This is a genomic window from Caballeronia sordidicola, assembly GCF_000729995.1.
Lineage (GTDB): Bacteria > Pseudomonadota > Gammaproteobacteria > Burkholderiales > Burkholderiaceae > Caballeronia > Caballeronia sordidicola_A.
This window is the reverse complement of sequence record NZ_JNFG01000012.1, coordinates 1-55,512: the sequence shown is the minus strand read 5'-3', so window position 1 is coordinate 55,512 and position 55,512 is coordinate 1. Positions and strand designations below refer to the sequence as shown.

General features: G+C 59.7%; 58 protein-coding genes and 1 pseudogene (1 of these 59 only partly in view). 34 read left to right on the top strand and 25 right to left on the bottom strand.

Going from position 1 to position 55,512, the window contains the following annotated elements:
* The 11 genes from FH08_RS0113470 to FH08_RS49475 all read left to right on the top strand — a co-directional run.
* Nucleotides 1-519: the 3' portion of an ABC transporter permease gene (locus FH08_RS0113470; RefSeq protein ID WP_031358822.1), read on the top strand. It extends 411 nt beyond the left edge of the window; only the last 519 of its 930 coding nucleotides appear in the window; its start codon lies beyond the left edge, outside the window; the stop codon is at nt 517-519.
* Nucleotides 516-1,373 (top strand): ABC transporter permease, encoded by an 858-nt coding sequence (locus tag FH08_RS0113465; RefSeq protein ID WP_031358821.1) that lies wholly within the window; start codon nt 516-518, stop codon nt 1,371-1,373. The genes FH08_RS0113470 and FH08_RS0113465 overlap by 4 nt, the downstream gene beginning before the upstream one ends.
* Nucleotides 1,374-1,398: 25 nt before the next feature.
* Entirely contained in the window at nt 1,399-2,472 is a 1,074-nt protein-coding gene (locus tag FH08_RS0113460; protein ID WP_031358820.1) for an ABC transporter ATP-binding protein, read from the top strand.
* A gap of 49 nt (nt 2,473-2,521) precedes the next feature.
* Nucleotides 2,522-3,289, top strand: a complete 768-nt coding sequence (locus FH08_RS0113455; RefSeq protein WP_031358819.1) for an amino acid ABC transporter permease — start codon at nt 2,522-2,524, stop codon at nt 3,287-3,289.
* Nucleotides 3,286-3,942, top strand: a complete 657-nt coding sequence (locus FH08_RS0113450) for an amino acid ABC transporter permease (protein WP_031358818.1) — start codon at nt 3,286-3,288, stop codon at nt 3,940-3,942. Before FH08_RS0113455 ends, FH08_RS0113450 begins: the two co-directional genes overlap by 4 nt.
* 67 nt (nt 3,943-4,009) lie before the next feature.
* Entirely contained in the window at nt 4,010-4,735 is a 726-nt protein-coding gene (locus FH08_RS0113445; protein WP_031358817.1) for an amino acid ABC transporter ATP-binding protein, read from the top strand.
* A 467-nt stretch (nt 4,736-5,202) separates the two neighbouring features.
* A complete protein-coding gene (locus FH08_RS0113440; RefSeq protein WP_031358816.1) occupies nt 5,203-6,282 on the top strand; it encodes a sugar ABC transporter substrate-binding protein in 1,080 nt (359 codons plus the stop codon).
* The gene (locus tag FH08_RS0113435) at nt 6,279-7,280 is read left to right on the top strand and encodes an ABC transporter permease (protein ID WP_031358815.1); all 1,002 of its coding nucleotides are present in this window, start codon (nt 6,279-6,281) and stop codon (nt 7,278-7,280) included. Before FH08_RS0113440 ends, FH08_RS0113435 begins: the two co-directional genes overlap by 4 nt.
* Nucleotides 7,280-8,080 carry an ATP-binding cassette domain-containing protein gene (locus tag FH08_RS0113430; protein ID WP_031358814.1) on the top strand — a complete coding sequence of 267 codons (801 nt, stop codon included), beginning with the start codon at nt 7,280-7,282 and terminating at the stop codon, nt 8,078-8,080. Before FH08_RS0113435 ends, FH08_RS0113430 begins: the two co-directional genes overlap by 1 nt.
* Before the next feature lie 582 nt (nt 8,081-8,662).
* Nucleotides 8,663-9,295: a hypothetical protein gene (locus FH08_RS49480; RefSeq protein WP_152602824.1), complete on the top strand. Its 633-nt coding sequence runs from the start codon at nt 8,663-8,665 to the stop codon at nt 9,293-9,295.
* Nucleotides 9,296-9,958, top strand: a complete 663-nt coding sequence (locus FH08_RS49475) for a hypothetical protein (RefSeq protein WP_051888256.1) — start codon at nt 9,296-9,298, stop codon at nt 9,956-9,958.
* 273 nt (nt 9,959-10,231) lie between these two features.
* On the opposite strand, the gene FH08_RS0113405 is transcribed toward FH08_RS49475, so the two are convergent.
* Nucleotides 10,232-11,308, bottom strand: a complete 1,077-nt coding sequence (locus FH08_RS0113405; protein ID WP_051888254.1) for a LacI family DNA-binding transcriptional regulator — start codon at nt 11,306-11,308, stop codon at nt 10,232-10,234.
* Between the two features lie 424 nt (nt 11,309-11,732).
* On the opposite strand from FH08_RS0113405, the gene FH08_RS0113400 reads away from it, so the two are divergent.
* The 5 genes from FH08_RS0113400 (at nt 11,733) to FH08_RS0113380 (ending at nt 17,208) form a co-directional block, all read left to right on the top strand.
* A complete protein-coding gene (locus FH08_RS0113400; protein ID WP_152602823.1) occupies nt 11,733-12,554 on the top strand; it encodes a shikimate dehydrogenase family protein in 822 nt (273 codons plus the stop codon).
* A gap of 71 nt (nt 12,555-12,625) precedes the next feature.
* On the top strand, nt 12,626-13,483 hold the full coding sequence (locus FH08_RS0113395; protein ID WP_031358810.1) for a fumarylacetoacetate hydrolase family protein: 858 nt from the start codon (nt 12,626-12,628) through the stop codon (nt 13,481-13,483).
* Nucleotides 13,484-13,558: 75 nt separating this feature from the next.
* Complete coding sequence (locus tag FH08_RS0113390; protein WP_031358809.1) at nt 13,559-14,887, top strand: MFS transporter; 1,329 nt, start codon at nt 13,559-13,561, stop codon at nt 14,885-14,887.
* Between the two features lie 71 nt (nt 14,888-14,958).
* Nucleotides 14,959-15,906: a dihydrodipicolinate synthase family protein gene (locus FH08_RS0113385; protein ID WP_031358808.1), complete on the top strand. Its 948-nt coding sequence runs from the start codon at nt 14,959-14,961 to the stop codon at nt 15,904-15,906.
* A gap of 84 nt (nt 15,907-15,990) precedes the next feature.
* On the top strand, nt 15,991-17,208 hold the full coding sequence (locus tag FH08_RS0113380) for a porin (RefSeq protein WP_031358807.1): 1,218 nt from the start codon (nt 15,991-15,993) through the stop codon (nt 17,206-17,208).
* Between the two features lie 66 nt (nt 17,209-17,274).
* On the opposite strand, the gene FH08_RS0113375 is transcribed toward FH08_RS0113380, so the two are convergent.
* From FH08_RS0113375 to FH08_RS0113335, 9 genes are all read right to left on the bottom strand, one after another.
* Nucleotides 17,275-17,901: a DAK2 domain-containing protein gene (locus tag FH08_RS0113375; RefSeq protein ID WP_031358806.1), complete on the bottom strand. Its 627-nt coding sequence runs from the start codon at nt 17,899-17,901 to the stop codon at nt 17,275-17,277.
* A gap of 31 nt (nt 17,902-17,932) precedes the next feature.
* Nucleotides 17,933-18,931, bottom strand: coding sequence for a dihydroxyacetone kinase subunit DhaK (locus FH08_RS0113370; protein ID WP_031358805.1), 999 nt, complete (start codon nt 18,929-18,931; stop codon nt 17,933-17,935).
* Between the two features lie 98 nt (nt 18,932-19,029).
* On the bottom strand, nt 19,030-20,031 hold the full coding sequence (locus FH08_RS0113365; RefSeq protein ID WP_031358804.1) for an ABC transporter permease: 1,002 nt from the start codon (nt 20,029-20,031) through the stop codon (nt 19,030-19,032).
* Nucleotides 20,028-21,581: a sugar ABC transporter ATP-binding protein gene (locus tag FH08_RS0113360; protein ID WP_081889463.1), complete on the bottom strand. Its 1,554-nt coding sequence runs from the start codon at nt 21,579-21,581 to the stop codon at nt 20,028-20,030. Before FH08_RS0113360 ends, FH08_RS0113365 begins: the two co-directional genes overlap by 4 nt.
* 94 nt (nt 21,582-21,675) lie before the next feature.
* Nucleotides 21,676-22,785: a sugar ABC transporter substrate-binding protein gene (locus tag FH08_RS0113355; RefSeq protein WP_031358802.1), complete on the bottom strand. Its 1,110-nt coding sequence runs from the start codon at nt 22,783-22,785 to the stop codon at nt 21,676-21,678.
* A gap of 221 nt (nt 22,786-23,006) precedes the next feature.
* Nucleotides 23,007-23,678 carry an L-fuculose-phosphate aldolase gene (locus FH08_RS0113350; RefSeq protein ID WP_031358801.1) on the bottom strand — a complete coding sequence of 224 codons (672 nt, stop codon included), beginning with the start codon at nt 23,676-23,678 and terminating at the stop codon, nt 23,007-23,009.
* The gene (mtnA, locus tag FH08_RS0113345; protein ID WP_031358800.1) at nt 23,675-24,754 is read right to left on the bottom strand and encodes an S-methyl-5-thioribose-1-phosphate isomerase; all 1,080 of its coding nucleotides are present in this window, start codon (nt 24,752-24,754) and stop codon (nt 23,675-23,677) included. The genes FH08_RS0113350 and mtnA overlap by 4 nt, the downstream gene beginning before the upstream one ends.
* Nucleotides 24,755-24,849: 95 nt before the next feature.
* The gene (mtnK, locus tag FH08_RS0113340) at nt 24,850-26,112 is read right to left on the bottom strand and encodes an S-methyl-5-thioribose kinase (RefSeq protein ID WP_031358799.1); all 1,263 of its coding nucleotides are present in this window, start codon (nt 26,110-26,112) and stop codon (nt 24,850-24,852) included.
* Nucleotides 26,113-26,193: 81 nt separating this feature from the next.
* On the bottom strand, nt 26,194-26,889 hold the full coding sequence (locus FH08_RS0113335) for a GntR family transcriptional regulator (protein ID WP_235210354.1): 696 nt from the start codon (nt 26,887-26,889) through the stop codon (nt 26,194-26,196).
* A 240-nt stretch (nt 26,890-27,129) separates the two neighbouring features.
* On the opposite strand from FH08_RS0113335, the gene FH08_RS0113330 reads away from it, so the two are divergent.
* Together FH08_RS0113330 and FH08_RS0113325 are read left to right on the top strand one after the other, a co-directional pair.
* Nucleotides 27,130-27,378 (top strand): hypothetical protein, encoded by a 249-nt coding sequence (locus FH08_RS0113330; RefSeq protein WP_035566157.1) that lies wholly within the window; start codon nt 27,130-27,132, stop codon nt 27,376-27,378.
* A gap of 35 nt (nt 27,379-27,413) precedes the next feature.
* Nucleotides 27,414-27,797 (top strand): hypothetical protein, encoded by a 384-nt coding sequence (locus FH08_RS0113325; protein WP_031358796.1) that lies wholly within the window; start codon nt 27,414-27,416, stop codon nt 27,795-27,797.
* A gap of 64 nt (nt 27,798-27,861) precedes the next feature.
* Here FH08_RS0113325 and FH08_RS0113320 read toward each other — a convergent pair whose 3' ends face one another.
* From FH08_RS0113320 to FH08_RS0113310, 3 genes are all read right to left on the bottom strand, one after another.
* Entirely contained in the window at nt 27,862-28,632 is a 771-nt protein-coding gene (locus FH08_RS0113320; RefSeq protein WP_031358795.1) for an SDR family oxidoreductase, read from the bottom strand.
* Nucleotides 28,633-28,720: 88 nt separating this feature from the next.
* On the bottom strand, nt 28,721-29,575 hold the full coding sequence (locus tag FH08_RS0113315) for an alpha/beta fold hydrolase (RefSeq protein ID WP_031358794.1): 855 nt from the start codon (nt 29,573-29,575) through the stop codon (nt 28,721-28,723).
* A gap of 87 nt (nt 29,576-29,662) precedes the next feature.
* Entirely contained in the window at nt 29,663-30,373 is a 711-nt protein-coding gene (locus FH08_RS0113310; protein ID WP_031358793.1) for an alpha/beta fold hydrolase, read from the bottom strand.
* A gap of 168 nt (nt 30,374-30,541) precedes the next feature.
* On the opposite strand from FH08_RS0113310, the gene FH08_RS0113305 reads away from it, so the two are divergent.
* Complete coding sequence (locus tag FH08_RS0113305; RefSeq protein ID WP_031358792.1) at nt 30,542-31,165, top strand: CGNR zinc finger domain-containing protein; 624 nt, start codon at nt 30,542-30,544, stop codon at nt 31,163-31,165.
* A gap of 71 nt (nt 31,166-31,236) precedes the next feature.
* Here FH08_RS0113305 and FH08_RS0113300 read toward each other — a convergent pair whose 3' ends face one another.
* Nucleotides 31,237-32,127: a LysR substrate-binding domain-containing protein gene (locus FH08_RS0113300; RefSeq protein ID WP_031358791.1), complete on the bottom strand. Its 891-nt coding sequence runs from the start codon at nt 32,125-32,127 to the stop codon at nt 31,237-31,239.
* A 96-nt stretch (nt 32,128-32,223) separates the two neighbouring features.
* Here FH08_RS0113300 and phnA point away from each other — a divergent pair, with 96 nt between their 5' ends.
* Both phnA and FH08_RS0113290 read left to right on the top strand, forming a co-directional pair.
* Nucleotides 32,224-33,450, top strand: a complete 1,227-nt coding sequence (gene phnA / locus FH08_RS0113295) for a phosphonoacetate hydrolase (protein ID WP_031358790.1) — start codon at nt 32,224-32,226, stop codon at nt 33,448-33,450.
* A gap of 47 nt (nt 33,451-33,497) precedes the next feature.
* The gene (locus FH08_RS0113290) at nt 33,498-34,784 is read left to right on the top strand and encodes an MFS transporter (RefSeq protein ID WP_051888253.1); all 1,287 of its coding nucleotides are present in this window, start codon (nt 33,498-33,500) and stop codon (nt 34,782-34,784) included.
* A 116-nt stretch (nt 34,785-34,900) separates the two neighbouring features.
* On the opposite strand, the gene FH08_RS0113285 is transcribed toward FH08_RS0113290, so the two are convergent.
* The 5 genes from FH08_RS0113285 to FH08_RS0113265 form a co-directional block, all read right to left on the bottom strand.
* Nucleotides 34,901-35,386: a hypothetical protein gene (locus tag FH08_RS0113285; protein ID WP_051888251.1), complete on the bottom strand. Its 486-nt coding sequence runs from the start codon at nt 35,384-35,386 to the stop codon at nt 34,901-34,903.
* 157 nt (nt 35,387-35,543) lie between these two features.
* Nucleotides 35,544-36,332: a c-type cytochrome gene (locus tag FH08_RS0113280; protein WP_235210353.1), complete on the bottom strand. Its 789-nt coding sequence runs from the start codon at nt 36,330-36,332 to the stop codon at nt 35,544-35,546.
* Between the two features lie 19 nt (nt 36,333-36,351).
* Entirely contained in the window at nt 36,352-36,852 is a 501-nt protein-coding gene (locus FH08_RS0113275; protein ID WP_031358786.1) for a DUF2165 family protein, read from the bottom strand.
* A gap of 9 nt (nt 36,853-36,861) precedes the next feature.
* Nucleotides 36,862-37,551 carry a response regulator transcription factor gene (locus FH08_RS0113270; RefSeq protein ID WP_031358785.1) on the bottom strand — a complete coding sequence of 230 codons (690 nt, stop codon included), beginning with the start codon at nt 37,549-37,551 and terminating at the stop codon, nt 36,862-36,864.
* 54 nt (nt 37,552-37,605) lie between these two features.
* Complete coding sequence (locus tag FH08_RS0113265) at nt 37,606-38,970, bottom strand: ATP-binding protein (RefSeq protein WP_235210352.1); 1,365 nt, start codon at nt 38,968-38,970, stop codon at nt 37,606-37,608.
* Nucleotides 38,971-39,106: 136 nt separating this feature from the next.
* Between FH08_RS0113265 and FH08_RS52545 the strand changes: the two genes are divergently transcribed.
* Together FH08_RS52545 and FH08_RS52540 are read left to right on the top strand one after the other, a co-directional pair.
* The gene (locus tag FH08_RS52545) at nt 39,107-39,280 is read left to right on the top strand and encodes a hypothetical protein (RefSeq protein ID WP_160172468.1); all 174 of its coding nucleotides are present in this window, start codon (nt 39,107-39,109) and stop codon (nt 39,278-39,280) included.
* Nucleotides 39,281-39,397: 117 nt separating this feature from the next.
* Nucleotides 39,398-39,559, top strand: a complete 162-nt coding sequence (locus FH08_RS52540) for a hypothetical protein (RefSeq protein WP_160172467.1) — start codon at nt 39,398-39,400, stop codon at nt 39,557-39,559.
* Here the strand turns inward: FH08_RS52540 and FH08_RS0113245 are convergent.
* Complete coding sequence (locus FH08_RS0113245; protein WP_031358783.1) at nt 39,542-40,228, bottom strand: MarC family protein; 687 nt, start codon at nt 40,226-40,228, stop codon at nt 39,542-39,544. The genes FH08_RS52540 and FH08_RS0113245 overlap by 18 nt on opposite strands.
* A gap of 191 nt (nt 40,229-40,419) precedes the next feature.
* Between FH08_RS0113245 and FH08_RS0113240 the strand changes: the two genes are divergently transcribed.
* Nucleotides 40,420-41,439, top strand: a complete 1,020-nt coding sequence (locus FH08_RS0113240; RefSeq protein WP_051888250.1) for an alpha/beta fold hydrolase — start codon at nt 40,420-40,422, stop codon at nt 41,437-41,439.
* Nucleotides 41,440-41,459: 20 nt separating this feature from the next.
* Here FH08_RS0113240 and FH08_RS0113235 read toward each other — a convergent pair whose 3' ends face one another.
* A complete protein-coding gene (locus FH08_RS0113235) occupies nt 41,460-41,747 on the bottom strand; it encodes a hypothetical protein (RefSeq protein ID WP_031358781.1) in 288 nt (95 codons plus the stop codon).
* A gap of 361 nt (nt 41,748-42,108) precedes the next feature.
* On the opposite strand from FH08_RS0113235, the gene FH08_RS0113225 reads away from it, so the two are divergent.
* From FH08_RS0113225 to FH08_RS0113210, 4 genes are all read left to right on the top strand, one after another.
* Nucleotides 42,109-43,734 carry an MFS transporter gene (locus FH08_RS0113225; protein ID WP_031358780.1) on the top strand — a complete coding sequence of 542 codons (1,626 nt, stop codon included), beginning with the start codon at nt 42,109-42,111 and terminating at the stop codon, nt 43,732-43,734.
* A 12-nt stretch (nt 43,735-43,746) separates the two neighbouring features.
* Nucleotides 43,747-44,823 (top strand): HlyD family secretion protein, encoded by a 1,077-nt coding sequence (locus FH08_RS0113220; RefSeq protein ID WP_031358779.1) that lies wholly within the window; start codon nt 43,747-43,749, stop codon nt 44,821-44,823.
* Nucleotides 44,820-46,355, top strand: a complete 1,536-nt coding sequence (locus tag FH08_RS0113215) for an efflux transporter outer membrane subunit (RefSeq protein WP_031358778.1) — start codon at nt 44,820-44,822, stop codon at nt 46,353-46,355. Before FH08_RS0113220 ends, FH08_RS0113215 begins: the two co-directional genes overlap by 4 nt.
* A 395-nt stretch (nt 46,356-46,750) precedes the next feature.
* Nucleotides 46,751-47,428 (top strand): type 1 glutamine amidotransferase domain-containing protein, encoded by a 678-nt coding sequence (locus FH08_RS0113210; protein ID WP_031358777.1) that lies wholly within the window; start codon nt 46,751-46,753, stop codon nt 47,426-47,428.
* 82 nt (nt 47,429-47,510) lie between these two features.
* Here the strand turns inward: FH08_RS0113210 and FH08_RS0113205 are convergent, their stop codons facing one another.
* The 3 genes from FH08_RS0113205 to FH08_RS0113200 form a co-directional block, all read right to left on the bottom strand.
* The gene (locus FH08_RS0113205; RefSeq protein ID WP_031358776.1) at nt 47,511-48,098 is read right to left on the bottom strand and encodes a YSC84-related protein; all 588 of its coding nucleotides are present in this window, start codon (nt 48,096-48,098) and stop codon (nt 47,511-47,513) included.
* A gap of 10 nt (nt 48,099-48,108) precedes the next feature.
* Entirely contained in the window at nt 48,109-48,240 is a 132-nt protein-coding gene (locus FH08_RS54005; protein ID WP_268810828.1) for a hypothetical protein, read from the bottom strand.
* Between the two features lie 250 nt (nt 48,241-48,490).
* Entirely contained in the window at nt 48,491-49,816 is a 1,326-nt protein-coding gene (locus FH08_RS0113200) for an epoxide hydrolase family protein (RefSeq protein ID WP_031358775.1), read from the bottom strand.
* Between the two features lie 624 nt (nt 49,817-50,440).
* On the opposite strand from FH08_RS0113200, the pseudogene FH08_RS48395 reads away from it, so the two are divergent.
* The 6 genes and pseudogenes from FH08_RS48395 to FH08_RS0113170 all read left to right on the top strand — a co-directional run bounded on the left by FH08_RS48395 (nt 50,441) and on the right by FH08_RS0113170 (nt 55,062).
* Nucleotides 50,441-50,847, top strand: a pseudogene (locus tag FH08_RS48395) (SDR family NAD(P)-dependent oxidoreductase).
* 228 nt (nt 50,848-51,075) lie between these two features.
* Nucleotides 51,076-51,489 (top strand): VOC family protein, encoded by a 414-nt coding sequence (locus FH08_RS0113190; RefSeq protein ID WP_031358774.1) that lies wholly within the window; start codon nt 51,076-51,078, stop codon nt 51,487-51,489.
* Between the two features lie 464 nt (nt 51,490-51,953).
* On the top strand, nt 51,954-52,361 hold the full coding sequence (locus FH08_RS50055; protein WP_031358773.1) for a DUF3331 domain-containing protein: 408 nt from the start codon (nt 51,954-51,956) through the stop codon (nt 52,359-52,361).
* Between the two features lie 182 nt (nt 52,362-52,543).
* The gene (locus FH08_RS0113180; protein ID WP_031358772.1) at nt 52,544-53,203 is read left to right on the top strand and encodes a response regulator transcription factor; all 660 of its coding nucleotides are present in this window, start codon (nt 52,544-52,546) and stop codon (nt 53,201-53,203) included.
* A gap of 186 nt (nt 53,204-53,389) precedes the next feature.
* A complete protein-coding gene (locus tag FH08_RS0113175) occupies nt 53,390-53,767 on the top strand; it encodes a response regulator (RefSeq protein ID WP_031358771.1) in 378 nt (125 codons plus the stop codon).
* A 320-nt stretch (nt 53,768-54,087) separates the two neighbouring features.
* Nucleotides 54,088-55,062 carry a LysR family transcriptional regulator gene (locus FH08_RS0113170; protein WP_031358770.1) on the top strand — a complete coding sequence of 325 codons (975 nt, stop codon included), beginning with the start codon at nt 54,088-54,090 and terminating at the stop codon, nt 55,060-55,062.
* A gap of 262 nt (nt 55,063-55,324) precedes the next feature.
* Here the strand turns inward: FH08_RS0113170 and FH08_RS0113165 are convergent.
* The coding region (locus FH08_RS0113165; protein WP_031358769.1) for a hypothetical protein at nt 55,325-55,512 on the bottom strand (188 nt) is incomplete at its 5' end.

The following is a 55,512-nucleotide window of genomic DNA, read 5'->3' as shown; positions in this document are numbered from 1 at the left end:
CTGCAAGGCTATGGCTGGCTCGTGATCCTCGGCCCGGCAGGCTTGCTCAATCACGCATTGCTCGCGAGCGGCGTGATCCAGCGTCCGATGCAATGGCTTTATCGTGAGCATGGCGTGTTGCTTGGCTTGATCCAGACTGCGTTTCCGCTCGCCGTGCTGCCGTTGTCGAGCGCCATGCGCGCCGTGTCGCTCTCATACGAGGAAGCCGCGGCAACGCTTGGCGCAACGCGCTGGCAGACGTTGCGTCACATCATGTTGCCGCTCGCGATGCCCGGGCTTGTTTCAGGCGCACTGCTCGTGTTCGCTTACAACGCAAGCGCGTTCGCAGTGCCGCTGCTGCTTGGCGGCCGGCGCGTGCCAATGCTCGCCGTGCTGGTGCATGACGAGGTCTCGCCGCTGTTGAACTGGCCGGCGGCCTCCGCCTCCGGTGTGGTGCTGATGGTCGCCACACTCGCCGTCATGGCGATCTCGCAGAGCCTCGTGCGCCGCACCCAACGCCTCAAGGAGCCGTCCGCATGAGCACCCCCTACAATCGTGTGCGTCTTCTGCCCGCGACCATGCCGGGCCGGCTCGGCAGGCCCGCGGCGCTGCTCGCGGCCATCGTCCTGTTCCTTGCCGCCCTGCCGATCCTGACGATGATCCTGATGTCGTTCAGCGCGTCGGACACGCTGGAATTCCCGCCGCCGGGCTACAGCCTGCAGTGGTATCGCGCGGCATGGCGCAGCTTCGTCTCGCCCGATGCAAGCGACTCGCTTTCCATGGGTACCGCGCTGACGACGAGCCTGATCGTCGCCGTATCGACGATGATCATCGCGACGCTGGTCTCGGTGCCCGCTGCGTATGCGTTGAGCCGCTACCGCTTTCGAGGCAAGTCGGCCGTAGAACAGCTTGTTGCGCTGCCGCTCGTCTATCCGCTCGTGATGCTCGGGCTGTCACTGCTGCTCGTCTTCAACGTGCTGCCCGTGGAACTCGGCGTGTTCCGGCTCATCATTGCGCATGTGATTCTGGCGCTGCCGTTCACGGTGAAAAACTGCGCGGCGTCGGCGGCGTCAATTGGCCCGGAGTTCGAGGAAGCTGCTTGCGTGATGGGTGCGAGCCCGCGCCGCGCCATGTTCGATGTGGTGTTGCCGCTGATGCGCCCCGGCATTTTGGCGGGCATGCTGTTCGCGTTCATCATCTCGTTCAACGAGTTCACGGTGACGTTCTTCCTGTACGGCATCAACACGATGACGTTGCCGGTGTGGCTCTACAGCCGCACGGTGTCGTCGCTCGACCCGACCGTGTTTTCGTTCGCGGTCTTTATTGTTGCCATCGACTTTGCGCTGATATGGCTGCTTGAAAAGTTGATTGGCGACGAAGGTGTCGCGCTCTGAGCATTCAAGAACATAAGGAACCCTCATGACTCATCTGACACTCCAGGCCGTGACCAAGCGCTTCAACGCTGCATACGCCGTCGACCACGTCGACCTGAGCGTCCCGGACGGCAAGCTGGTCTGCTTTCTCGGCCCGTCCGGCTGCGGCAAGACGACCTTGCTGCGCATGATCGCGGGGCTCGAGACGCCGAGCTCCGGCAGCGTCACTTTCGCGGGCCGCGACATCACTCACTTGCCGGCGAACCAGCGCGACTTCGGCATGGTGTTCCAGTCGCTGGCGCTGTTTCCGCACATGAGCGTTGCCGAAAATATTGCGTACCCGCTGCGGCTGCGCAAGACGAGCAAGGTCGCACAAGGGCAACGCGTGGCCGAACTGCTCGAACTGATCCAGCTGCCGCACATGGCGAACCGGCCGGTCACGCAACTGTCCGGGGGACAGCGTCAACGCGTGGCTATCGCACGTGCGATCGCGTCGTCGCCGAAACTGTTGCTGCTCGACGAGCCGCTCTCTGCACTCGACGCCAAGCTGCGCGAATCGATGCAGGTCGAAATCCGCCTGCTGCAAAAGCGCCTTGGCATCACGACGATCATGGTCACGCACGACCAGCGCGAAGCAATGACGATGGCCGACGAGATCGTCGTGATGGAAAAAGGCCGCATTGCGCAGGTCGGCAAGCCACTCGACATCTACCGCAACCCGGTCAGCGAGTTTGTCGCCGACTTCATCGGGCTCGGCAACATCCTTCCGGTCACGCATGACGGACGCGGCGGCGTAAAGCTGCCGGGCGGCCAGCAGATCGTCGTGGCTGATGGGGCATGGATGCCGGAATCCACGGCGGACATCCGCCTGCTGATACGTCCCGAAGATGTCTGCGTGAAGCACGTCTCGACCACCAGCGGTCCTAACTATCTCGCCGGTACGGTGACGTTTATCCGCGATGTGGGTGCGACGCTGGAAGCGACGATCGACTGCGCCGGCTTCACGCTGACAGCCGCCACCACGCAGCGCGAAACGCCCGGCCTCGCCCTCGGCATGCCCGTGCTGGCCGAATTGCCTGCGCACGCCTGCAAGCTGATCGCGGCGCGTCCGCTGCATTGAGCCCATTCATTCGATTTCATTGCCCTGACCTCACCATGAGCAACCCGCCATGACCTACGTGTTCGATTTCAGCGGCTTCGGCATCTACGCGGGCATGCTCGCGCGAGGCGTCGCGGTCACTCTCTGGCTTACTGCTATCTCTACAGTACTCGGCGGTTTAGTCGGTATCGCAGGCGCAAGCATCAGCGTCGCCGGCCCTCGTTGGGCCCGGACGATGATCGCAACCTACGTCGAGCTGATACGCAATACGCCGTTCCTCGTGCAGTTGTTCTTTGTGTTCTTCGGGCTGCCGGGTCTCGGCATTCATATCGACGAAATGCAGGCTGCAGTCCTCGCGATGACGGTTAACTTAGGCGCTTATGCGACCGAAATCGTCCGCGCCGGTATCGACTCGATTCCGCGTGGCCAGGTGCAGGCAGCGCAGGCTCTGGGATTGCAGGGACGTCAGGTGTTCCGCCATGTGGTGCTGCCGCAGGCGCTGGCCAATGTGTTTCCGGCGCTCCTGAGCCAGGTGCTGATCGTGATGCTTGGTTCCGCCGTGGTCTCGCAGATCTCGGTGCCGGACCTGACGTCTGCGGCCGCCTTCATCCAGTCGCGTAACTTCCGCTCGTTCGAGAGCTACCTGATCGTCACCGCGACCTATCTGTTCCTGTCGATCGTCTTGCGCCAACTGTTGAACCGGCTGGGCCGGGGCCTTTTTGCCGGACGCTCGCCGCGCACACCAAGCGCGCCGGCTGGCCCGCCGAACTGGCGCAACGGCTGGACCCTGTTCGGTGGACGCCGTCCGCAGACGTTGGCAACGGAGCGCTCGCAATGACCGAATTCACGCTGTGGGATATCGCGCGCAATCTGCTGCTCGCCGCGCGCTGGACCGTGTTGTTGTCGTTGATCGCTTTCGTGTGCGGCGGTGCAGTCGGACTCGTGCTGCTCGCCATGCGCGTGTCGCCGTTGCCATGGATGCGCCGTGTGGTCTCGCTCTATGTCGAGCTATTCCAGGGCACGCCGCTCGTGATGCAGTTGTTCCTCGCCTTCTTCGGTCTGCCGCTGCTGGGCGTGGAAGTGTCGCCGTGGGTTGCCGCCACCGTCACACTGACGCTCTATACCAGCGCGTATCTCGCCGATATCTGGCGCGGCTGTGTCGAAGCGGTTCCGCGTGGCCAATGGCTGGCTGGCGCGAGTCTCGGCATGACGTTTGGCCAGCAGTTGCGCTACATCGTGTGGCCGCAGGCGAGGAAGATCGCGGTCGCACCGACCGTCGGATTTCTGGTGCAGGTCGTCAAGAGCACCGCGCTGACGTCGATCATTGGATTCATCGAACTCACGAAGACCGGCTCGATGATCACCAACACCGTATTCCGCCCGTTTCCGATCTACGGAATGGTCGCCCTGCTGTACTTCGCCATGTGCTTCCCGTTGACGCTGTATGCGCGGCGTCTGCAGCAGTTGCAACACGCACAGACGCGCCGGTGACACGGTCACCGCGCCGCGCCCTCAAGTAGATTTGCTCAACGAAGCCCAATCAGGAATGGATTTCACGATGATCTCAATCAACAATGTTTCGAAGTGGTACGGCCCGTTCCAGGTGCTGACCGGCTGCACGACCGAAGTCAAAAAGGGCGAAGTGGTCGTGGTGTGCGGACCTTCGGGTTCGGGCAAGTCCACGTTGATTAAAACCGTGAACGGACTCGAGCCGTTCCAGAAGGGCGATATCACGATCAACGGGCAATCGCTCGGCGACAAGAAAACCAACCTTTCGACACTGCGATCGAAAGTCGGCATGGTGTTCCAGCACTTCGAACTGTTCCCGCATCTGACGATCGTGCAGAACCTGACGCTGGCGCAGATCAAAGTACTGGGCCGTTCGAAGGACGAAGCCGCAGCGAAGGCGCTGAAGCTGCTGGATCGCGTCGGGCTGAGCGCGCATGCGGACAAGTTTCCGGGTCAACTGTCAGGCGGTCAGCAGCAGCGGGTTGCGATTGCACGTGCACTGTCGATGGACCCAATCGCGATGCTGTTCGACGAACCGACCTCCGCGCTCGACCCCGAGATGATCAACGAAGTGCTCGACGTGATGGTCGAACTCGCGCAGGAAGGCATGACGATGATGTGCGTCACTCACGAAATGGGCTTTGCACGAAAGGTTGCGCATCGCGTGATCTTTATGGACAAGGGTCTCATTGTCGAGGACGACAAGAAGGAGGATTTTTTCGCGAATCCGAAGTCCGACCGCGCGAAGGATTTTCTCGCGAAGATCCTGCATTGAAGTTCCTTGCAACGCTCGAACACTATGCGGAGTACTACGTATATTGAAAACCGGGCGAGCAAACACTGCGAATGACGCAACCCGGCCTTGAATTTGCAGCCATTTCGAAAGCACCGCCGTAAGGTGGATCAACAAAAGATAACCTGCGCAGGAAGCCCGATGTTCCCAAATGCTGGACTTTCCCACACACCTCTCATTTCCTGAGCAGCCTGCGCTTGCCGCAAAACGCCCGCCTCAATACCTGCCCTTACGCCGCTTTTCAAAATAGTCGGACTAGTTAAGGGTATACATCGATTAATTGGCCAATTGCCTGTTCTAGCATGTCGTTACGTCGTCATTCGGCCGTGCGTGCGGTTGAGCATGCGAGTTTCACGGAGCGGAGCATAGCGACGCCCGGCACCGGCGCTTTTCCGGCCCGCGCCAATGTGAAATGAGTTGTTCAAAAACACCGACACGGGAGACAGGACATGGCGCAAGATCGGGAAGACCTGGGCGAAGTTCAAAGCGTACGTCGCAGTTTGCTGCAAGGCGCTGGGCTGACTGCGGCGCTAGCGATGCTAGGCGGCGTGATTACACCGGCGCAAGCCGCGGAAGGCGGCCCGTTTCCGGCGCACAAGCGCTGGAAAATCGTATTCGTCAATCACGTCACAACGAACCCTTTCTTCGTTCCCACGCAATACGGCATTGAGGATGCGTCCGCCTTGCTAGGTTTCGATTACCAATGGACCGGCTCGGCCAACGCCGACGTGGGCGAGATGGTCAATGCGGTCAACGCGGCCATTGCCGCGAAAGCCGATGCCATTGCGGTTCCTATCGTGGACCCCAAGGCATTCAATACGCCGATCCAGAAAGCGCTCGACGCTGGGATCGCGGTATTTTCGTATAACGCCGATGCCCCAAGCGGCAGCGGTAATCCACGCCTCGCGTATATCGGCCAGGACCTGTATCTATCGGGCTACCAGATGGGTGAGCGTATCGTCAGCCTCGTGGATAGCGGCCTCGTCGCACTTTTTATCGCGACACCCGGGCAGCTCAACATCCAGCCGCGCCTTGACGGCGCAATCGATGCGATCAAGAAATCAGGCAAGAAAATCGATACGCAGACCATTGCGACAGGCGCGACCGTCAACGAAGAACTCTCGAAGATCAAGTCGTTCTACCTGGGGCACCAGGATTTGAAAGGCATGTTCGCCGTCGATGCAGGCAGCACGCAAGGCGTCGCCCAGGTGATGAAGGAGTCCAATCTGCCGTCCAAGGGTGTGCATGGCGGCGGCTTCGATTTGTTGCCCCGCACCGTCGAGCTGATCCACGACGGTTTCCTCGACTTCACGATCGATCAGCAACCTTACGTGCAAGGTTTTTATACCGTGCTTGAAGCGTTCGTTTTCCTTGCCTCGGGCGGACTCGTCGGACCGGCCAATATCAACACCGGCCTGAAGTTCGTTACCAAGGGCACGGTCGACCCGTACCTCACTACCGAGACGCGGTATGAAGGCAAGAGCACGAAACCGCAGATCTTGCCGCGCACGGGTGCGATCAAAGGGTGACCACTCCCGTGACGGAAGGAAGCCGGGCGAACCGGCGCCCAAGGTTATGGCCGGGCGCGCTGAAGCGATCCAGCGAGATCCGCATCCTTGCGGTCGCGCTGATCCTCAGCGTGTACTTCGAGACGGCCAACCACGACTTCCTGCTGACTAGCGCGAGTCTGGAAAACCTCTCGCAGTTCATCGCGCCGGTGGCGATCATTGCCTTCGGCGAGATCATGTTGATGATCGGCGGGGAGATCGATTTGTCCGCCGGCATGGTCTTCGCGTTCGCGCCTTTCATCATGCACTTCGCCAGCGTGGCAGGCGCGCCCGTGTGGCTCGCCCTGCTGGCCGGCGTGCTGGCGGCAGGCGTGGTCGGCGTGATCAACGGCGCGGTGACGGTGTACCTGCGCATCCCCTCCTTCGTCACCACACTCGGCACGCTGTTCTTCGTGAATGGTTTGACGCTGACCCTCTCACGAGGCACGCCGGTGTCGCCCCCGGAGGGCACGCGTTTTTCGGCGATCATGGGCGAGTGGGGCTACAGCGAAATCATCTGGACGATCGCGATCGCCGCGGTCATGCATGTGTTGCTTCGCCATACCCGATGGGGCTTGCATACCATCGCGGCGGGCGCGAATCAGCTAGGTGCGAGCGAAGCGGGTATTCAGGTGAAGCGCCTGAAACTCGGTAACTTTGTGATTGCCGCGCTGCTTGCCGGTTTCACCGGCATCCTGGAAGGCTTCCGGATAACGTCCATCGATCCTCAGGCGGGCGGCAACCAGATCATGTTCCTCGCCGTCGCCGCTGCCGTGATCGGCGGCACGCCGCTCGCCGGCGGCTCGGGCACCATTATTGGCGGGCTGATTGGCGCTGCCGTGCTTGGGATCCTCAACGACGGATTCACGCTTATCGGCATCAACGCATTCACCTTCAACATGATTCTCGGCGCGGCGATCCTGGCGGCCATGATCTTCAACATCCACGTCGTCCGTCTCGCTCGCAAGGGAGACCTCTGATGTCCGACGCATCAGCGGCTACGATGGCAGGAACAACAGGGACGGCCGCGTTGCAGGGCGAGGATATCGTCAAACGTTTTGGCGCCGTGACCGCACTCGACGGCGTGTCGCTGACGCTCAGGAAAGGCGAGATCCTGGGCGTGCTTGGCGACAACGGCGCGGGCAAATCGACGTTGATCAAGATCCTTACCGGGTTCCATCAGCAGACGAGCGGCAAGCTATTTATAGGCGGCGAAGAAACGCTGCTTCGCTCCGTCGATCATGCCCGGTCGCTTGGCATCGAATGCGTGTATCAGGATCTGGCGCTGGCGAATTCGCTAAGCATTTATCACAACATGTTCCTGAATCGGGAAATCGTCCGGCGCGGCCCGTTTCGTCTGTTGAATAACACCGCCATGCGTCGCCGCGCGGAGGAGTGCCTGGAAGAGATCGGCGTGCACGTGCCGTCGGTTGATCTGCCGGTGGAGCAGCTTTCGGGTGGGCAACGGCAGGCGATTGCCGTGGCTCGTGCGGTCAATTCGAATGCGAAAATCCTGCTGCTCGATGAACCGCTTGCAGCGATGGGTGCGCGCGAGGCGGGATTGATCATCGACCTTGTGCTGCGGCTGAAGGAGAAGCAGGGTCTGTCTATTGTGATGATCATGCATAACTACGCGCAGACGCTCGATATTGCCGATCGCGTCATGCTGATGCAACGCGGCCGCGTGACTTATGAGAAGGAGGCTGCAAGTACTTCGGTCGCTGAGTTGATGGATATTGTCAGGCGGGAATACCGGTCTATGCGGACGGGCGTGAGTTGAATCTTTGGGCTTATCACGCTAGTTGCCGCGCCACCTGATCTTCGGCCCGACTTGCCTCGCTCGATTTGCTCGCGTTCGCGAGCGAGTTCGATGATTGTGCGGATACGCGCGACTACTCGATCAAAGCCAAACGCAACCAACCCGCCGTGCGCTCAATGCGCGATTACGCGACGAAATCAAAAGAGTCTGCCCTGTCATAGACGGGCTTATGTCGCACGCCGAAAAGCAATGCTTCGCGCGCCGGTGACGAATTCAGCAAGACCGCGGGGAAACGGAAGCAGAGCGCGAACGCTACGGCGGCAAACGACCTTAACACCATTTTTGAGATGAGCCGTGCGGAAAATGAGGTAGCTTACTGTCGTTGCAACTATAAAAATTAGGATGACGACAAATCTTATTGCTATCCAAGGCACGACTTATTCCCTGTACGCACGGCATGACATTCACGGTAACCGTCCGGATTCCGGGTCCGCGTTGTTCGAGGGTGCGTCTTTATACGATTGGGAAAATGACTTTGAGCTGGTTCGAGACGTCGAAATTTGGCTGACATCGAAATTTTCGGACTTTCGCTGCATTGGTCGCGTGAGCATCCTGGAATATTTGCGCGACAAAGTCACGCAAGGTGAGGTTCGCGTGGTCCGGGAGGAATCAACGAACGCAGACAATGGCTTCGTTCAACCGCCCGGTCTTGCTGCGCCGCGCTCATGGGAGACCAAACCCTTTGAGGCCGAATACACCTACTACAGCTCGTTGCCCGCAGCGCCCTTTGACTTCGACGGCTGGCACAGCAAGGTTGAGGGCTGGACAAACGATTTCGCGAACGAGATGGCGACTGCGTTGCCTACCCTTCGGGGCAGTAACCTCATGCGCACGCGCCTGAACGTCGCCGCCGCCATTGTGGGCGCATTTGGCGGTGGCTTGCGCTTGACCAATGCCGCTGCCGCTGCCGTAGACTTGGGCGACGTGAATCCAATCGGCGACACGCCCACACCGCTGGGCGATGCTGCACCATTCGAATACTTTTCAAGCGCACCGTCCGATGGCGTACTGTCGGTTGCAACGCGCTCGGGCCGCGAAGCACAGTGCTTCGCGGACTACGAACAGGACATGGAAATGTGCAACGCCGCCAAAGCGATGTATGGCGGCGATCCGCGAACCTACGCGCTTTGCAGTTCACGCGCTTCCGAAAACTACCGCACTTGCCTGGGATACTAAATGGCTGCCAACGATAACGTATTCATCACGTTCTACGACGACGAGAGCGACACTTTTAAATACTCATGGCTACGGCGCTCGACCGTGGAGCCGTTTCTCGACCGCGCACCGTTAGACGCACTGCCTTCGCCCGCGGCAGGAGCGCCGATCACCAATGAGGACGCGCGCTTGCTCGGCGGCATGGCGTTCTTGAGCATGGTAGGACGCCGTCAGAGCCTTCGCGAACGTTTGCAGATCACGACGGCCGCGCCGATGGATTGGACGCCACCGGACGTGCCTCCGATGCCCACGACACCGCTCCGGCCAGTTAGCCACCCCACGGACGGACTGAAAGCACACAATGACTTCCAACACTGGCACATCGACATCATGGCGGTGCAAGACCGCGACCTGACAATTGGCCTGTCACTGGATGACGTTCGAACAACCATCACTTTCGGGACCACAACTCGATGTTCCATTGAAAACTTCGGCATCGCTAACATCGTTGACACCATTGCGATCCTAGAGGACGGCACGCAGGCCTATGACGAGGCGCTTGTGAAGCTCAGTAGCTGCAAGCGCCTGCATCGTGCGATGCAACCCAACTGGATCGTCAGCGTATCGTCGGCAGTGGGTGTCAACGCGCTGGTGGAGTGCGTCGATATCAGCGTTCAGCCGTAGACGAGGCATTTTGTACATCCGGTGGTCATCGTTTACCCGCGGAGAAACCACCGATTTGCATTGCAAAAATTTGATGCGTTTCGCGACAGCACGCGTAAACATCCCGTCGACCGCTGCCAATTTTCGGATAGTGGTGGACAACTCATATCCGTCATTTTCTTCGACCCCCACGGCCGAAAATTCGGGTGTCGCTTAGAAAATAGTCAACTCATGCAGACGGCTAAGCTTGAAAGCAGCAACCCGGCATCAACCCCAGCCCCCCACCGGCGCGCGCTACCCAAACACACCCGGCGCCCTACCCGTCGACCCCCGCTCGACCAACATCACATCGAGCATTGCAGGCGATTCGCAATCCCGCCCCGCCAGCCTATCAATCAGATATTGCGCCGCCAACTCCCCCATCTGACGATCCGGCACTTGCACCGTCGTCAATGACGGCCGCGAGTGGGCGGCAATCTCGATGTCATCGAAGCCGCAAATTGAAAGCGTGCCCGGCACGTCGATACCCATCGCCTCAGCCTCCAGCAATGCGCCGATTGCGAGGATGTCATTCCCGCAAATGATTGCCGTCGGCGCCGGGGCGTGACTCATGATCTGCTGGAAGCTCCTGCGCGCAAACGGTATGCGTCCAATGTTCGAGTTGTTGTCCATCAGCGCCACGTGCGGCGGTCTCAAAGCCAGGCCGTTTTCCGCCAGCGTGGCATGAATGCCCTCGAGACGTGCCGCTATGCGGTTATTGAGCTTGGTCGACTGGAAGATCACGCCAAAACGCGTATGCCCAAGTTCCAGCAACCGCCGCGTGATGACCTCAAAGGCACGCGCATGATCAAATCCCGCGCACGGATGATCGCTGTCCGCCTTCTTGCCGAAGGTGACCACGTAAGGTATGCCCTTGGATCGCAGCAGGTCGAAAAGCGCATCGGGATAATTGTCTCCGAGCAATGCGACGGCATCCACTCCGCGCCCCACCATGCCGCGCGCCAGCCGGTATCCCTCCTCCGGATCATACGAGGAGCAGGCAACGAAGACGGCCAGTCCCTCAGCGCCCAAACGCCCCTGGAAGGCTTGCAACTGCTGGTGGAATTTTTCGTGCTCGAGCGTCGGGACAATCGCGCCGACGGTGTAGGAACGCCGCGATACCAGCGACCGGGCGGCCGCGTTCGGCACCCAGTCGAGTTGCGCAATCGCGGCCCGCACACGTGCACGAGTTTTCTCAGTGACTTTCTCGGGATCGTTCAGGTATCGCGAGACGGTCGCCGTGGACACGCCGGCCACCCGCGCGACATCGGCTAATACGGGTTCGTCGCCGGAGGCAGAAAGCAAACGGGGTGTTTGCTCCGTCACGGGCATTGAGTTGGCTCCTGTTGCGTGGCCGTTCGCGGGCGCGGTCTTGGCATTTTTCGATTCTGGCATGAAGAAGCTGGAAGCATGTAAGCGGTGTGCTGAAGGTAAGTGTTTGCCCTTAAACGTGCAATAGCGATTTGACGGTACGGCCAAATTCATTCTACGATGTAAGCGCTATGCAAAACAGCGTTCATGAACTATTTTTCAGGCTTATCAGATCAAACAAACTCAAAAAATGAGCAACAGTGACTCCGTTAAACCCTTAATCGAACAAAACATTAAAAATGCATAGCGGTTACATTCAGACAAACAACCATGATGCAACCGAGCACTCGGGACGACCCAATCCCGGGCAATCCGCGCCCGGAAGCCTTGATGCAGCCAGTTGCCGGAGCCGTTGGTCCTCTAAAACGCGCGATAAGGATGGGTCGTGACAACAAGCGGAGAAGTCGATTACGTGAACGGGAAGACGCGCATTTTCGGCATCGTCGGATACCCGATCGAGCAGGTGCGCTCGCCGGAGATGATCACGGCGGAGCTGGTGTCGCGTGGACTCAATGCGCTGATGGTGCCCGTGCACGTCTTGCCCTCAGATTTTGACCGTGTCATGCCCGAACTCCTGAAGCTTCAGAATTTTGACGGCTTCGTATTCACCATTCCCTTCAAGGGCGAGGCGCGCAGATTTGCGAGCCGGCTCGGTCCTCAGGCGACGTTTGTCGGCGCGGTCAACGCGCTTGTACGCACGGACGAAGGTCAATGGCTCGGGGATATCTTCGACGGTCTCGGCTGTGTGGAAGCCTTCCGCCGCCGCGACGTGAGTTTCGCAGGCAAGCGCGTGATGATGATCGGCGTGGGCGGCGCAGGCAGCGCAATTGCCGTTGCGGTAGGCCGCGAGAGCCCCGCGAGCATGAGGATCTTCGACCCCGACGCGCAACGAGCCGGGGACGTAGCCGAGAAGGTCAGGCGCTGCAGTCCTTCGACACAAGTCGAGATCGGCGAGCCCTCCGTGGATGGCATGGACGTGCTGATCAATGCGTCTCCGGTCGGCATGCTGGATGACACGCGGTTGCCCATCCGGGCGGACACGCTACCTCGCAACCTGATTGTGTTCGATGCCATCGTCAAGCCTGAAATGACCGGCCTCCTGTCGCTTGCAAGGGATAGTGGCTGCACCTTCATACAAGGCCGCGAAATGATGCGCGGACAAATCAGCAAGATTGTCGACTTCTTTCAAACCCGCGATTTCCTATAAGACATTCCATTGGCCACGCAACGCCCTGATCGCGGCCTCTTGTTTCCCTTCAATCGCAACCTGGAGCAACGATGAAATTACTACGCTATGGCCCGCAAGGCTCGGAAAAACCCGGCTTGATGGACGACAAAGGACAGATCCGTGACCTGTCCGAAGTCGTCACAGACATCGACCCGGATTTTTTCGCGGGCGATGGCCTTCGCAAGGTGGCAGCAATGGACATCAATCAATTGCCGATCGTGCAGGGAACGCCGCGCATTGGCGCGTGCATTCGACGTCCGGGAAATTTCATCGCGGTCGGCCTGAACTATGTACAACACGCGATCGAAACCAACGCACCCATCCCAGGCGAGCCGATCCTGTTCAACAAGGCGCCCTCCTGCATCTCCGGTCCGTTCGATCCCGTCACGTTGCCGGTAGGCTCTGTTAAAAGCGATTGGGAGGTCGAGCTTGCGATCGTTATCGGGCGCGACGCACTGTATGTCAGCGAAGAATCCGCGCTTGATTACGTGGCCGGATATTGCGTATGCAATGACGTGTCGGAGCGCGAATCTCAGCTTGAACATGGTGGTCAATGGGTGAAGGGCAAGATGTTCCCTACCTTCGGGCCACTGGGTCCGTGGCTTGTCACGAAAGATGAGATTGCGGATGTCCAGGAACTGAAATTGTGGCTCGAGTTGAATGGTAAGAAAGTTCAGGATTCCTCCACGAACGACATGATTTTCCCGATCAGGAAGCTGGTTTCGTATATCAGCCAGTTCGTGGCGCTTCAACCGGGCGATGTGATTACAACCGGCACGCCACCGGGCGTGGGTCTCGGCATGCATCCCGAGGTCTACCTCAAGGCCGGCGACACGATGAAGCTCGGGATTGAAGGGCTTGGCACGCAAGAACAAAAAGTAGTGAACTGGGCCGACACGCAAAAGTAACGCAGAAGAAATCGCCCCAGAGCTTTGCTCGCAGCCTTTTGAAATCTCACAATATATATAACGGAGACGCAAGCGATGAACGAGATTCCGGCAGGTCAACCCACGCCGCCGCGCATACGGCGCAGCCAGACCATCGCGCTGTCGCTGTTGATGATCAGCGGCGTCATCAACTATCTGGATCGCGGCACCCTGGCAGTTGCGAATGAATCCATTCGGGCCGATCTCGGTCTTTCGCTGGGACAGATGGGAATCTTGCTATCAGCGTTTTCGTGGAGCTACGCGCTGTGTCAACTACCCGTCGGCGCGCTGGTCGACCGGCTGGGCCCGCGCTGGCTCCTGGGCATTGGCTTGATCGTCTGGTCGTTCGCTCAGGCGGCGGGCGGACTCGCTTCGACGTTCGGATATTTCGTGGTCACGCGCATTGTGCTCGGCATTGGCGAGGCGCCGCAGTTCCCCTCGGCCGCACGCGTGGTCAGCAACTGGTTTCCTTTGCGCTCGCGCGGCGCGCCCACGGGCATCTTCAATGCAGCGTCACCACTGGGTATCGCGCTTGCGCCGCTGTGCCTGTCCATCCTGATCGCATCCACAAGCTGGCACTGGGCCTTTATCGTGACGGGCGCCGCGGGTTTGCTCGTTTCCATCGTCTGGCTGATGGTCTATCGCGATCCCGTCAGGTCGCAGATGACGGACGTCGAGCGTCAGTACCTCGATGCGGACGCCGATCAGGACACGGCTCAAAAGGCAGCAGGAAAACTCACGTTTGCAGACTGGCGTGCCCTGTTCTCCTACGGCACCACGTGGGGCATGTTGATCGGCTTCTTCGGCTCCGTGTATCTCAACTGGGTGTATCTGAGCTGGCTGCCAGGCTACTTGCGCACGGCGCGGCACATGAGCCTGGAGCGCAGCGGCATTGCCGCGGCCGTACCGTTTTTCTGCGGGTTTATCGGCGCCCTGCTGGCGGGTTGGCTGTCCGACATGATTACCCGGCGCAGCAGGTCGGCGGTGGCGGGCCGTCGCAACGCGGTGGTGGTCACGATGCTCGGCATGGTCGCTTTCACCATTCCCGCAGCGCTCGCCGAAAGCAATACGATTGCCCTCGTCTGCATATCGGTCGTGATCTTCCTGGCGAACGCGGCGTCGGCCTGCTCGTGGTCGCTCGCCACTGCGGCGGCCCCCGCCAGCCGCGTGGGATCGCTGGGTGCGATCCAGAACTTCGGCGGTTTCCTGGGCGGCGCGCTAGCGCCCGTCGCGACCGGGTACATCGCCCAGTCTTTCTCGTTCGTGCCCGCTTTGCTGACCGGCGCCGGCATCGCACTCGTTGGGGCAATCGCATACCTTGTACTCGTTCGCGAGCCGATACCCGAACGCGAACCCGAAGCCGCAACACTGCATCTGACCGCCTGACGCCTTAGATTACCGCCCGCTTACGCTGCTGCGCGACTGGGACTGACCTTGAAGACAAATAGAGAGAACACATGAATACCGCATTCAAATCAGCCACCACCATAGAAGGTATTGTCCCGGTGATGCTGACCCCATTCGACGATGCCGGCGCAATCGACTACGCCGGGCTCGAACGCCTGATCGAGTGGTATCTGGCTCACGGCTCGGACGCGCTGTTCGCGGTCGCCCAGTCGAGCGAAATGCAATTCCTGAGTCTGGCGGAGCGGGCTGAACTGGCGCGTTTCGTTGTCGATAAAGTCGCGGGACGGGTCCCGGTCGTCGCATCCGGCCACATTAGCGACGATATCGACGCGCAGGTCGAGGAACTCACCGCCGCGGCTGAGTCAGGCGCGCAAGGCATCGTGCTGGTGACGAACCATCTCGATCCGAAGCGCGAAGGCAGCGCCACGTTCCTCGCCAATCTCGATCGCCTGCTCAAACGCCTGCCAACTGACGTGCCGCTGGGCTTCTACGAATGTCCGGCGCCGTATCGCCGTTTGTTATCCGATGATGAACTCAAGGCCTGCATAGACACCGGCCGCTTCGTGATGCTCAAAGACGTGAGTTGCGATCTCGATACGGTCAAGCGCCGCGTCGCGCTCGCCCAAGGCTCGTCGCTGAAGATCCTGAACGCCAATGCAGCAATCGCATGGGACGCGATGAAAGCAGGCTCTGCCGGCTTCAACGGTGTCTTCACCAACTTCCATCCCGATCTTTATCAGTGGCTGCGCACCGAAAGCGATGCTCACCCGGCACTGGCCGAGGAATTGTCGACGTTTCTTGTTGTCACGGCGGTGTCCGAAGCACTCGGCTATCCCGCACTCGCGAAGATGTACCACCAGCGCATTGGCACCTTCAGCTCAATTCGTTGCCGCGTGATCGACTACGACGTGCGCGAACGGTTCTGGGCGCTTGACGCAGTGCTCGACAAGATCGTGGCCGGTACCGAGCATTTCCGTGCGCGCATTGCAGCGCTGTAGTGCGCGATCCATCGCCTGACCTGACAGTCACTCACAACACCGCTTGAAAGCAGTTTTATAAAAAATGGTAAAGGAGAAGATGCAATGAAAAAACGTAGCCAATATATTGGAATCCTAAGCGTTGCTGGCGTTTCATGTATCGCAAGCCCGGCTTTTGCGCAGAGCAGCGTCACGCTGTATGGGATCGTGGATACCGCCCTGGTGTATGCGAACAACCAGGGGTCGCTCGGCTCAACCAGCGGAGGACATCCGGTAACGAAACTCGCATCGGGCATCTGGGCGGGCGACCGTTTCGGCCTGAAGGGCACCGAGGACTTGGGGGGCGGCACCAAGGCGATCTTTCAGTTGGAATCGGGCTTTAATCTTGACAACGGCGCACAGCAATATACGAACGCGGAGTTCGGGCGCCAGGCGTACGTCGGTATTACGAATGCCCACTACGGCACGTTCACGGCCGGCCGCCAGTACTCGTCCTACTATGCGCTGCTGTCGCCGTATAGCCCGACCACGTGGCTTACCGGCTACTTCGGCGCGCACCCCGGCGATATCGACTCGCTGGACACCGACTTCCGCGAAAACAACTCGCTCGTCTATACGTCGCCGACTATCTACGGGTTGACAATGAGTGGCTCCTATTCGGTGGGCGGCGTGGCTGGCAGCTTCAACGCGGGCTCGACCTGGAGCGTCGCATTGCAATACATCAACGGACCGTTCGGTATTGCCGCAGGCCTGCAACGCATCAACAATTCGACGCCGGGCGGCGGCGCCTGGGGCACGGACTCAACCACGAATTCGGGCGGGCAAACGGGTGTGTCCGCCCTGACCAACGGGTATCAGACCGCCGCGGCACAGCAGCGCGTGGCAGTCACGGGCGGTTACGCGTTCACGCCGGCGCTCGATATATCGGTGTCGTATTCGAACGTCCAGTACGTGCCGGGCATCAATTCGAAGTTCACCGACGAGGCAGTCTTCAATACCTTCGGCACCGTGCTTCACTACCGCGCAGCGACCGCGATCGACCTGGCCGCGGGCTACAGCTATACGCGTGCGACGAAGGCAAACAGCATCGACAGTGCGGCTCAATATCACCAGTTCAATCTGTCCGAGGCCTACAACCTTTCGAAGCGTACGACGCTGTATGCACTGCAAGCGTTCCAGGTAGCGCATGGCAAGACGCTGGGCACGGCCGGCGCGGGCAACATCATCGACGCAACGGCAACCCTTGGCGATGGCTTCCAGAGTACGCCGTCGTCATCGGCTAAACAGTTTGCCGCAGGGGTCGGTATCGTTCACCGGTTCTGATCGGGCGATAGTCCTGGCCGCGAACAGAGGTTGATTTGCAGACCTCTGGAGCGGCCTATTCCATGACTACGATTTGAACGCTGCTTGCAACGCAATAAGGAACCGCAGGTAGGCGGTCGCCCCTGGGTCCGCATGTCCAACGCTGCGTTCCTGCACCCATGCAGCGCGCCCTTTTTGCGATTGCAATCCGGCGGTTGCATCGACTTGCTCCTGAGCCGTCGCGATCATTGCCGCTAGCAGTTCATCGGCCGTGCCGGCCGACGACTCGAGCACGTCGAGGCTTGGGATCAGTGCGTCGAGAACGGTCTTGTCGCCAAGCTTGCTTTTGCCGCGTTCCGCAATCCGCCCAGCCACTGCACGCCCGATCTCAGCCGCTTCCGTCTTTCCAACCGCCGTCTTCCCGGCCATTACCTTCGATGCCGCCAGCAGACCGCCGCCCGTCAACGCCGCGAAGGTAGACGGGTTCGCGGTAGAAAACGCCTTCCCGGCGCTGAGCAGGATATCCGCCACGGTCGCGTCTTCCAGCAAACCATCCAGCGCCTTGATGACCGCGGCGGAGCCGGCCGACACTGTAATTCCCAGGTCTCCGTCACCCAGCGCCGCATCGAGATCGCGGAGTTCGTCGGCATGTGCAGGCAGCGTGCTCAAAGCGAGTGTGAGCAAGTCCCGGAGTTCCTTGCAGGTAACGCTCATCGCATGTTCTCCTGATTAATCCAGCGACCGGTCATTCGCGAAAGAACGGCGATCGGGCAGGCGCTGCCAGCAGCGATTCCAGTTCGTCATCGACGTGCATCACCGTGATCGATGCCCCTGCCATTTCCAGGCTTGTCACATACTCGCCCACATACGATCGCGCGATAGTCAGCCCGTGGTTCGCGAGCATGCCGGCCGCTCGCCGATACAACACGTAAAGCTCTTCCAGCGGAGTCGCGCCCAGTCCGTTCACCAGGATGGCGACACGCGAGTCCGTGGGCAACGCCAGATCGCGAAGGATCGCGCCAGTAAGACGGTCGGCAATTTCGTCGGCCGTTTCCAGCTTGCCGCGATGCGACCCCGGCTCGCCATGAATGCCGATGCCAATCTCCATCTCGCCATCGGGCAGCGTGAACGTGGGCTTGCCGGCAGCGGGCAGAATAGTGGGCGACAAGCCGACGCCCATCGTGCGGCTCCGGCTATTCGCCTTGCCTGCGATGCGCGCGACTTCCTCCAGCGAGTCGCCCCGCTCCGCCGCCGCACCCGCGCACTTGAACGCGAACACCATGCCGGCCACGCCGCGCCTGTCGGCGCTTCGTTCAGCCGGGGCGGACGCCACGTCGTCGGTCAGGATCACGGTCTTGATGTCGATGCCTTCGAGCTCGGCCATATCGGACGCAAGGTCGAAGTTGAAGACATCACCGCCGTAGTTGCCATACACATACAGCACGCCTGCGCCGCCGTTCACCGCCTTGGTGGCCTCGAAGATCTGCTCGGAAGACGGCGATGAAAACACATTGCCAACGGCCACACCTCCACACAGGCCCTCGCCTACGTAGCCCAGGAAACCCGGCATATGTCCGGAGCCGCCGCCGGTCACAATGCCGACGCGGCCCTGCTTGGGCGCGTCCGCGCGCACCAGCGCGCGGCGGTCCGCGGTCGCTGCCTTGATCCATCCGGGGTGCGCAAGCAGCAATGCGTCGATCACCTCATCGACGAAATTCTCAGGCTGGTTGATGATCTTTTTCATGGGTCTTGTCTCCTTGAAGCGCGGTTTTACCCGGTCGATTCCGCGATGATTTCATCTGACCGCGCCGGGTTCCAGTCGTCATTTCTTGCGGTTCGGATTCAGAGCTTGCGCCGCTGGCTGACCGCGTCGAGCAGCACTGCCGCGAAGATCACGCCACCTTGAATGAATTGCGTCCAGAACGGGTTCACGCCAAGCAACGACAAGCCAACATTGATCACGCCGATCAGCACCACGCCAATGAAAGTCCCGACAATCGAACCACGACCGCCGGCGAGCGACGTGCCGCCAATCACAACCCCGGCAATCACCTGCAGTTCCAGGCCGTTTGCAGCCGATGGCAGCGCCGAGTTGAGCCGCCCCGCCAGCACGATGCCTGCTACCGCCGCCGTCGCCCCAGCCAGCGTGTAGGTGAGGAAGATCACCCGGTTCACGGGGATACCCGCGAGCCGTGCCGCCTCCTTGTTGCCGCCGACCGCGAACACCTGATGCCCGAAGGTCGTCTTGCGCAACAACACGTGACCGATCACGAACACCACCAGCATCACGATCATCGGTGCAGGCAAGCCGGCCAGCGTCTTGGCGCCGAAAGCCGTGAACGCGTTCGGGAAATCGAACTTGGTCCGGCCATCGGAGATCGCAAGCGTGAGCCCACGCCCCATGGCCATCATCGCCAGCGTCACGATGAACGGCACCAGCCTGAGCCACGCGACGGACAATCCGTTCAGCGCGCCGACCAGGGCGCCCACCACCAACGCCACGCCCAGGCCTGCGATGCCGAGCGCCACGTTATCCGGGCTCGATCCGGCCATCACAGTCGCCGCGACCATGCCGCTCAGCGCAACCAGCGAGCCGACTGACAGGTCGATGCCCGACGTGATGATCACGAAGGTTCCGCCGACCGCCGCAATGCCGACCACGGACACTTGCACCATGATGTTGGTGAGCGTGCTGGTGGTCAGGAATTCCGGTGACGCAATCGACAAGCCGATGCAGATCAGGATCAACGCTGCCAGCAGCGGCCCGAGACCCGTGCGCAATTGCCGGATGATGCGGCGGGAGCGCGCTTCCGAATCCGCCTGGTTCGCTGCCGTGGAAGTCATGCACCTACTCCTGTTGTAGCCCACTGGATCACTGTTTCCGAATCTGCCTGATCGCGCGGAATTTCGGTGACGATATTGCCCCGGTACATGACCAGCACCCGGTCCGACATGCCCAGCAGTTCCGGCAATTCCGAACTGACCATGATGACAGCAGCGCCCGCACGCGCCATCGACACCATATGCGCGTAGATCTCGGTCTTCGCGCCCACATCGATACCGCGTGTGGGTTCGTCGAGCATGATCACCGCCGGTTGCGTAGCCGTCGCACGGCCGAGAATGACCTTCTGCTGATTGCCGCCCGACAGATTGCCGGTGATCTGCATGACCGATGATGCGCGCACACCAAACCGCGCGCTTGCTTCCTGCGCGAGCTTGCGCTTTTTCGTGTTGCTGACGAATCCCCCCGTCGCGAGAGCGAGCAGGCTGGATAGCGCGACGTTTTCTTCGATGCTCGCATCGAGCACGAGCCCTTCGAGCTTGCGATCCTCGGACGTGTACACGAGCCCGTTGCGAACCCCTTCCGCAGGCGATCCGATGGACACCTTCTGACCGCGTATCAGCACTTCGCCGTGGCTTAAGGGCAGTGCGCCGAAGATCGCCTTGAGCAACTCGGTGCGCCCCGCGCCGGCAATACCGGCTATCCCAACGATCTCGCCAGCACGTACGCTGAAACTCGCGTTACGCAGCACCGGCGGGCTGGCCAGATTGCGGACCTCCAGCACGACCGGACCATAGTCGCGCGCCTCCCACGGATAAAACGAATCCAGGTTGCGGGCGACCATGGCCTGCACCAGGTCCTGCTCGGTCCACTGCGCCATGGGTCGTGCGCCGACAGTCGCGCCGTCGCGCATGACAACGGCCGAATCCGCGAGCGCGAACACCTCTTCAAGATGATGCGAGATAAAGATGATGCCCATGCCGGCTGCACGCAAACGCCGGACCACGGCATAGAGATTGGCGATGTCCTCACGCTGCAGCGCAGCAGTGGGTTCGTCCATGACGAGAATGCGTGCGTCGCGCGCCAGCGCCTTCGCGACCTCGACAAGCTGGCGTTTATTCAAGGGCAGGTCGCCCAGGCGCATGGACGGCGAAACGCCTTCAAGGCCCACTTGGGCGAGCGCTGTGCGGGCCATCTCGTTGGCCTGTTTGCGCAGCACCAGGCCGCTGCGCGACGGCATGCGGCCGAGGAACAGGTTCTCGGCCACCGTCATGTCGTTGACCAGTGAAAGCTCTTGATAGATCACGGCCACGCCGGCATCAATAGCCGCATGCGTACCGCGAGCAAGAGGGTGCCCGTTGATCTCGATCGTGCCTTCGTCCGGCTCGTAGGCGCCCGACAGCGTCTTGATCAACGACGATTTCCCCGCACCGTTCTCACCGACGATGGCCATCACATGGCCGGCCTGCAATTCGAGGCTGACCCCTCGCAGCGCCTTGACACCGGGGAAACTCTTGACGATACCTTCCATGCGCAACAGCGGCGGCGCGACGGTCGTGCTGAGCGTGCCCGCGTTGGCGGCACTCACCTCGGAACCCCTCTCATTGTTCATGTTCCGGTCTCAATGTATGTCACTAAATATCACTAGAATCCGATGCACATTCACATGCAGGCGCGCTCCTGTTTCAGGAGCGCGCATGAACAGCTTATTGACTGACCTGCTCTGACCAGAGACCGTATTTCTTAGTCTCATCTGAGTCTATATTGCTCTTGTCGATCAGCAAGGTCGGCCATGCATAGTTCGCCGGCACCTCCTTCTTGGCGCTGTAATCCGCAATGAAGCTCAGCGCCTTCGCGGACATTTCAATTGGGTTCTGCGAAATGGTGGCATCCTGTTTGCCCGCGCGAATGGCGGAAAGCGCCTGCGCCGTGCCATCCGCGCCAATGACCATGATGTGGTCCTTGTCACCGAGCGGCTTATAACGCCCCGAGTTATCGATCGCTTTCTCGGCGCCTACAGTGTTGTCGTCGTTCGCACCGAATACCGCATCGATCTGCGGGTACTTTTGCAGGATGTTCGTCATCGCGTTAAGCGACTTCTCCTGGTCGAACGCGCCTTCCTGGCGCGCGACCACCTTGATGTCAGGATACTTCGCGATTGCATCGCTGAAGCCTTTTTCCCGGTCGGTAGCCGCCGTGGTGCCGACCAGTCCAATCAGGTCGACCACGTTCCCCTTCGCTGAGCCATAGCGCTTCTTCAACTGGTCTGCGATCCAGTTCGCCCCAGTTGCGCCGAGCGCCACGTTGTCCGACGCCACGAAGGACGTCACCTTGCCACCGTCCGAGCCACGATCCAGCGTGAACACGGGAATGCCCATGGCGTTCGCTTTCTCGACAGCAGGGATGATCGCCTTCGAATCGATCGGGTTGAGCACCAGTGCTGTTACGCCCTGACTCAGAAGGTTGATGGCGTCGTTGACCTGTTGCTGTGCGTCGCCATTGGCATTGGTCTGGACGAGATCGAAGCCTTGCGCCTTGGCGCCCTTCTCTACCCCGGATTTCAAGCCAACGAAAAACGCGTTGTTCAGCGTGGAAACCGAAAAGCCGACCTTGACCTTGCCGCCGCCCGCATCTGATGCCGGTGCCGCCGTGGGTGCCGCACTTGCCGCGGCGCTGGCGCCTGCATCAGTCGATGCCGTTGTCGAGTTCTCGCTCTTGGAGCAGCCGCTTAGCGCGGCAGCAGCGCAAAGCACCAACGCTCCCGCCGATGCGCCGTGCGTCGACCATCTGTCAAACCTGTCTGAATTCCACGCCATAACCGTCTCCGTTGTGTAAGTTTTAAAAGCAGGTTGAGATTGCCTTGCATCTTCTTTCACTTCGATCGACAAGCTTCTGGCTGATGTGATGAGCCAGAACTCAACGATATTCAGTCCAGCGAAATACAGCCTATCGTGGTCGAATGCTATCCTCGCTACTCACAGCACGCCATCCCCAAAATCGAAAGGACCCGTTGCAAAATTGGAGCACGTCCGTCCCGTCAACTCTTCTTGCGCAGTCCATATCCCTTGAATTTTTCGATGACCTCGCTGATTGCTTCATCGGACAAGACCGGCGGCGTCCCGAGCTGGCAAGCAAGCAGATACTGCTGCGCGAGAACCTCCACTTCATTGGCCAGCCACAACGCACGAGCGAGATCGTGTCCGATGGCAATCACGCCGTGATGCGCAAGCAGACACGCAGTGCGGTCCTTCAAGGCGGTGATGGCGTGCGCGGACAATGCCTGACTACCGAAGGTCGCATACGGCGCGCAGCGTATGGAATTGCCGCCCGCAACTGCCACCATGTAGTGATGCGCAGGGATGTCCCTGCCATGAATCGCCATCGCAGTAGCCGCATTCGAATGCGTATGCACCACCGCATTGATCTCAGGCCGCGAACGCAGGATGTCGCGATGAAACCGCCATTCCGTCGAAGGCCGGCTTTGCTCGAACACCGCCGCGTCATCACTCACATCGAGCGGCAACCAGACGATGTCCTGCGTCTGCAACTCAGCATAGGGAACGCCGCTCGGCGTGATCAGCAAGCCGTCTCGCCAGCGCGCGCTGATGTTGCCGGAGGTTCCCTGATTGATGCCGAGACGCTCCATCTCGAGGGCGGTCTCGATCACCTCTCGGCGCAGTGTGGTCTCGGTGTCCGGCGTGCTGTTCACAACCCACCTCCGCCGGATGAAAACAGGGTGGCGAAGTTTTTATCGAAGGGTGGCTCCACAATCCCGCGCTCCGTGATGAAGCCGGTCACCAGATCGTGAGGCGTGACATCGAAGGCCGGGTTACGCACTTTGATATCGACAGGCGCCGTGGGCTGGCCTGCCAAGTGTGTGACCTCATGGTCCTGACGCTCTTCAATCACTATGTTCGCTCCGTTCGCAGTCAACAGGTCCAGCGTTGACGACGGACAAGCCACGTAGAACGGTATGCCGAAATAACGCGCGGTTATGGCGACGCTCAGCGTACCAATCTTATTGGCGAAGTCACCGTTGGCCGCGACCCGATCCGTGCCCACAATCACGAGGTCCACCAAGCCCTGCGACATGATGGAAGCCGCCATGCTGTCGGTGATCAGTGTCACATCGACACCGGCTCTTTGCAGTTCAAAGGCCGTGAGACGCGAGCCTTGCAGCAAGGGGCGCGTTTCATCGGCGAAGACACGGAAAGAGATGCCCTGTTGATGAGCCATGTAGATTGGCGCGGTCGCTGTACCCATGCCGGTTGTCGCCAACGCACCCGCATTGCAATGGGTCAGCACGCCGCAACCGGGCGTGATCAGGGACACGCCATGCGCGCCGATGCCGGCGCATAGCGCCTGATCCTCGGCGTGAATCTTCTTCGCCTCCTCGACCAGCACTTGGTAAATCGCCTCGGAGTCTTGCATCGCTGAGCGGTGCGCCGCAGCCAACATGCGCTTGAGGCTCCAGCTCAGGTTCACGGCCGTCGGCCGTGCCGAATCCAGGAAGCTGGCTTGCTGCATCAATTGCGACTGGAAATCCTGCGTAGATAGGTGCCTCAGCGGCTGCATCGCCACACACAAACCATAGGCTGCCGCCACCCCGATCGCCGGTGCGCCGCGCACTCGTAGCTCGTGAATCCAGCGCCAAACATCCTCAACGCCTGCGACTCGCTCAACCACGACTACCTGCGGTAATCGCGTCTGGTCCAGGAGATACAATCCCTCCTCCTCCCAGGCGAGCGTCGCGGGAAGGGCTTCTAAAGGCACCGGCGAAACCATGAGTTCTCCAGATTTAATGATGTTGTCCTGACCTGAGATTTCGTTACTGCATTCACCGGTTTGATCGGCATGGTTTGAAGTTGGCAGACTCACGCTCAGTCCTCGCTCTGCGCACAGACGGTTCTTGCGTGCGCCAGAACCTCGTCAATTCCGCCGAACTGCTGGCGTTGCACAAGCAAAGCTTCACCGAACCGCAGACAACGCACTTCAATTTTTGCGCGTGCTGCTTCGTCAGGAATGCTCGTGATTTCCGCAACCTTCGCCATTCCCACAATCCGGCGGATCATCTTGCAGCCCGCGAATCCGAGTGTGTCCGCGAACAGCCGTCGCATGAAATGGGTTCGGAATGCTTCCGAGCATGGTTCGTCAGGATCGTCGCCAATGAAGTGCTGCTTGCTGCGGCTCTCATGATCCCGCCAGAGATTCAGGAACTTGTCGGCAAAACCGTTCCAGATCTGGGCGGCCTGTTCCAGCAGCCATTGCTGGTAGTGTTCGGGATTCTCTCCGCCCACGCGGCCGTGCCAGTCGCGAGAGAAGTACGCCAACCAAAGATTGGCCAGGATCGCGCCGACATCGAAACCCATAGGCCCGTAGAAAGCGAACTCGGGGTCTATCACGAAGGTCTCGTCCTGATTGATCATGATCGATCCGGTATGCAGGTCGCCATGCAGCAAACTCTCTGCATGGTTCATGAACGCCCATTTCATTTCCGCGACGGCAATGCGCAACGGCGCTGACGTTCTAAGCCGTTCTACCGCCGAGTGAGGCAAGGCCGGGCTATAGATGTTAGAAGGATGACCCTCGAACGGATAAGTAAAAACGAGGTCCTCCGTGATCTTGCAGAGCTCGCTATTGACCGCCGCGCCAACGGCGTCCTTTTTCACATGCGGCGCGAGGAACAGATCCGAACAGAAGAACAGCGTATGCGCCAGATAGGTGGAAAGATGATCGGCGAACTTCGGATAAACAATTCCTTCCATCAAACCTTGCCGCAGGATCTTGTGCGAGGACAAACGCTGCATGACCATCAGGAACAGCTTGCTGTCCGCGTGATAAACCTCAGGGACGTGTTGCGGACATAACGCGCCGAAGCGTCGCAGCGCCGCCACCTCATGCTCCATGCGCTGGCGCGTCAACGGCCAGCTCGTACCGACCAGACGCAGGAAAGGCGGCGCCTGTTTGACGACAACACTCTTCTCCGGCTCCCGGGCGTTACTCACGAAATAAACGAAATTCAGATTACCGTCGCCGACTTCGACTACGTCCAGTTCATGGGTATCGCCGAGCAACGCGCGCACCGCCGGAATGCCGCCAAGGTAAGCCGTCAACTGAGCAGAATTCAACGCTTCAAATTCCATCGATTCCTCCTTCACAGACATCCTCGGGCTTGACTTCGTGCGGCGTGCTGAGTGGTGCTTCAAAGATGCTTCAGTGGCGCTTCAGTGGCGCTTGCGGACCAGATCGAACTTGAAGATGCTGCTGTTGTAGTAGTCGTTGCTGTAACAGATGGGCTTGCCGGTATCGTCGAAATCCACTTCATCCAGCAGCAGGAACAGACCCACGCCCTCCCGCAACTCAGGCAAATCCCTCGAGGTCAGGATCGTCGGTTGAATCGAGCTATGCGTATGCGAGAGGCGAAGCCCGGTGCGCTCGAACATCGCGAACAAAGACTCGCCCATATCGCCATCGGCTCTGTCGTATAAAGCTTTCGGCACGATGTCGATGCAATACGCCGCAATGGCGTCGTCGGCCCACCGAACCCGCTCGATCCGCACACACGGGTCGCCTACTTGCAACGCCAGCTTTTGCGCCAGGTTTTCCGATGCGGTGATTGGTTTTATCTGCAAACGGCTGGTCGACGGAACCCCGCCGACACTCTTGATCATGTCGGTTACGGACATCAGATCATCGAGACCACCTTCCAGCTTTAGCGAAATTTGTCTGACGAACGTGCCCCGTCCCTGTATACGCGATAAAAGCCCGTGCGAAATCATCTGCGCCACGGCCTCGCGCAGACTGGAACGCCCCACGCCAAGTTGCTCGCATAGCTCGATTTCAGTAGGAATCTGATCGCCTGGCTTGAGTGCTTTTTCCCGAATCATGGCGCGCAGAGATTCCTGTATTTTTTCGCTCATCGATCTCTCTACACTCAGGCGCATGGCTTGTTCTTTTGTGTTGACTTGATGCAAGATACATCAGACGTCTGATGTTTTCTTCAGGATTTACCCTGATTTTTGAGGAGGTTGTGTGGGGACGCGGCGCGAGCGGACGCGCCTCTCCAGGCGTCCTGGTCATGGCGTCGCAGTCTGTTGTCGCTTTGCGCGGATGACCTATGATTGCGGTATCCAAAAACGGATGACTACTGGCTTAAAACGATGAACAAAACTGAAGACCATGGCAGCAACGAGACGTTTGCTCATTCCGATTTTCGAATTGGTACGGAGTTCTACACTGAAACCGGGCTTTGGCGTTGCACGGATGTCGGCACACGTACTATCGTCGCGGTGAAAATTACAGACGGCTATCCGTCGCCCCAAGACCCGCCGCCGTTTTCCAACGCCGCCGAGATGGTGTTCGACGAGTACGATTTCGACGGTTTGTATCGCCGCCCGGTAGAGGATTGACTCTCCACACGCCTGTCGCCAAGGACTTCACGCCAATGCCCTCTTCAATCCGCAACTCGCTCGGCTGGATCCTCGAAGCATTCGAGAGCGATTCAACCTACATTCACAAGCGGATGTTCGGTAGCGATGCCGCCTATCTCGACGGGCTGTTGTGTCTGGTTGTCGCCGACCGCGACGCACCGTGGAACGGTTTGCTCGTGTGCACATCGCAAGACCGCCACGCCGCTCTCGTCGATGAAATGCCCGCACTGCAGCCGCATCCGGTGCTGGGTAAATGGCTTTACGTTCCGCAAGACGACCCGGAATTTGAAGCCATAGCGAAAAGGATCACGGCGCTCGTGCTCGCACGCGATCCACGCGTGGGAGTCGAGCCGAAGCCCCGCCGGCGTGGCAGTAAATCCGCGCCATCAAAGAAGTAAAGCAGTCAACGCGCGTGCGGCCCAGTCCACGGTCACATAGGCAAATGCTGATTCGCTCGCCTGCTTAGATCGACTTGACCTCGCCCCCGTCCATTCGAATGGCGGACCCTGTCATCCACCGGGCCGCCGGTGAAACCAGGAACGCCATCAGTTCGGCAATTTCTTCAGGCTCGCCGTAGCGTGTAATCCCCACCTCACTTGGGAACTTGGCGGTTGCCTCCTCGACCGTCATGTTATGCAGCGGCGCCCAGTGCTCGAGGTAGGAGCGCCGACGTCCTGTCATCACGGGCCCGGGCAGCACGCTGTTCACCTGGACGCCGTCAGTGATCCCTCGGTCGGAAAACGCCTTCGCGAGCGCAATGATCGCCGCGTTGATTGTCCCGACTGCCGCGTACGGTGCTTTCGGAAAGAGCGCGGAATTGCCTGACATCAACACGACAGAGCCCTTCGAAGCCATCAACGCAGGCCAAGCTTCAATGGTCAGGCGACGGGCGCCATGCAACTTGAGCGCCATGCCGGCATCCCACTGTTCGTCCGTCATGTCGAGTACGTCGATTTGCGGAACAGCGCCCGCGATATTGAGCAACGCATCGATACGGCCGAACCTGGCAACTGTTTGTTCTACTACCTTCTTTGCCGCCGACGGGTCGGACAAGTCCAAGTCAATGACAAGCGCTTGCGCACCTGCCTCCTTGACGGCTGCTGCGGTCTCCTCGAGCTTGGCCCGATTGCGCGCAACCAGTACGATCGAACCAAAGTCCCGTGCGAGACGGACTGCCGTGGAAAAGCCGATTCCCTGGCTCGCTCCCGTAACAACAGCGACTGCGTTTGACATGTCAATGCTCCTGGGTTTATGAACGCGTCTGCGTTCAGTCGTGCACGACCCGCAGCAGGCAAAGCCCAACCTGCCGCAAGAGTCCAATTCATCGGGAAAGGAATTCGCCGATCGCCGTAGCAATCTCGCTGGCATGCGTTTCAAGGGCGAAGTGGCCGGTATCGTAGAAGCGGATATCGGCGCCGGGGATGTCCCGCTTGAACGCCTCTGCGCCCGGCGGCAGGAAGAACGGGTCGTGCTTCCCCCATACCGCCAGCAAGCGCGGCTGGTGCTTGCGGAAGTACTCCTGGAACGCGGGATAGAGCGCAACGTTGCTCTTGTAGTCACCGAACAAGTCTAGCTGGACCTCATCGGCTCCGGGGCGTGTCAGGTAGAAGTTGTCCAGCGCGATACCGTCCGGCGACACCACGGCTTCGTCGGGGACGCCATGGGTGTACTGCCAGCGTGTCGTCTCCGGCGCCAGGAAGGCGCGAAGGGCTTGGCGATTCCCGTCCGACGGGTCCTGCCAATACGCACGAATGGGGTTCCACCCATCGCTCAGTCCTTCCTCGTACGCGTTGCCGTTCTGGGAAATGATAGCCGTGATGCGCTCGGGATGCCTGGCTGCAATCCGCAAGCCTGTTGGTGCCCCGTAGTCGAATACGTAGACCGCGAAACGGTCGAATCCGACCACTTCGGTAAAGCGATCGATGACGCCGGCGAGGTTGTCGAAGTTGTACTTGAACTGCTCGCGGGGCGGCATATCAGACCGGCCGAATCCAGGAAGATCCGGCGCGATAATGTGGAAGCGATCGGCCAGCAGCGGGATCAGGTCCCGGAACATGTGGCTGGAACTGGGGAAGCCGTGAAGCAACAGCAGCTTGGGCGCGCCCGCGAGCCCTGCTTCACGATAAAAGATCTTGAAGCCATCGACATCCGCAGTACGGTACGTGATACCAGTCATGGTGATTCTCCTCGTTGATACCTGCAGTTACGCCAGATGCCCTTGGCGACAAAGCGACGATGCAAAGACACGAAGCCCCCACGTCCATCAGTCGCGCACTTCACGAACTTCACGAATTTCACGCACGGCCTGAAGAATCAGATCAACGACGAAACCGGGTGCCGTGACGATCGGTGTGTGGTCGACCGGGTGCGAGCTCACCCGCGCGTTCATGCGCTCGGCCATGAAACGCTGGGTCTCGGCGACGATCATGTGATCCTGCTCCGCCAGCAGATACCAGCTCGGCACGTCCTTCCAAAGCGGCCGTCCTACCGGAACGCTGATACAAGCTGGCGAGATCGGGCGCTGAACAGCGGTCAACACGGCCAACTCCTGCGCGGATGCGTTTTGAGCAAAGGCCGCGGCAAACGCCTCCTCGGGCAACCAGATCAAGCCGTGGTTATCAGGAGCGAGCTTGGGCGCTACGGGGTGCGGCTCGTTTCGATAGAACACATCGGCTACCGTTTCCCCCTCGTCGGGCGCCAGCGCCGCGATGTAGACGAGCGCCTTGATCCTGGGATTGCGTGCGGCGCCAATGACCGCGCCTGCGTAAGCGTGTCCCACCAGCACAACAGGCCCATCGATCCGTTCGAGGGTTCGGTCAAGTGCCGCCACGTCGTCGTCCAATGTCGTTAGCGGGACAGGGACAGTAACCGCATTAACTCCATTTGACTGGAGTCCATTTATGACTTTACTCCAGCTTGAACCGTCGGCCCAGGCGCCGGGGACAAGTACGACTTTCACATTCCTTTCAGACATGTTCGTCTCCATATTGAGAGGTAAATCCATCTGCGCGCCAAGCTGATGGCGGCAAGCTAATCGTCAGATTCCGTAACCCTCTTAATTCATTTAAGAAGGTTATTCGAGAATATGGTAACCTGTCAACTCTCTTTGAGAAGGTTATTTTGTCCAGCTTTGAGGTAAGCAATGTCCCAGCAAGTTCCCGCGATGTTCATAGCCGATTCAGCCGGCCTGGATTTTTTGAATTCGATAGCGACGCCGGTCGATGCTCCAATCGACTGGATCGATGATGGCGATGGCCTGCTGACCTGGCTCGAGCAGTCGCAACTGGTACCCGCAGAAGTGCTGCGCACGATGCGCGAGCGTGCAATGCCCGGCGAGCTCGATCGACTGGCGGATCAGGCGCGCAGTCTGCGTGAATGGTTCAGGGTGTTCGTCCGTGAGCGCAAGGGCAGAACGCTAGGGGCGGCGGATCTGCGTGAGCTGGAGCCGCTGAACCTGCTGCTCGCACGTGATGAAGCCTTCGGGAAAATCGTCGCTCATGAACATGAGACGACGGGTGCCCTCACGTTCGAACGCTCGCGGCGCTGGAGTTCACCGGAGTCGCTGCTTCTGCCGATCGGAGAGATCCTGGCGAAGCTGGTTTGCGAGGAGGACTTCACCTACGTGAAGGCGTGCGAAGGTCCGACCTGCACCCTGCTGTTCGCCGATCACACCCGGGGGCATGCGCGGCGCTGGTGCAGCATGGCGGCTTGCGGTAACCGGGCAAAGCAAGCGGCGCATCGGAACCGGATCAAGGAACAAGGTTGAAGCGCGGTTTGATTCGAAACGATCTGAGGCCGCCGGCACCATCCGCGCTCTCGCGCGTCAGGCACCGCGATTTACGTTTCCTTCGCGCTGACGGATTGCAGCCAATCGACGAACGCTCTCATATGGACTGGCTTGTCAGCGTCAAGCGGCACCAACGCGTAGTAGGTCGAGCCCGGCGAGAGCAAATCGGGAAATGGCTTTTCCAACCGACCGCTTACGCAATCGGTATCGAGCGTAGGAAATGGGCCTATGCCGAAACCGAGCCCATCGGCTACTGCCTGCAAGGTCACAAAAAAATGGTCGAACCGTAAGGTTCTGCTGGCTCGAAGCGTGGGCTGGTGCGCGGCTTCGACCCACGCCTCCCAGTCGCCCGGGCGGGTTTCGCTCGACAGCCAGGTCTCGGCGGCAAGCTGCTCAACGGTCGTGATGCCCGAACGGGCGAGCAGCGACGGGCTCGCAATCACGGTATTCGATTCCCGGAACAACGGCCACGCCTGAAATTGGCCGCCACTCGGTATGTCCCGCCGTATTGCAACGTCGAAGCTTCCCGTGAATGCGGGCTCCGTGGACATCGCGGTTGAAACGCGCACATCCACGTCCGGAAATGTGCCGGCAAATAAAGGCAGCTGCGGGATTAGCCAGCGCATGGCGACCGTGGCCGATGCGCTGACCCGAATGACTTTTACATGCCGGTTCTTCCCGTAGCGTTCCGCGGCGTCCGCAATGTGGTCGAACGCGGCGCTGATTTCGCGGGCGAGCGCCCGGGCATGAGAAGACGCCACCATGCTTTGCCCCTCGCGCACGAACAACGGCTGGCCCAGCCAGTCCTCGAGACTCGCGATTTGCCGGCTGACCGCGCCGTGGGTCAGGTTCAGTTCTCGCGCGGCGGCCGAATAACTTCCGGCACGAGCTGCAACTTCGAATATCCGCAACGCGTTAAGCGGCGGGAGCTTTTGTCTCATATGTGAGTTTTATACACAGGTTCGGCTAGTTTTTAGCGATTGTGTGAGAAAGCAACCCATCATACGCTGGCATCAGCTCAACGAGAGAGGTGATCCATGACTGAACTTATCAACGTTAATGCCCGGTCGTATCGACTGCCGTCGGCTCCGACGATTGTTGTCTGCGTCGACGGATGCGAACAGGAATACATCAATCAGGCCATCCAGGCAGGGAAAGCTCCGTTCCTCGCCGAGCTGCCCGCGTTCGGCTCGGTGCTGACGGGAGACTGCGTGATTCCGTCGTTCACCAACCCGAACAACCTGTCGATCGTGACCGGTGCGCCGCCGTCCGTTCACGGCATCTGCGGGAATTTCTTCTTTGATCAGGAAGCGAACGAAGAGGTCCTGATGAACGACGCGAAGTACCTTCGAGCGCCGACCATCCTCGCCGAGATGGCCCGCGCGGGTCAGCGTGTCGCGGTGGTGACCGCAAAAGACAAGCTGCGCAGCCTGCTCGGCCATCAGTTGAAAGGCATCTGCTTTTCCGCTGAAAAGGCCGATGAAGTGAACTTGGCGGAGCACGGTATTGAGGACATCGTGGCAAGGGTCGGCATGCCGGTGCCTCCCGTGTACAGCGCGGAGCTTTCGGAGTTCGTTTTTGCCGCGGGGCTCTCTTTGCTGACCCGCGAGCGCCCGGGCTTGATGTATCTGTCGACAACCGATTATGTACAGCACAAGTACGCGCCAGGCACGCCGGAAGCCAATGCGTTCTACGCAATGATGGACGGCTATTTCAAGCGTTATCACGAGGAAGGCGCAATACTGGCAATCACGGCCGATCACGGCATGAACGCCAAGACCGATGCCATAGGCCGCCCAAACATCGTATTTTTGCAAGACGTCCTGGACGCCCGATACGGGGAGAAGTTCGCTCGCGTCATCCTGCCGATTACGGACCCCTACGTGGTACACCACGGCGCGCTCGGATCCTATGCAACGATTTACCTGCATGACCGGGAACGCCAGCGCGATGTCACGGAGTTTCTCGCCGGCATAGCGGGTGTTGAGGCGGTATTGACGCGTTCGCAAGCCAGCCAGCGGTTCGAAGTGCCTGAAGATCGGATTGGCGATCTCGTGGTGCTGGGAGAACGTCTGACGGTGCTCGGCAGCGCTGCTGACCAACATGACTTGTCCGGGTTGACCGTGCCGTTGCGTTCACACGGCGGAGTATCCGAGCAAAAAGTGCCGCTCATCTTCAACCGCAAGGTAGTTGATGTTGACCCCGCTCGCCGTTTGCGTAATTTCGACGTTATCGATATCGCGCTCAATCACCTCGGTCAATAAAGTAACCGGCTAGCGCAGCGAAGACTGCGCGCCGCACGGAGACAGACATGCCCTCAGATACACCCAATACTTTGCAATACAAACCAATATCGCGGGACGCTACTTTCAGTCAATACAAATGGCGCGCGCTCATTGGCGTCACGTTCTGCTATCTCTTCTATTACACCGGGCGCCAGACCCTGGGCTTTGCGGTGTCCGGCATCCAGCACGATTACGGCTTGTCGAAATACCAGATCGGCTGGATCAGCGCAACGATGTTGTGGTGCTATGCAGGCGGCCAATTCATCAACGGCAACCTGGGCGATAAACTCGGCGGCAAGGCAATGATGATCGCCGGTGCAGTTCTCTCGCTCGCGGCGAACTGGGTTTTCAGCTTCGGCCACACGTTCTTGTTTTTCCTGCTTGCATGGGGCGCCAACGGCTACTTTCAGTCGATGGGTTTCGCGCCGGGCAGCCGCTTGCTGTCGAACTGGTGGGATCACAAACATCGCGGTTTTGTGTACGGCGTCTATATCGGATTTTCCGGATTCTCGTCCGTGCTCGCTTATGTTTTTCCCGTTCTCATTCTCGGCTCGATGCATCTCGGCTGGATCTGGATCTTTAGACTCGCTCCCCTGTCGATGCTGCTCGGCGCGCTGGTGGTCTTGCTGTTTGTATCGGAGCGTCCTGAAGACAAGCATCTTCACGCTGTTGAACCCGCAGGTGACATCGCGCCGCCTGCAGTACAGGATGATTTGACGAGCGCACAGCGATACGCAATCGTGCTGCGAAACTGGAAGCTCTATATCACCGGGCTTGCCATCGGTTTCCAGAACGCCGCACGATACGCATTGGTCGTCTGGGTGCCGGTCCATTTTCTCGGCATGGACTGGAAGACTTCATCAGCGCTGATCGATCCGAAGTGGATCACGGTTGCGCTGCCTGTAGGCATGGCGCTTGGCTCACTATCGAACAGCTGGATTTCCGACGTGCTGTTTCAGGGGAGGCGCTATGTCGCGATCGTCTGGTACATGGTGCTGGCATCGACCACGGCGATCTTCATGATGTTCGTGCCGCACGCAAGCATGCTCGCGATTGCCCTGCTGTTCCTTTGCGGATTTTTTGTCTTCGGCCCGGCGTCATCGTTCTGGGCGCTCTGTCCGGACATTTTTGGTCGTCGCGTTGCGGGTACTGCGACCGGCGTCCTCAATACCATGTCCTATATATTCGCGGGCATTGGCGAACCGGTCATCGGCCACATGATTGATTCAACGGGCAATACGTCGATCATCTTTCCGATTGTCGCGGGACTGTGCGCGGCGAGCGCGGTTATGTCGATGCTGATTAAGCGCTGATCGAGTCGAATATCGCAGGACGCTTTGGAGAAACAAACCTGACGCGCTCGCTACGCGTCGAGAACTGCATGAAGCGGTGCTCGGGCGAGTTTGCGCGTCGCAAGGGTCAACCATAATCACAAGCCGGTCCTCGGTTCATACGGCTTGCCGGGATGATTCTGAATCGCGGCAAACTGCTCCTTGAGCAGTGAACTGACTGCAGTCTTTTGGCTGTTGTTCAAGCCGTCGTAGAAGGTAATCCATGCATTGGCCGACTGCTCGCGTGCCTGCGCGTCCTCCTTTTCCACCTTCAGGTTCGCTGCATGAATAGCGCGCAGATCGAGAATTGGCGTTTGCTGCGCCGACTGGAACTGTTGCTGAAGCTGATCTTCATTCATCCGCGCCGTGACATGGCTTTGACGCATGGTGTCCATGGCAACGTCATAAGCCGTCTGTTGCGTGGTACTGAGATTCAGCTGCGGCTGCAACGTTTTCATTTCTTCGATAAATTGATTGCCCGCCGGCGCGGCGAGCGTGCCGGCCTGGGCCGATCCGATCGATCCAATTGTCACTGCGATTACGGCAGCGGCTGCGACGAGAATGCGCGTTGTCTTCACTAACATGATGCTTCTCCTGATGGTTTAGTCGTTGATCTGAACTGGCAAGAAATGCTTGCTGCCGAATCCATGCAACGAATCGTAACGACCAACAATTAGAGAAGAATGAGCGGTGGTGTTGTGGCCTCAGTCGGCGCATCGCAGGCCTTCGCCGAGCGCGCAGCTACTTGCGCCTTTGCGCCATGTAGCCCAGATAAGCGATGATCGCGTCGAGGTCGGGATCGCTAAGGTTAGCTTTGTCGAAGCCTGGCATCTTCATGCCGGACCATTCCCGGATTGATTTCGGATCGCGAATATAGGCCCTTAGTGCCCACGCCTGAAAGTACTCGGTCGGATTACGCGGAAGGTTCAGATCCGGGCCAACCGACGCGTCGCCTGCGCCATTCATCCGATGACAAACCATGCACTGCGTCGCAAAGAGCGTTTGTCCGCGGCGAATGGGCGAGTTTGCCGGCACGCTGTTATCCACGGCGAGTTGCGGCCACTTCGCCGCGCGCGACGCCACCACACGGATGGCGTTGATCTGGTACGGCCACTGTTCGCTCATCACGCCCGACGCGCCCGGATTGATCCAGACGAGATAGAACGGACCGATATCCGTTCCCTTCGACGTCCGCGGCCAAGGCTTGTCATGCGGTTCGATCGCAAGCCACGGCGTCGCGCCGTGACCACTATCGCCGCGCACGAGCGCCGCAGGCAGGTTAGTGACGAAGCCATCGGTTGCGGTGATTTGCAATTCGGCATCGGCGGGCAATGTTCGCACGCCGGGCAGCGAGCGCAATGGTACGGCTCGGTAGGTCATCGTGCGATGGAAGGCGACGTCGTCCGGGACCTGGATCGTCGCGGCGCCGGGCATGGCGAGTAACGCTTCAGTCGTAATCGTGGCCGGCTTACCCGTATCAATCAGCAGGGCCGCAGCCATGGCGGGAAAAGACGTGAAGAGCGTTAACATTGCCTGCACCAATGCGAGCCTACTCAGCGATATCGTCATTGCGAAGACTCACGAAAATCAACACGAGCGCAAAGGTCGCAAAGAAGCGGAACGCACTTTCCTCTCCGTTCCAGGTAGTCGACATCCACATGTCGAACCATTCACCGCCAATCGACATGAACGAGACTTGCCACGTGAGAAAGCCAAGCGTGAGTCCCGCAATCGCCATCCGTTTCGACTGCGTGAACGCCGGTCCGGTCGCCCGGCGCGCGCGCCAGATATTGAATGCGCCGATCCAGCAGCACACCGCGGTCGCCGTTTCGAGCGCAATGATCAGCATGTAACCCGCGTTCTGCACCACCGGCGATGAAATCGCGCGATACATGTTCGCGTTGCCGGGAAAGGTCGTGTCCATGAGGAACACATGCTGCACGAACGTGAGGTTGCTGCCGTAGTCGGTGAGGTTGCCGAAGCTCACGAGCGACGCGAGCAGCGCCATCGCCATCACGAGCAGCAGTTTCGAAACGCGGACGATTCCCATGGGCCTCGCTCAGTCGTCGGAGGATTTGCGCTCGTTCGGCGTGCCGAGCATGACCGTCCAGCCGAGTCCGCGCACATTGCGGATCACGCCCTGGCCGAATTTCTTGCGCACTGAATGGATCAGCACATCGACGGCATTGCTCTCCACTTCCTTGCCCCAGCCGTACAGCTTGTCCTCGATCTGCCCACGCGAGAAGATCGTTCCCGGATGTTCGAGCAGCGCGTGCATCAACGCGAATTCGCGCGCGGATAAGGCGCCCGCTTTGTCGCCGAACGTCAGCGTGCGCTGGTCGAGATTCAGGCACAGGGTGTCATCGCCGAGGCGGGAAACGGCGTAACCCGCCTTGCGCCGCAGCACCGCTCGAATACGGGCGAGCAGTTCGCCGACTTCGAAGGGCTTGAGCAGGTAATCGTCTGCGCCAATATCGAGGCCCTGGATGCGCGTATCGAGATCATCGACCGCGGTCAGGATCAGCACCGGTACCGGATTGCCACCCGCGCGCGCAGCGCGCAGCAGGTCGATGCCCGACATGCCCGGCAAGCCGATGTCGAGCAGCACGACGGTGTAGTCGGCGGCGCTCATGGCCTCGCGTCCAGCCAGGCCGTCGCGCACCCAGTCAACGGCGTAGTCCGCATCCTTCAGTGCACGCAACAGGCTTTGCCCGATCTGGAGATCGTCTTCGACCAGCAGGACTCTCATGCTTTTCTCCAAAAACACGATGCTGCATTGGACTGCACGCTGTTGACCTTATTCTCACACGCCAGCCAGCGGAAAACTGACCGCCGCAACAATCCCTGAGTGGCCGTCGCGGCGGTTCTGAATAACCGCCTCGCCGCCATATTTTGCCGTGATCGCTTTCACGATCGACAGGCCGAGACCGGTACCTTCCACATCCGCGTGCGTGTCCAGGTTCGCCCGAAAAAATCGGTCGAAGACACGCGGCAGCGACTCCTCCGCAATGCCCGGACCGGTGTCCGTAACCTCGATCCATAGGGCGTTCGCCTCGCGGCGCATGCGCAGGTCGATCGTGCCTCCATCCGGCGTGTATCGCACCGCATTGCTCACGAGATTCTTGACCGCAATGGCGACATCCGCGCCCGAAGCGGCGACCTTGTCGGCGAGCATGGCTTCCGCGCCAATATCGATACCCCGCGCCGCCGCAATCGGCAGCACCCCGGAGACGGCATCGACCACGATGGGCGAAACATCGGCAGGCTCGATCGCAGCGTCAAGCGGCGCGTCCGCGCGCGCGAGCCGCAGCAACTGCCCGATCAGCATGCCGCTGCGCGTAATCCCGCTGCGCAATTCCTGAAAGCGCTCCTGGTTGCCGGCAACAATATGCGGCTGCAGGTTGTCGGCCTGCAACTGGAGCGCGGTGAGCGGCGTGCGCAGTTCGTGGGCGGCTTCGGCAATGAACTTGCGCTCGGATTCGATCACCTGTGCAAGCCGCGCGATCATGCGGTTGATCGATTCGACAAACGGCAGCACTTCACCCGGCACACCTGCAACGGGCAGTGGCTGCAGATGCGCGGCATCGATGGATTGCGCTGCCTGCCCGAGCGGCGTCAGCCGCCGCAGCGTGCGATGCACGATCACGACTACAGCAAAGAGCACCAGAGGTAACAGGATCAGCGTGGGCCAGAGCGTGGTGAGCGCGGCTTCGCGCACGAGCTCGTCGCGTACCGACGAACGCTGCGCCACCTGGATCACGCTCTCGTCCTGGCGCAGCGTGTAGATGCGCCAGCGTTCGCCATTCACGTTCTCCGAAGAAAATCCCGCCGGGGCGCTTTCGGGCAGCGACAGTGACGGCTCGGTGGAGCGTAATGGGACATCGGTGCCGGGCTTGCGGATGGTGATCACAATATCGCGCGCCGGTTGCGAGCCGCGCGCGGGCGCGCTCGGGATGGCATCGGCGAGATCGCCTCGCATGCGCAAGGCGACCTGCTCAAGGCGCAGGTCGAGCAGCGCGCTCATGCCCGTGCGGCAGAGCTGATAAGTACTGAGACTCTGCGCAACGGCGACGACGCTGACCAGCACCGCCAGCGCAACGATGAGATTGTTGCGCAGCGAAGGCCTCATTAAATGGCGGCGGAACGCGTGCAAAAGCGATGGGTTCATCGGTCAATTACCGGTTCTGGCTCAAGGACCTAAGCGCGGCGTGGCACTGTCCGCGCGCTCATTTTCTGCTCATTCTTGCCTGTGAACATGCGTCGGACCCGAGCAAAGCGCTATGGGACCCCACGGGAGACGACTCATGTTCCAACTCTTCAATAACCATTCGAGCACCGGCGACAGCGATCAAACCGCCTCGCGCATGGGCCACAGCGTCCTGGACGAAAAAGACCCGCTGTCGCTGTCCGGTGAACGCCCTGCTACGTATGACGAAATGCTGCCCTGGCTGCTGCTCGGCGCCGCGGTCGGCTTCTAAGTCAGCCGCGAAACAACGTCGACCGAGCTCATTTTCTCCTCATTCAGCATCATCAGAATCCTGTTCATTGATACGGCGTGTACGGCACGTCCACAAAACAAGATTAGGAAAACCATCATGATCGCCACGCTCCAAGCCCTGCTCGACATTTCGCTCGCCATAGCCAGCGCCGCCCTCACCGTCGGGGTTTTCGCGTTCCTGATCGAGCTCGCCCTCGTGGTTCGCCGGCGCGCGACGGTCCTGTTGCAGCGTCGGCATGCTTTAGTGCGGATGCAATGAATTGAGCAGTTCCGATAGCCCGAGCCACAGGATCTGCATGCCAATGCAGAAGATCGCAAATGCGAAAAGCCGCATGGCGATCTGCGTGCCGGCCGGCCCGAGCAGCTGCTGGACGTTAGCCACGAAGCGCACGCACAAGTAAATGGTGATGCACAGCAGCGCGAGCGCCACGCCCACGCCAATGAAATGCACCGGCTCCAGGCCGCTGCGCGGCGTGCCGGTGCCCAGCGCGATGGCCACCGAGATCGACCCGGGACCGACGGTCACCGGCAGCGTCAGTGGATAAAACGCCTTCAATCTCAGGGAACCATGCCGATGAGCCACCGGCTCCCGTTGCGCTTCTTCGCTGAGCTCATCGTCGGAATCATCGTCGGAAGATTGGAGCAGGTTCCAGCCCGCCATGGCGATGATGAGCCCGCCCGCCACGCGCAGGACCGGAATCGAGATCCCGAGAAACGACAGCAGGTACGCCCCCACCGAAAGCGACGCCAGCAGGATAACGAAGCTGTTCACCGCTATGCGCCGCGCCAGGTCCGCGCGCTCGGCCAGCGTCGCGTGCGGCGTGAGACTGAGGATGATGAACGCGGCCGCCGGCGGGTTGATGATCGGGAATAACGCCGCGACAATCAGCAAAACCGTCTTGGTCATTTCGTGGATCAAGGTGTCCATCCATTTCCAGGTGGGCAGAAGCGCAAGGCCGGCTTGAGCGTGCGAGCGTGTTGCATGCAAGAGTACCGAATATCGCGGCGGGTCGACTACGCTTATTGGCAGGATTTCCGCGTTTTTTTGCACGGGACGAGGGGTCCTTCCCGGTACTTTCATCGCGCGATGCCGCCTTCACACACTATCAGGAGTGTTACATGAGGCATTTGCAGGCTGTCGCGGTTCAGATTGCATGCGCGTTGATGCTGGTCTCAGCATCCGCCCTTGCCCGCGATGTCCGGTTCCCCGCGGAAAACGCCTGCCCCGACGTGGCGCACCGGCCGGACCGCGATCCAGCCCTGCGCCAGCAGATCGCGCACACGCCGAGAGGCGATATCGCGTATTACCGCTTCGGGCATGGAAGCCCGGTCGTGCTGCAGACGGGCTATCGCGCGACAGTCGCTGAATGGGATGCAGCATTTCTTGCCGCGCTTGGCAAAAAACACGACGTGATCGTCTTCGATAACCGCGGCGTCGGCCGCTCGCAACCCGGCGCGGTGTCATTCACCGCAGAGGACATGGCAGGAGACGCTGCCGCGCTGATCGACGCGCTGCATCTGCATGACGTGACGGTCGTTGGCTGGTCGATGGGCGGCGCAATCGTGCAGCAACTCGCGATCGACAGGCCCGCCGCCCTGCGCCGGATCGTGTTGATGAACGCGCCGGCGCCAGGACGGCTCGGCGTGCCGGTGCCGCCCGGGATTGCTGCAAGGCTTTCCGGTGCGCCTGGCACCACCTTCGCGAGCGTCATGGCGGTGTTGTTTCCACCCCTGGCGCTCGACGCAGCGCAGCAATGCTTCCGCGCGAACATGTTCAGTCCCGCCGATTACGGTTCGCCCGATATCACTGCCACGGTGACGCAGGGCCAGTCCGCTCTGCTGCGTGACTGGGCCGCGGACGACGCAACAGAAGTCGCACTCAAGGCCGTGCAGGCCGACACGCTGATCGTGGGCGGCGCTGAGGACGTGGTCCTGCCCAGGCAGAACTCGGACGCGCTTGGGACGTTGATCGCAGGGGCGCGGCTAGAGGTGGTGGCATCGGCGGGACACGCAATGATGTATCAGTATCCCGAGGCGCTCGCCGCTTTGATAGACGGCTTCATCGAGCAAACGGACCGCCGTCATAGCTTGATGCCCGTCACCGGCGCCGCGCCGATGAAAATACACACAACGCCCTGAGGCGTCGACGCGCCCGGACATCAACGCGACCAGTAAGCGTATCCGCAATTTACGCAGCCGTAGGGCCGCGCGTAGCCATAGCCGTATCCATAAGGACGGCCGTAGTAACCGGCTACGACAGGAGGCGGCGCGTAGTACACGGGCGGCGGCGCAACATACACAGGGGCGGCCGCGATCACCGGCACGACCGGCATGACCGGATACACGGGCGCCGAAAAACCGATGCCTATGGACACATGCGCCTGTGCGCAGCTCACGAAGCCGCAACCGAGCGCGGCGGCGACGACCAAGTAACGGATGGCTTTCATTTTTGCTCTCCTGTCATGCGATGCAAGCGGTTCGCTGTATCGGATGAATGCAGTGTGAGCCGCGAGAATGAGCAGAGAATGAGGACGCCGCTCACAAGCCGATACGGCGCGTTTTTAGGTCAGGCGCGATGACTCATTGCCCGTGAATCCCGCAAGCATGCCGAAAGAAACCGGGTTGTTCAGGCCGCTGCGCAGCGATGAAATACGTTCTGTTGAGCAAATGGAAAAGAATCATTTCCAGGTGGTTCCGTCGTCCCTGGTAGCTACGGTGGCATTGTCCTGAATTGTGAATGGCATGAATTGATACGCGAGCTTTATTGGCTGCAAGAACGCGAACCCGTCTCCTAGAATTAGATCAATCATGACCGCCGCCAACCTACCCACGACCGGAACACCAGAACCGCAGGCGGCCGGATCGGCGACGCAGGTTCCTGCGCGCGAGGCAGAGACTCCTGTACAACAAACGGCCCAGGAACCCGAGCTCCCGCTTCGCATTGCTGTCGGCCTGGTCGGCATGCTGCTGGCGTCGCTACTGGCCATATTGAATGAACAGGTCACCGCAGCGGCGCTGGCGGACATTCGCGGCGCGCTCTCCATTGGCGGTGACGACGGCACCTGGGTCACCACTATCTACGAGGCCACGAACGCAGCGACGATGGCATTCGCCCCGTGGTTCGGGATAACGTTCACGCTGAAGCGGTTTACGATCGGTGCCGTGCTCGCCCTGATGTTGCTTGGAGTCCTCTGTCCCTTGGCGCCGAACCTGCAGACGTTCTACGTGTTGCGTGGGCTACAGGGTGTTGCCAACGGATGTTTGCCGCCGATGTTGATCATCGTGGCGCTAAGATATCTTCCCCCAAACATCAAGTTATACGGACTCGCCGGATATGCACTCACTGCGACGTTCGGGCCGTCGCTGGGTACGCCCCTTGCAGCCTTATGGACAGAATATGTCAGTTGGCGAATGACATTCTGGCAAATCGTGCCGCTTGGTTTATTGAGCTGTGTGGCGATCTACAAGGGGCTTCCCGCAGATCCCCTTAAACTCGAACGCTTTCAATCGTTCAACTGGCTCGGACTCCTGCTGGGATACCCCGCCATCGCCATGCTCGTCATTGGCCTTCTGCAGGGGGACCGCCTCGACTGGCTGAATTCCACGTTTATCTCCGCAATGTTTTGTGGCGGTACGCTATTGTTTGTAGCATTCCTGATCAATGAGTGGTTTCATCCGCTGCCATTCTTCAAGCTGCAACTGTTCGCTCGCAGAAACTTCACGCACGGGCTTATGACACTGGGAGGCGCGGCTTTCCTGCTGGTTAGCGTTGCCGCCATACCCGGCCAATATCTCGCGCATATTCACGGTTACCGGCCGCTGCAAACCACGCCACTGTCTTTGCTGGTAGCAATTCCTCTGTTGCTTTCGCTGCCTGCGGCCGCCGCTCTCCTGAATCTTCGGAAAGTCGACCACCGCTGGGTCATGGCCATTGGACTTGGCCTGATGGCGGTCACGTTCTTCATGGGGAGTTTCGTGACCTCCGAGTGGATTCGCGACAACTTTTACTGGCTTCAATCAATACAGATTGTCGCGCAACCCATGCTGATCATGGCGATCCTGATGGGCATCACGACGGGCTTGGCCCCGACCGAGGGTCCATTTGCTTCGGCCATGGTCAACTCGCTCAAGACATTTGCGGCGGCTGTGGCAAACGGTCTTATCGAAGGGGTGGGGACGGCGCGCGAGCACTATCATTCGAGCATGCTGGTGGACCGGTTGGGCAACAAGGCGTTAATTGCCGGCCAAAGCATCGATGCAACTCATGGCCTGGGCGCACTCGCGCACCGGATTCATGAGCAGGCCGAAGTGTTGACGTCAGCGGATCTCTACCGCGTGATGGCCGGCATCGCCGTCGCCTTTCTGCTCATTATTCCAGTGCTACCCGTGCGTATTTATCCGCCCTGGTGCACTACGCCGCCCCCTCCCCGCTAAGCGACAATATATATGTCACCTGTCACTCGACCCTCTCCGAAGACAATTCGTCTTGTCGCGTATGTGGTCATCCTTGTGATCGCGATATGGGCTTGTATAAGGCTACTGTCCCACGCGACTAGCGAGACCACCAACGATGCCTATGTAGTGGCGGATTTCACGCTGGTGGCACCCCGTATCGCCGGTCAGATTTCAGAGGTGCTCGTGGAAGACAACCAGCAGGTGAAAGCCGGGCAGTTGCTGGTGCGCATTGATGACCGTGACTTCAAGGCCGCATTGATGAGCGCGGAAGCGGACGTGACTGCGGAAAAGGCGTCGGTTGCAAACTACGAGGCCGAGATCGCGCGCCAGCCTTCGCTCGTAGACCAGGCGCGCGCGACGCTTAAGTCCGACGAGGCGTCGATCGCGTTTGCGCGGCAAAACGCATCGCGGTATCAGAATCTCTCGGAATCCGGCGCAGGAACGGCTCAGGAGCAGCAGCAAGCGTCCAGCACGCTTGCCGAGCAGCTCGCGCAGCAGGCCCACGATCGGGCCGCGCTGAGCACGACCGAACAGAACCTGGCGGTGTTGAATACCGAGCGCAACAAGGCGGCAGGCGCGCTTGGACGGGCCGAGGCGGTGCTCGAACAGGCCAGGCTCAACCTGTCCTACACGCAGATTCCCGCGCCGGTCGACGGCAAGGTTGGACGTCGCTCGGTGCGGGTCGGCGCATTCGTTACAACGGGCACGCCGCTGCTCGCGATCGTTCCGCTTTCGGAAGCTTATGTAATCGCCAACTTCCAGGAAAATCAGCTCACCAACATGCGCCCCGGCCAGACCGTGCGGATCACGGTCGACACGTTCCCGGGCGTCGTAATCAAAGGACACGTCGATAGTCTCGCCCCGGCTACAGGCTTGAGCTTCTCGCCGATCGAGCCCGACAACGCAACGGGCAACTTCACCAAGGTCGTCCAGCGCGTGCCTGTCAAGATCACGATCGACCGGGGACAAGAGGCTGCGTCCAAATTGAGCGTGGGGTTGTCGGTCGAAACAGAGGTCGCCGTTGGCAAGAGTGCCGATACGCGGGTCGCAGGAGCAGACGCGAAATGAATGCGAGCGAATTCTCCATCCGCACGCCGGCGCTCGCGGTGTCGCTGTGCTTCGCGCTTACCGGCTGCCTGGTCGGCCCGGACTTCGAACGTCCGCAGACAAGTACGCCTGACGTGTTTAACCGCACTCAGGCTGCGCTAGCCACCAGCCAAGCTGTGGAATCCGAATTAAGTCCCGAATGGTGGACGCTGTTCAATGACCCGACGCTGGACTCGCTGGAACAACAACTGACCGATGCGAACCTTGACGTCGCGGCGGCGTCGGCACGTCTGCGGCAAAGCCGAGCGGAGCAACGGATTGCCGGCGCCGCGGAATATCCGACGCTGAACGGCGACGCATCCTACAACCGCGAGCGCGGAAGTCCGAACGGTATTCTCTCGTTGCTTGGCGTCCCCCCGCTCCAAAGTCAGCAGTCGGCGGCGGGCAACACGGGGCTTGGCGTGGCGCCGCTGCCGGGCTCCAAGGGTTCGCCGCCTTACAACCTTTATCAGTTCGGTTTCGATGCATCCTGGGAAATCGACATCTGGGGCGGCGCCCGTCGCGGTGTCGAGGCCGCGACTGCTTTATCCGATGCCTCATACGAGGACCGTAACGCGGTCCTGTTGTCGGCCCGCGCTGAACTCGCGCGAGACTACGTTCAGTTGCGTGACACGCAAGCTTTGCTTCAGATCGCGAAACAGAACCTGGAGATCGCCCGCAACGCAACGACGCTCACGGAAAAGCGGGTACATGAAGGCGTGGTGACGAATCTGGACGTGGATAACGCTTCGGCGCTGGCCGAGTCAATCGAAAGCCTGATCCCGACACTCGAATCGCGTTCCGAGACAACGATCAATGCGATCGGCCTGCTACTGGCGAAGGAACCTCACGCATTGGAACAGATGCTCGCCGAGCCTCGTGATGTTCCGGCACTGCCTGAACAGGTGCCCATCGGGCTTCCATCGGAACTCGTGCAACGCCGCCCCGACATCCGCAAAGCCGAGGCGCAACTGCACGCGGCCACGGCGTCGATTGGCATGGCGAAGGCCGACTTCTACCCACGCATATCGCTGAACGGCAGCGCCGGATTCCAGAGCCTGCAACTGTCGAATCTCGCTACGTGGGCATCGGGCCAGTATGTCCTGGGACCGTCAATCTCGCTTCCCATCTTCGAAGGCGGACGCCTCACGGGAACGCTTCACTTGCGCGAGGCACAACAGCAGGAGGCTGCGATTCTCTACAAACGCACCGTACTCGATGCGTGGCGAGAGGTGGACGATGCGCTTGTTGTCTACGACGCTGAACAGCGGCGCCGCGATCGCCTGAAAAAGGTCGTGAGCCTGAATCAGAACGCGCTGTCGATTGCGGAGAAACGGTACAAGGCAGGCGCGGTCGACTTTCTGAACGTACTTAATGTGCAGAAACAGTTGCTCGACGCACAGAGCAATCTTGAGCAAAGCAAGGCCGACGCAGCCGCGAACCTGATCACCCTATGCAAGGTGCTCGGCGGCGGGTGGGAGTCGACCTACGCCAAACAGGACGGTCTGCATTGACGCGGGATTAAGTTGGGAGGTTCGCATATTGATTCCAGCAGGAACACGGCAACGTAGTCGTCATGCGAGAGCCGTGCCTGCAACGGCTTCCCCTGAGGCGTTCAAGACTAGTGGCCGAGTCCATTCATACCATCGCATGGTCCGGCCATACCATCGACAGATAGCGCACGACCCGGGCGTGGGCGTCAAATACAAGCTGTGTGTCCGCGATAGCAGGCCCTTATGGCAGCGTCCTCGTCATCGCGACCGGTGCTCCCGTGCACCAACCCGCGCGGGCTAATCTTCCCTGCAAGGTGAGGATAGTGAATATCTGATCTGAGCAACGACTTCCACTTCGGGAATTCCCTTGGGCGATGCCGCGTTCAGGCATGCGCCTCAATGAACGGAGACTGGCAATGAAAATCCTGTTGGTTTTGACTTCGCACAACGTGCTTGGAGATACCGGCAAGCCGACCGGCTTCTGGCTTGAAGAGTTCACGGCCCCGTACTACGTGTTCACGGACGCCGGCGCAGAGGTTACAGTGGCCTCGCCCAAGGGCGGCCAGCCACCGATCGATCCCAAGAGCGACGATCCGGATAATCAGACCGACACCATGGAACGCTTCAAGAAGGACGCCGCGACCCAGAAGGCCTTGGCCAATAGCGTCAAGCTTGCCGACGTCAAGGCGGACGACTACAACACGATCTTCTATGCCGGTGGCCATGGACCGATGTGGGACCTGACCAATGACAAGAAATCGATTTCCTTGATCGAGGATTTCTACAATGCCGGCAAGCCGGTCGCCGCGGTCTGTCATGGGCCTTGTGTGCTGCTCAAGGCTACCTACGAGGGACAGCCTCTCGTCAAGGGAAAGCGCGTCACCAGCTTTACCAATGATGAGGAAGAAGCCGTGGGCCTGACCAAGGTCATGCCGTTCCTTGTGGAGGATGAACTCAAGCGTCTGGGCGGCCACTTTGAAAAGGTGGAAAACTGGGCCGTGCTCACCATTACCGACGGGCGGTTGATCACCGGCCAGAACCCGGCCTCATCGGGCCCGACTGCCAAGGCGCTGCTCGAGGTCCTGCAGGCCTAGGCCTAATCCGGCGCGGGCCATCAAGCCCGCGCGCATGTCCCGACCACTGGAGCCTCTATAAACGCGACGACCAACCCGGTCATCAAATATTCAGGCGCGACACCTTGGTACCTGAGAGCGAGACGTCACCCATGAGACCCGCATTGGTCAGGACTATCACTTCGACCGGCGCGGTTGCCGTGGTCGTGTCGATCGCCCCATTCGCACCGACCTTCACAAGCGCGACCGAGCCTTCCCCTCCGGCGGACCACCCCTTCGAGTTACGGAAGCTGCCTAGTGCATCGCGTGTCATGAACAGGAAGATGATCGCCTTCGACTGGGCACCTGCCTGAAAGCCAAAGGATCCGGACACCGTACTGTAGTACCCAACCGACTTCCCGCCGACCCGCAACGCACCTTCGCCATATTGACCACCTACGACGAAGCCGGCCTGAAGCACGGAGGGAAACACCAGCACGCCGTTCGCCTTCGCGACAAGCTCCCGCGAACCCTTGACGATCGAATAGAGTCGCGAGATTGTGCCCTGCACCTTTGCGTCAATCGATCGCCGCTTCGCCGCGTTCGTCTCGCTCGTGGCCGCCTGACTGTCCGTGGTCGTCAGCACGGACAACGAAAGACCGGTAGCAGCGCAAGCGCCGGCGGCTGCACGTATGAAATTTCTCCGTTGCATCGTGATCCCCTCAGGTGTTGTGACGGTTGACCCAACTGATTTCCCAGTTCTCGAGCCCCCGGGGCGCATCTGCCTCGTTGATACGCAGCAAGCGCCCCGCGTTGGCGATGAAGGCACACCTACGGACGTTGTGAAGACTCACGGAACACTCCGTTCACGGCCCACTCCGCCCTATCCTGGATGGTACATGCAATGCGATGACCTCGGCGGTTCAACTAATGAATTGCTGATAAAACCATTCATTGCGAAGGACCTCCTGAGTGCGATTGCGCGACCCACGCATAGTGCAAGGCCGCCATGACGTCGATCGAGCGCTAACTCGCGGCGCAATCAGCCGCGACCCCGCGGGCGACCACGAACTGCGTCGCCCGCCTCCTTGCGTGGCATTGCGTTCAGCGCAGTGTGCGGAAGCTCACGCGAAGCTCTTCAGAGAAGGCTTGCGGCTGCTCCCAGGCCGCAAAGTGTCCGCCTTTAGGAAGGCGGTTATAGTGAATCAGCTTGGGATACGCCTTCTCTGTCCAGCTCTGCGGGGCGGCGTAGATTTCATCTGGAAAGACGCTGACCGCAACGGGAATCTCAACGTGCTTGGGCGCAAAGAAATTAAGCTTGTTTTCCCAATACAAACGCGCCGAAGAAACGCCCGTGTTCGTGAGCCAATACAGTGTCACGTTATCCAGAACGTCGTCTCGCGAAAGCCCCTCAGTCTGACCGTTGAACACGCGTGCGATAAGTGCCTGGCTGGCGGCATCGTGGTCGAGCATCCACGCGGCGAGCCCGACCGGTGAGTCTTCAATTCCATACAGCGTCTGCGGGCGGCCCGTCATCTCCTGGGCGTAGCCGAGGCCATGCTTGTAGAAATAGTCGAGCTGATCGAAGGCGTGCTTCTCGTCGGGTGCGAGGCCTGCCGGCGCCGGCTCGCCCTGCTTGAGTGCCTCTGCAATATTGTCCGGCACGGTAGCCGGCATGTTGGTGTGAATGCCGAGCAGTTCAGGCGGTGCCAGCAGGGCCAACTGCTCCGTCACGGCATTCCCCCAATCGCCGCCTTGTGCGACATATCGCGTGTATCCGAGACGCTTCATCAGGACCACCCAGGCGCGTGCGATCCGCTGAGGATCCCAGCCGGTCATTGTCGGCTTGCCTGAGAACCCGTAGCCCGGGAGTGACGGAATCACGATGTCGAAAGCGTCCGATGCCGCATTGCCATGGGCCGTCGGATTGGTCAACGGACCGATGATCTTCAACTGCTCGATGATCGAGCCGGGCCACCCGTGCGTGACGATCACCGGCAACGCATTGGCGTCTTTCGAGCGAACATGGATGAAATGAATATCGAGGCCATCGATCTCAGTGACGAATTGCGGCAGAGCGTTCAGCCTCGCCTCCACTTTGCGCCAGTCATAGCTGCTCGCCCAATACGCTGCGAGCTTCTGCATGGTCGCGAGCTGCACGCCTTGCGACGCATCAGTCACCGTTTCCCGCTCGGGCCACCGGGTCGCCTTGACACGCCTTTTCAAGTCGATAAGTTGAGATTCCGGCGCATGCACGTGAAGCGGACGAATGGCGGTCTTGTCACCGCCGCTCGAATGTGCGACTTCAGCGATGGATTGATTCGTGTCCGCGAAAGCGAGCCGGCTCAGCGAGCCCGCAACAACGGCTGCCGCCGCCACGCCGATAAAGCGCCGACGCGATGGGGTTTGGGGAAGGATATCGTCAGGCATACAAGCTCCTGTTGGCAATTAGTATGATTAAGTGAACCGATTAGGCGGAGCGATGAGTGCGGCAGCTACGCAATACCCTGGGCAAACACTTTCACTATTGTCCAATTGAGCCGTCTTTAGAGGCCGCCTGTTGGCAAGCCTCACATCGTTATAGCCTCGACCGACCGCAAACCGCAGTTCGCAGTGCTTGTATTGATTCTGCGGAAGCTTGCCTTCCGGGTAAACGGCCAAGTTAGAACAACACTTGTGTCGGTCACGAACAAATCCGTCGCGAGACGCCACGCTACGACGAAAGTCGGCTATTGACTCACCCCGTATTACTTCGCATCGCTCAATATGGTGCCCTGATTCTTGATTGACCGATGCAGTGATCCTCATTGGTATCTGCTGAGCGGGTGCCTACACTGAGTCGTGTAGACCGGACGTCACTCACGTTATTTCTTCCGCGCATGTCCTTAGCCTCAGGAAGGCGGCAATCTCGACCGGTACACCGGTGAAGTCACTCAACCGGGCAAGTAATTCACGCAACGCATTCAGCCTCATTTTCCCCGCCCGCGGGCGAGGCTTCCTTTTCGCGGATAGCGCTCGACAACAGAACCCCCTCAATTGATTTGGAGGACTACCATGAGCACCTCACACAAGGTCATTGTCGTTCCGGCGCGTCGCAAGGCATCGGCGCGGAAGTCGTCAAGGCTTTCCGCAAGCTCAACTATCGCGTCGTCGCCACTGCGCGCAGCATCAAGCCGTCGGAAGACCCCAACATCGTCACCGTGGCCGGCGACATTGCCGACCCCGACACCGCTCGCCGCGTGATCAGCGAAGCCGTGAAGCACTTCGGCCGCGTCGATACGCTCGTCAACAACGCCGGCATCTTCGTCGCGAAGCCCTTTACCAGCTACACCGCGGAAGACTATGCAACGGTCATGGGCCTGAACATGAACATCGTCAACGCGATCGTGTATCTGGAATCCGCCCCGTTCGTCACCGGCGAAATCCTGCACGTCGACGGCGGCCAGAGCGCCGGGCACTAAGCGCGGCCAAGCAATACCAGGCACCGGCCCACATACCGGGACGCCGGCGCTGGACGACGGCCGGTTCGTCATCTACGATCAAGGAGCGCGCGAAGCCATGCGTCGAAACCGGGGCTGCGGCGGTCTACCGGCTGACGAATATCGCAGGGAGCAAGGCTTGAAATAGAGGCGTTCGCCGGACTGTCGTCCCACGGCGCCATCGTTTAGTTATAAACGGAGAAAATGACAATGGATGGCAAACCTCTGACGAGCGGAATCGACCATATTGGGCTGGCGGTTCACAACCTGGACGACACGCGGGACTTCTTCATTCAGTGCCTTGGCTGGAACCTGGTGGGAGAGCGTCCCGCGTACCCCGCGGCCTTTGTGTCCGATGGCCACGTCGTGCTGACGCTCTGGCAGGTGACGAATCAGGACAAGCTGGTTGCGTTCGACCGCAAGACCAATGTCGGCCTGCACCACCTCGCGTTACGCGTAGGCAGTGAAGAGGCGCTTAACGATGTCTTTGCGCGCGTCTCAGGATGGCCCGGCGTGGTGGCCGAGTTCGCGCCGGAAAATCTGGGGGAAGGACCCAAGCGGCACACGATGGTGTACGAGCCCGGTGGCATCAGACTCGAGTTCGATTTCGATCCGCGGATTTAAGCGGTGTCCCCGCGAGCGGCAAGCCGCGCCGCTCACGAGCTATTGAATCCGGTGACACCCCTGTCGGCAGACCAATCATCGAAGGGATGTCACGCAACCGCTCTTCGGTTGAGAATCTCATACCAACGTACGGCAGATGCATCACGTCCGGATACGTCCGCAGTTGCGTGGCCGCAAGGGCCGCACTGCGTCATTGACGCCATCTCGTTCGTCATATGCACATTGAGTCTTCAGAACATGCCTATCCCAAGGTATGACGCGGGCGGACGATGAGATGAATCGCGCATCCGCTCGGACGACTAGAAAAGAAGCGCGGGATTGATTACCTTACCGCAACACGGCAACCGTCAGCCTCGAAACGAAGGAGCGACGGGGCAGCCGCTCTGCGCACCAAACGTGTTCGCGCGAGCCTTGGAACTTTGGCCGCGAAAATGAGACGCCACTTTTCATCAGGAGTCTGAACAATGCTTGCCGGTCAAACCAATCCATGGATCCAGACGATACGACTCCTGTCTCGCGGATCACCACTTCCGAACATCTGCCACAAGCCGTCGCTCAGGGCGAGACGCGGCCCGGCTGTTGGCCACGACGACCCTTGCACAACCGGAGCTTCGCTGCATCGTGTGGTCAGTCTCGTTGAGCGGACAAGCTCCTCGACTATCACGATTGCCTGGCGAGATTCGACGAGCTGTTCCTATGCCGCCCAGATATGGATGGGCGCAAACGCAAAGGTTTCCGGCGTCTGCGCAATGAGCGGGGCGCAGATAAACCGGGGTGACCGGATCTATCATCCGCGCCACTCGAATCCTCCACCGGTGAACGCCGGTGCCATGATTCTTGCTTCAGCGATACTCGCGGCGAAGCCGCTTTGAATGCTTCGTTCACCGCTCTATTCATAGGAGGAAACAGCGTCTTTCTTTATCGCCCGGTCATGAAGGCGCAATGACAAATAGGAATGACGTTGCGCAATAGGTAGCGATAAGCGCGTGCATTGCTTACCATACGGAAGGTATCGGCGTCGGCTTGCCGCAACAAACTTTCCGAAGATGGGGCGATGACACACGACAACGTTGAGGCGGGAAGTGAATCATTGCCGGACTCGATCGTTTATGTGGTCGACGACGACGAGTCTATTCGAGGCTCCCTGACCTCTCTGCTCATGTCAGTCGGAATTCAAGTGCGGGCATTCGAATCGGCCGACGATTTTCTAGCCACGGACATGCCGGACGTGCCGAGTTGTCTCATTCTTGACGTTCGGCTGCGGGGCAGGAGCGGCCTGACCCTGCAGCAGGACCCATTCAAGGAAAGTGTCCGATTCCCTGTCATATTCCTGACGGGACACGGTGACATCGAGATGTCCGTCAAGGCCATGAAGGCGGGTGCTTTCGATTTCATGACAAAGCCGTTCAAGGATCAGGATCTTATCGATACAATCGCCGCCGCCCTGAAAAGGGATAGCGAATTGAAGCATCAGGAAAAGATTGTCGCCGGCATCCGTCAAACCTACGATTTGCTGACAGCACGCGAGCGGGAAGTCATCAGGCTGGTCGCCGATGGGCTGTTGAACAAGCAGATAGCCGACCGCCTGTGTCTTAGCGAGGTGACGGTCAAGATCCATCGCGCGCAAGCCATGCACAAGCTAAATGCGCGCTCGGTGCCCGATGTCGTCAGGAAGTTGCAGCAGGTGCAGCCCTTGCACCAGGGCGCCAGGTAGACGCACCTGCAGTCGCTGCGCCGTCGCCACCCGCTCGCCACCGGGATTGATTTCGGATAACGCTCCTAATACGAACTGTCACTAAAATCATTCGAAGGTCTTATTGTCGCCTCGTCCGCAGGCCGGTAATTTGCGTGGAAGATTCGATTTTCCTGAATCCTTCTTTGGCTGGCCTGCGGGCTCGAGATGAGATCAAAGCGCTCTTCTGCAGTTATCGGGGTGGTGGACGACGACGAATCCGTCCGCATGGCGGCATCCAGTTTGCTTCGTTCCGCAGACTGGAAGGTCATTGTCTATGCGTCCGCCGACCTTCTTCTAAGGGATGCGCACCGGTCGAAACTGAAGCTTGTTGTCGCCGATATCCACATGCCGGGCATGGACGGCTTTGCGCTGCTTGAGTCGATCAAGCTTTGGAAGCGGCCCGTTCCTGTCATTTTTATCACTGCTTACGCGACGCAGGAGCTTCTTGAGCGAGCCGCCGTTGGCGGCGCCGCCGGTTTTTTCCCAAAGCCCGTGGACGACGCGCGGCTGCTCGTGCTGATTGACGAAATACTGCGCAAGTAAGCTAACCGAAGGTCCGTCGAGCCACCGCCTGGCGCGCCGCCTGGTTTAAAGCATCCGAACGTATTAGACAAACATGCGACGGCACAACGCATCACATCACATCGGACGATAGAACCGCGCGGCGTTCGCGCTTACGCTTCAATCCTCGGCCGAACATTGCACGACTCTCAGCTAATTCCGGCACCGCCTCAGACAGCGTGCAAGCCGCAAGCGAACCTTCGACTTCGGTTACGCGCACAGACGGGCGCTTGAGATTTCGTCATCTTTGCAGTTCTGAGCGGCCGAATACTCCCTTCGTGAATTTGCCTGTGAGGTGCGAGATGGATCAGCTTTACATGTTGCGTGCATTCGTTGCGGCCGCGCGGTATCAAAGTTTCAGCAAGGCCGCCGAATCCTTGAATGTGACCACCGGGTCAATATCGAAAGCGATCGCCAAGCTCGAAGTATGCATCCAGACAAGAGTCTTGCTCAGGACAACAAGGTCCGTCTCTTTGACAGAAGCGGCACAACCGTACTATCTGATTTGCTGCCGATTGCTTGAAGAGCTCGATGAAGCAAACCGTCGCATCTCGCGGGAGCATGAGGTCAACGGCGGAAGACTGCGGCTTGTTGTGCACCCGATGCTGGTATGCGAAACATTCTCCCGTTTGGTGCGCGGCTATCACGCCATTGCGCCCGATGTGAGTCTCGTTGTTTCCGTTCAGGATGGCGCCGCGAATCTGTATGACGGCCGCTTCGATATAGCGATTCTTCCGCCTCATCTGGTGGAGCAATCCGCGGTGATTCGCCGGACGCTGTCCAGGTCGCCGCGCATTCTTGTCGCTTCACCCACTTATCTGTTGCAATACGGTACGCCGGAAACCGCTTCGCAGCTCGCCAGTCACTTTCTGCTGGTCGACCCGGAGTCGAGGAAGAAGAACGCGGATTTCATCGATCTGCGTGAGGATGGCCGAAGAGTGAGCGTGTCTCCCATGTCGTCAATGGACGGCAACGAAGTACTGCTGCGGGCAGCGGCGCTGACCGGGACCGGCATTGCCACGTTGCCTGAAACCATGGTTCGCGAAGATATCGACATGGGGAATCTCGTGCACGTCCTGCCGGAATGCACGACATCGGACAGCAGCGTTGAAATATGTCTGTTCTATTCGCACCGGGAATTGCTTCCGGCAAGGCTCAGGATGTTCGTCGATTTCTGCGCCGAGTTTTTCAGGGCGCCGGGCCGGCCTGGTGTTCATGATGTGGTCAAGGTTTCGCAGCCTAAGAACCGCGACGAAGACCTCGCACTGATGTCATGATGGGTTGGATCGTTCGCACTGGGGGTTGGAGGGGGGGTGTTGGTGGTACGGGCTTAGGGGCCGGGTTCCAGGGTTAGCGGTCGGGGATGGTGTCGGGGAGCCAGGTTCCAGGGTTAGCGGTCGGGGTCTATGCCGGGTTGCTGGGTTCCTGCGTTAGCGGTCGGGGTCATTGCCGGGTTGCTGCTTTCAATGTTAGTGGTCTGCTTGAGTTGGCTTTTCTCTTTATCACTATTAGCCACTGTGCGTGGCGGCACGGGCGGATTCAACTGGTGGTCGCAACACCTATAACTTCTGCAAGTTTATCGGCGGGCGTCATAAAGTCGAGGGTTTTACGTGGTCTTCCATTCAGAAGTGCGGCGACCTTGTTCAACTCGGCTTGTGAATAACCATCCAGGCGTGTGCCTTTAGGGAAGTACTGACGTAGCAGGCCGTTCGTATTCTCGTTGCTAC

What these genes read in the sequence shown, in the direction of transcription:
- FH08_RS0113385 (WP_031358808.1), top strand. Translation starts at nt 14,959, where the DNA reads ATGAATACCGCATTCAAATCAGCCACCACCATAGAAGGTATTGTCCCG.
- FH08_RS0113215 (WP_031358778.1), top strand. Translation starts at nt 44,820, where the DNA reads ATGAATGCGAGCGAATTCTCCATCCGCACGCCGGCGCTCGCGGTGTCG.
- FH08_RS0113395 (WP_031358810.1), top strand. Translation starts at nt 12,626, where the DNA reads ATGAAATTACTACGCTATGGCCCGCAAGGCTCGGAAAAACCCGGCTTG.
- FH08_RS0113290 (WP_051888253.1), top strand. Translation starts at nt 33,498, where the DNA reads ATGCCCTCAGATACACCCAATACTTTGCAATACAAACCAATATCGCGG.
- FH08_RS0113355 (WP_031358802.1), bottom strand. Translation starts at nt 22,785, where the DNA reads ATGGCGTGGAATTCAGACAGGTTTGACAGATGGTCGACGCACGGCGCA.
- FH08_RS0113440 (WP_031358816.1), top strand. Translation starts at nt 5,203, where the DNA reads ATGGCGCAAGATCGGGAAGACCTGGGCGAAGTTCAAAGCGTACGTCGC.
- FH08_RS0113205 (WP_031358776.1), bottom strand. Translation starts at nt 48,098, where the DNA reads ATGCAACGGAGAAATTTCATACGTGCAGCCGCCGGCGCTTGCGCTGCT.
- FH08_RS0113220 (WP_031358779.1), top strand. Translation starts at nt 43,747, where the DNA reads ATGTCACCTGTCACTCGACCCTCTCCGAAGACAATTCGTCTTGTCGCG.
- FH08_RS0113360 (WP_081889463.1), bottom strand. Translation starts at nt 21,581, where the DNA reads ATGAACAATGAGAGGGGTTCCGAGGTGAGTGCCGCCAACGCGGGCACG.
- FH08_RS0113300 (WP_031358791.1), bottom strand. Translation starts at nt 32,127, where the DNA reads ATGAGACAAAAGCTCCCGCCGCTTAACGCGTTGCGGATATTCGAAGTT.
- FH08_RS49475 (WP_051888256.1), top strand. Translation starts at nt 9,296, where the DNA reads ATGGCTGCCAACGATAACGTATTCATCACGTTCTACGACGACGAGAGC.
- FH08_RS0113320 (WP_031358795.1), bottom strand. Translation starts at nt 28,632, where the DNA reads ATGTCAAACGCAGTCGCTGTTGTTACGGGAGCGAGCCAGGGAATCGGC.
- FH08_RS0113330 (WP_035566157.1), top strand. Translation starts at nt 27,130, where the DNA reads ATGAACAAAACTGAAGACCATGGCAGCAACGAGACGTTTGCTCATTCC.
- FH08_RS0113335 (WP_235210354.1), bottom strand. Translation starts at nt 26,889, where the DNA reads ATGAGCGAAAAAATACAGGAATCTCTGCGCGCCATGATTCGGGAAAAA.
- FH08_RS0113180 (WP_031358772.1), top strand. Translation starts at nt 52,544, where the DNA reads ATGACACACGACAACGTTGAGGCGGGAAGTGAATCATTGCCGGACTCG.
- FH08_RS0113370 (WP_031358805.1), bottom strand. Translation starts at nt 18,931, where the DNA reads ATGAAAAAGATCATCAACCAGCCTGAGAATTTCGTCGATGAGGTGATC.
- FH08_RS0113190 (WP_031358774.1), top strand. Translation starts at nt 51,076, where the DNA reads ATGGATGGCAAACCTCTGACGAGCGGAATCGACCATATTGGGCTGGCG.
- mtnK (WP_031358799.1), bottom strand. Translation starts at nt 26,112, where the DNA reads ATGGAATTTGAAGCGTTGAATTCTGCTCAGTTGACGGCTTACCTTGGC.
- FH08_RS0113200 (WP_031358775.1), bottom strand. Translation starts at nt 49,816, where the DNA reads ATGCCTGACGATATCCTTCCCCAAACCCCATCGCGTCGGCGCTTTATC.
- FH08_RS0113430 (WP_031358814.1), top strand. Translation starts at nt 7,280, where the DNA reads ATGTCCGACGCATCAGCGGCTACGATGGCAGGAACAACAGGGACGGCC.
- FH08_RS0113280 (WP_235210353.1), bottom strand. Translation starts at nt 36,332, where the DNA reads ATGTTAACGCTCTTCACGTCTTTTCCCGCCATGGCTGCGGCCCTGCTG.
- FH08_RS0113465 (WP_031358821.1), top strand. Translation starts at nt 516, where the DNA reads ATGAGCACCCCCTACAATCGTGTGCGTCTTCTGCCCGCGACCATGCCG.
- FH08_RS0113450 (WP_031358818.1), top strand. Translation starts at nt 3,286, where the DNA reads ATGACCGAATTCACGCTGTGGGATATCGCGCGCAATCTGCTGCTCGCC.
- FH08_RS0113245 (WP_031358783.1), bottom strand. Translation starts at nt 40,228, where the DNA reads ATGGACACCTTGATCCACGAAATGACCAAGACGGTTTTGCTGATTGTC.
- FH08_RS0113210 (WP_031358777.1), top strand. Translation starts at nt 46,751, where the DNA reads ATGAAAATCCTGTTGGTTTTGACTTCGCACAACGTGCTTGGAGATACC.
- FH08_RS0113310 (WP_031358793.1), bottom strand. Translation starts at nt 30,373, where the DNA reads ATGTCTGAAAGGAATGTGAAAGTCGTACTTGTCCCCGGCGCCTGGGCC.
- FH08_RS0113405 (WP_051888254.1), bottom strand. Translation starts at nt 11,308, where the DNA reads ATGCCCGTGACGGAGCAAACACCCCGTTTGCTTTCTGCCTCCGGCGAC.
- FH08_RS0113445 (WP_031358817.1), top strand. Translation starts at nt 4,010, where the DNA reads ATGATCTCAATCAACAATGTTTCGAAGTGGTACGGCCCGTTCCAGGTG.
- phnA (WP_031358790.1), top strand. Translation starts at nt 32,224, where the DNA reads ATGACTGAACTTATCAACGTTAATGCCCGGTCGTATCGACTGCCGTCG.
- FH08_RS0113275 (WP_031358786.1), bottom strand. Translation starts at nt 36,852, where the DNA reads ATGGGAATCGTCCGCGTTTCGAAACTGCTGCTCGTGATGGCGATGGCG.
- FH08_RS0113305 (WP_031358792.1), top strand. Translation starts at nt 30,542, where the DNA reads ATGTCCCAGCAAGTTCCCGCGATGTTCATAGCCGATTCAGCCGGCCTG.
- FH08_RS52540 (WP_160172467.1), top strand. Translation starts at nt 39,398, where the DNA reads ATGATCGCCACGCTCCAAGCCCTGCTCGACATTTCGCTCGCCATAGCC.
- FH08_RS0113240 (WP_051888250.1), top strand. Translation starts at nt 40,420, where the DNA reads ATGAGGCATTTGCAGGCTGTCGCGGTTCAGATTGCATGCGCGTTGATG.
- FH08_RS0113365 (WP_031358804.1), bottom strand. Translation starts at nt 20,031, where the DNA reads ATGACTTCCACGGCAGCGAACCAGGCGGATTCGGAAGCGCGCTCCCGC.
- FH08_RS0113285 (WP_051888251.1), bottom strand. Translation starts at nt 35,386, where the DNA reads ATGTTAGTGAAGACAACGCGCATTCTCGTCGCAGCCGCTGCCGTAATC.
- FH08_RS0113265 (WP_235210352.1), bottom strand. Translation starts at nt 38,970, where the DNA reads ATGAACCCATCGCTTTTGCACGCGTTCCGCCGCCATTTAATGAGGCCT.
- FH08_RS0113270 (WP_031358785.1), bottom strand. Translation starts at nt 37,551, where the DNA reads ATGAGAGTCCTGCTGGTCGAAGACGATCTCCAGATCGGGCAAAGCCTG.
- FH08_RS0113460 (WP_031358820.1), top strand. Translation starts at nt 1,399, where the DNA reads ATGACTCATCTGACACTCCAGGCCGTGACCAAGCGCTTCAACGCTGCA.
- FH08_RS0113235 (WP_031358781.1), bottom strand. Translation starts at nt 41,747, where the DNA reads ATGAAAGCCATCCGTTACTTGGTCGTCGCCGCCGCGCTCGGTTGCGGC.
- FH08_RS50055 (WP_031358773.1), top strand. Translation starts at nt 51,954, where the DNA reads ATGCTTGCCGGTCAAACCAATCCATGGATCCAGACGATACGACTCCTG.
- FH08_RS0113325 (WP_031358796.1), top strand. Translation starts at nt 27,414, where the DNA reads ATGCCCTCTTCAATCCGCAACTCGCTCGGCTGGATCCTCGAAGCATTC.
- FH08_RS0113225 (WP_031358780.1), top strand. Translation starts at nt 42,109, where the DNA reads ATGACCGCCGCCAACCTACCCACGACCGGAACACCAGAACCGCAGGCG.
- FH08_RS0113375 (WP_031358806.1), bottom strand. Translation starts at nt 17,901, where the DNA reads ATGAGCGTTACCTGCAAGGAACTCCGGGACTTGCTCACACTCGCTTTG.
- FH08_RS0113390 (WP_031358809.1), top strand. Translation starts at nt 13,559, where the DNA reads ATGAACGAGATTCCGGCAGGTCAACCCACGCCGCCGCGCATACGGCGC.
- FH08_RS0113170 (WP_031358770.1), top strand. Translation starts at nt 54,088, where the DNA reads ATGGATCAGCTTTACATGTTGCGTGCATTCGTTGCGGCCGCGCGGTAT.
- FH08_RS0113455 (WP_031358819.1), top strand. Translation starts at nt 2,522, where the DNA reads ATGACCTACGTGTTCGATTTCAGCGGCTTCGGCATCTACGCGGGCATG.
- FH08_RS0113175 (WP_031358771.1), top strand. Translation starts at nt 53,390, where the DNA reads ATGAGATCAAAGCGCTCTTCTGCAGTTATCGGGGTGGTGGACGACGAC.
- FH08_RS0113380 (WP_031358807.1), top strand. Translation starts at nt 15,991, where the DNA reads ATGAAAAAACGTAGCCAATATATTGGAATCCTAAGCGTTGCTGGCGTT.
- FH08_RS52545 (WP_160172468.1), top strand. Translation starts at nt 39,107, where the DNA reads ATGTTCCAACTCTTCAATAACCATTCGAGCACCGGCGACAGCGATCAA.
- FH08_RS0113315 (WP_031358794.1), bottom strand. Translation starts at nt 29,575, where the DNA reads ATGACTGGTATCACGTACCGTACTGCGGATGTCGATGGCTTCAAGATC.
- mtnA (WP_031358800.1), bottom strand. Translation starts at nt 24,754, where the DNA reads ATGGTTTCGCCGGTGCCTTTAGAAGCCCTTCCCGCGACGCTCGCCTGG.